The sequence below is a fragment of the Pseudoalteromonas sp. MMG005 genome (assembly GCF_018101015.1).
In the GTDB taxonomy this organism is placed as follows: domain Bacteria; phylum Pseudomonadota; class Gammaproteobacteria; order Enterobacterales; family Alteromonadaceae; genus Pseudoalteromonas; species Pseudoalteromonas aurantia.
Window position 1 is genome coordinate 1 of sequence record NZ_JAGJEK010000008.1, and the last position, 57,671, is coordinate 57,671.

A 57,671-nucleotide genomic window follows, 5' to 3' on the forward strand; every position below is an offset into this window, starting at 1 on the left:
TCAAATGCCTTAGAAGACGCTATTCTCTATCTAATCACTAATATTTTCTCTATAAATACTTGCTTAACGTACAGTTGCAGCTATTTTTACTTTTGTAAGAATAATTTATAACTCCCTGCAATTACACAAGGAATTTCATATGTTATGGCCTGTAAAAAAAGTAACGTGGAAAGTTATTCTAGCTGTCTCCACTTTCAGTTTATTTAATACCTCTAGTGCCTTCGCTGAAGTCGCTATCGTTGTTCACCCCAGCAACGCCTCTTCATTTGATCAAAAGCACATTAAGAAGATTTTTTTGGGTAAAGCCAAGTCTTTCTCCAATGGCCGCTCTGCGATTTTAATCAGCACCAGCTCTAAAGACCCTGTTACCGACGAATTTAATAAAAAAGTAATTGGTAAGTCGAGCAGCCAAGTGAAGGCCTACTGGTCTAAGATTTTATTTACAGGGAAAGGTACCCCCCCACAAGAAATGGGTTCAGCCAGCGATGTAATTGCGGCCGTCGCATCAAATCCCGATGCAATTGGTTATGTCGACGCAAGCGCAATCTCAGACACCGTTAAAGTTGTAGCCACATTTTAAGTAGAGGTATGATTATGAAAAAATTACTCACTGTTACTTCTAGTATCGCGATGCTCGTTTCATCAAGTGCTTTTGCTGAAATGCGGATCAGTGGTTATGGATCCGTTATCGCAGGTAAAACACTCGGCACCGTTGATGACCCTTTAAACCCAGGTCAAACACGAGATGAAATACTTACCGCCGATTTTTACGATGTTGGTCAATACGATAACGATATTAGTATTAAACCTGAGTCTATCTTTGCTGTTCAAGGTGTCATGGACTTAGCCGACAATTTTTCTGTCACTGCACAACTAGTTGCCAAAGGCATCGATGATTTTGAACCCGAGTTTGATTGGTACTACGTGACCTACCAAGCGACTGACGATCTTACATTGATGGCTGGTCGGCGTAATATACCCATGTACTATTTTTCTGAGTTTTCAGAAGTGGGTTATGCGTATCCGTGGATGCGCCCACCGTCAAATTTGTATTGGTGGCAAGTTACCCAATTTAATGGCATTAGTGCACTGTATGATTTTGAAATAGGTGACTATTCAAATACATTAACGGTATTTTACGGTAATGAATATTCAGACGATAATGTAGAAATGTTGTATTACAACAAACTTTACGGGGGCAATGCTCGAACTGTCAATGAGTTTTGGACTGACATTACCGGCATGAATTGGAATATTTCAGGCGACAACTTTGATGTACGGTTTGTCTATTTTCAAAACGATCGTGATAGAGAAACGATTCAGCAAGATGGCAGCATCGACCCATACACACCTTTTTCGCAAACCTTTATCGGTGTTGGCGGCAATGTTTCGTTAGATCAATTTACCTTATTGTTTGATGTTAACTTTGTGGAATATGATGATGAGGTCGGCACTGAATTTCCAACTTACTTACTGTCACTAGTATACAATTGGGATGACTACCAACCTTATATATCCTATTCAAAAGCGGATCAAGAGCGAACAAAGGTGCCTACGGAAGACTTAGAAGAACACTACGTACTTAGTTATGGTGTTCGCTATAACTTCCTGCCGAACGCCGCATTTAAAATACAGTATGACAAATTTGTTGACCAAGGAGATAAAGCGACAGGCTGGGCATATCATGGAGATGCACGCGCTATCAGCCTCGGCGTAGACTTTGTGTTCTAAGCGTTGGTATTTTAACTTGATGTAAATAATAGCACGACACATATGCTACCAGTGAGTCGTGCTTTTTTATCATGTTAAAAGGAGAATCAAATAAGGCATTAAATGACTTTAGTTCTATCAATCGCATGATATTATTTAAGCCTGAACGCATGATTTCTTTGAGTGTTGATAAGTCTGTAACTCCCCCCCTAAAAATGAATATTACCGCCCCATACGTTCATGCAACCAGATTCAAGGTAATGTTTAAATACAGCGTTAGATGAAAAAAGGCCTAGCCTGCCTATACAAAACCCGACAAAGGCACGGTATATAAACCGCTTGGGTGTATTCAAATTAGGGTGTATGGGCTCGAAGCTCATTAGGGGCACTGAAATAACAGTTAAGCCCGGATATATGTCAGAGCAACGCTTTATTGCAAATGGGTCAAACGTCAAACAGTGGCAGCGACGAAATGAAAAAACGAGGTAGTTTACTCTGCTATTTTGTTTGACATACCACCGGGAGTGTCCATATATGTCTAGTTTATTTCTAGGCAGCTTTTTAAGTGGATGTCCGCGGATAGCCCTTCCTTAACTTATTCCTGTATATGCATTGATTTTATAAGTGTTATGTGTTTATATGCGCCTTTTTTAGAGACGTATAATGAGTAGATTACATTCATTTTATTACTTTATTCTGCTATTCCTATTAGCAGCGTGTGGCGGCGGCAGTGATACTAGCAACAGTAATAGCAGCGAAGGTAATAGCCAAGTACCACAAATAGCCATCTCATTCACTGAAACTTCAGTCCAAATCTTAGTAGACGAGATTCCATCAATTAATGAGATATCTGGAGGCTCAGGCACGGGAGCAATAACGTTTTCATCGTCAGACTCATCAATAGTAGAAGTTGTGAACCCTCAAACAGGGCAAATAAAAGGTGTTGGAGCAGGAAGTGCAACCATTACTGTATCCAAAAGTGCTGATTCTCAGTACCAGTCAGCATCTGCCAGTTATTCAGTTGAAGTTAATAAACGTGAGCAAGAGCCACTATTTTTTGGTGAAAGCCATGTCACAAAGTTTATGAACGATTCAAACTTTACAAACCCACTCAATGGTGGAAGCGGTGATGGCGCTTTTATTTTTGTATCGAGTAATACAGGTGTTGCAACGGTCAATACTACCAGTGGGGAAATCCAGTTCATCAGTACAGGCCAAGTAGAAATTTCAGTCTCTAAGCACGCAGACCGAAAATTTGAACCGGCATCTGCTAGCTTCGCATTATCTGTAATAAAGCAGGAACAAACACCACTCAAATTTAACTATGAGACAGTCAATTTATTTGTTGATGACTCTCCTGCTATCAATATGTTAAATGGTGGAAGTGGTACAGGCTCAATAACCTATAGCTCGAGTAATCCAGACGTTGCGACTATTGACCTTGCATCCGGAGAAGTAACTTTTGTAGGTAAAGGAACAACAACCATAAAAGCCACCAAATCCGCAGATGAAATATATAATTCAGCAGAAGCGTCTTATTCACTGACGCTCAATAGAAGAAGTCAAGACGACCTTATTTTTGAACAAGACACACTATACATCTATGTAGATGAAACTAAAACCAATCACTTTACAGGGGGCGGCGGAGAAGGAAAGCTTACCTATTCGACATCCAATGCTGAAGTTGTGATCATTAATACCGACACGGGTTTACTGAAACCTGTGAAAGCAGGCTCAGCTACCATTACCCTGATTAAATTAGGGGATACTTTTTATGAACCTCAAACGGCTCAGTTTACAGTTAATGTAACAAAAAGAGAGCAGGAGCCTCTATCATTCCAATCTAGCTCTTTAGATTTATTTATTGATACACCGATACAGAGCAATCCTTTATCAGGAGGCACTGGCTCAGGCACTATAACGTATCAATCCAGTGACACCTCAGTGGTCGATGTCAATTCAGAAACAGGAAAATTAATATTACTCAAAGACGGGGTTGCAACAATAACCGCAACAAAAGCTTCAGATGCTTTATACAATGCATCAACGGCTTCCTATGATGTTGATATCAGCTATATATTGGATGAGCTCAGTATTGCCATCAGCTTAACAAATGCAGAGTTAACATGGAGTAAACAAAGTCAGCAACTAGAGCTATACAGAAGTACCGACGCCAACTGTGATATAGCCAATTACACTGCCTGTGATAATTCGAAGATGAATCTTATATCCGCAACAGATGCACTACCACTTCAAGATGGCTTTATAAAAATTCAGCGTTCTAAATACACACTAGAACACCAAAATGCCTATATTAAAATTGCCCACGAAGACTATGTTTCTAATACCGTCCATGTAACACCTTCCTTACCCCCTTTTAAACTTGGGTATGGCGCTCAAATGGTGTCCTTTAAAGGTAAGTTGTGGTTGATGGGAGGTGAATACTATAAAGGTAACGATACCATTTGGCAAACTGGCATTTGGTCTTCTACAGATGGAATAAACTGGCAACTCGAGGTTGCAAACGCGCCATTCCAGGGACGTGCACACTTTGAATTAATTGAATTTAATGAGCATCTCTATCTAATAGGCGGTAGAAGAGGAATAGGAACAGGTGGCGCATCAATAGGTAAGTCAGATGTATGGCGCTCTGATGATGGGATCAATTGGACATTGATTCAACCAAGTCTAGGGTTCGCTATATGGGACGTAGCATCTGCAATCGTCTTTCAAGGTAAGCTATGGTTATATGGAGACTCTTCCAGTAGTGAAAATAGCACTATATATTCGACCGAAGACGGACTCAACTGGACCATGCAAAATAGTTCAGCAGCATACAAGCCTAGACGTAAGCCTACATTATTTGTCCACAATGACCAATTATGGATGTACGGTGGCAAGGTCTGGGACAGTAACGGACTCCAAGTCGGGGTTAACGAAATTTGGTCTTCAGAAGATGGGATTAATTGGCATCTAAGAAATGCAGCCCCCAACATTCCGAATGAATATGCTTATACTAATAAAGTCTTCAACTTTAACGGCAAGCTTTGGATGATTAACGGACAAGCCCTCGGATCAACAAGATACAGCGCAGCCTATTCATCTGATAACGGAGTAGACTGGACGATAGAAGCAAGCCCAATTATATCTAGGTTTAACGCCTATTTAACAGGCGCTAAGTTCGCTGACAAGCTGTGGATATATAGTGGTTGGCAAGAAGAGTATATCTGGCACTCCGAAGATGGAAAAGATTGGAGAACTTATGTCGAGCTACCAAAACTAGAATGGAGCCCAAGGCAAAAATAATCCTAAAGTGATAAAAATACATTAAATGTCAGATAGCTAAGTTAATTAAACCGTCACTACAAATACGTAGTGACGGTTTAATTGCATAGTCAGTCTGTAGCAAGTAAGAATGAAAGCGAAACGAACGCTGACACCCACTTTAAAATATCGTCAGCCGTTAAGAAATACCTCTGAGATACTGCTTAATGTCACAAAGTCGAATGGATAATATGCGCTTTACACTGAAATGAAACCTAGAGGTGACATATATCGACACTCCCTGTGTGTCTATATATGTCATCGCTAGGTTAAGTGTCATCTCTAGGTTATGACGATATTGACAGGTGTTTATATAAGTATCGGCACTTAATGGGAAATGCCTTTGAGAAATTAAAGAAGTACCGAGCAATAGCAACTCGGTACGATAAGCTCAAAGCAAATTATGAAAGTATGGTCGCTTTGGCTTGTGTTATTTGTTGGCTACCAATGTGAAAGATCAACACACCCTAGTAGCCGTGCTTTTATCTAAACTGTTTGTGTGAAAGGCGTAACATTACAGTGTGATGTGTTTGGAAGTTGTTGCTTTTGTGTTTTTATTCGGGTTTTGGAGGGGATACCACCATGTACCCCACTGAGGTATCTTTGTTCCTATATTAGAATGCTCGACATTTTAAATATATTCGGGACACGAACAATGAAAGTACATGTGTTTTTTCTCTGCTTTTTAACTTTATTAACAGGGTGCGGCAATGGAAATGATAGTCAAAAAGTATTGGCTGATGCAGAAATTATTGAATCGGCAACGCCAGAGTCAGTTCCACCGCCGGTAACACCACCGTCGGTAACACCACCGTCGGTAACACCACCGCCGGTAACACCACCGCCGGTAACACCACCGCCGGTAGCACCACCTACTCCAGAGGAGTCAATGTCAAAAATTGTCAACGCACAAGGTAGTCCAGATGCCCAGTTACTCAGTTTTGACGATTTTGATAACGCACAGCTCGCCTGTGTTGATACAGAGTCTGTTATTGCAGCGACTATCTATTTAGAAAATACAACGAATTTTCTTGAGGAAAGTGAATTACGCGATAGGGTGTGCTCAGTGGTTAGTTTGTATAATGTGGTAGGCAAAACTGATTTAACACCAGAGCTATTGATTGAGTCTGGTGTTAAAGGTTTGGCAGATGATGCGGGTAAACCTGATCTCTGGGCATTTGATGAAGCAATGTTAGATGCACCTGAAAAAAACTTTCTGGTGCCAGAGCTACAACGGTTAGTGAATGCATTTCATTATAACCGTGATAACGTGTGGCCAAAGCAAATAAATCTCTCATTTGATGATGGTGGTGCCCTAAACTCACTATACGAGCACTTATGGTTGTTTGAAAAGTATAATGCGACTATTACCTATTTTGTTAGTCACTTAGCTTTGATTGATGAACAACGTGTATTAGAAATTGAAGCTCAAGGGCACGAAATTGGTCACCATGGTGCACTTCATAGGCATGCTGCAATTTACTCAAAAGAACATGGTGTCGAAAAGTGGTTAGAAGACGATATACTTGGTCAGTTAGAGGATATGAAAGCGCTTGGTCTAAATGTGACTACATTTGCTTACCCGTTTGGTGCACGCACCAAAGAAACCGATGAAGCGTTGTTAAAGCACTTTACACATATTCGTCGCTTCGCTGCTTGGGGTGGGTTAGAGTACCGAAATCAACGCAGTGATTTAGCCATCATGACTGGATATTCTATTGATTCACATATTATTAATTTAGAACGAATCTTTAAAGCAATAGATTCGCTACGCGGTGGTGAAACACTCTATTTAGGGACTCATGCAATTGGCAATTATACAAGCCCTTGGCATATCACAACAGAAAATCTAGAAGCAGTGATTTCGTATGCTGCAAGTAAAGACATTCAATTTTGTAAAATGGTTGAATGCCAGAACTTTAAAAAGTAATTTAACATGACATATATGTCACCTCTAGGTTTCATTCAGAAAAATTTCGGTGCACTTAACGCTGAGCTTTTAACGGACGCAACAATTTCTTATATAAATATTGCAAGTGGGTTTAAAGGGCTTCTTGCTCCTGCTTCATATGATGATGCAGCCGCAATAACGCTATTACCAATAGAGATATCAAAGGTTAATGGAAATGGTAATTAAGAAAGTTGATTTTATTTTACTAATTAATATAGTTATATGCTTATCAATGCTAATTAATGGGTTTTTTATTAGAGGTGTTGGTGAATTTCGGGAGTCAGAGTGGCACTCTGGGAAGATAGGAACAATTAAGTGCAAAAGAGGTCGATTTTCTGAACATTCGATAAAGATGGCTGGCGATTCAGAAAATATTATAATTTTGATTGACGACTTATCTTGTCAAGATTTAAAGAAATTGAGCCAGAATGAAGTTGTTAAGGTTTTGGTTGAGTATGGTTATGGTAATGTGGCGTATAGCCCGAGAATAGAAACTGAAGAACGCAAATTTATTAGTAGAGAAAATAAAGCTCATCTTTATGATGGGAAGTATCTTAATGGGGTAGAAAGGTTAATATTAACTGGCTTTATTATATACTTTATAACACGGTTCTTTAGGTACTTAAGGGAGACTAAGTTATCTATCTAATACGGTAATCATATAATTTACAGATCAATTTACAGATCAATTTACAGATCAATTTACAGATCAATTTACGTAGACGTATATGGACAATCCCAGTATGTCAAACAAAATAACTCTGGCGGGGTAGAATAAACTACCTCGTTTTTTCATTTCGTCGCTGCCACTGTTTGACGTTTGACCCATTTGCAATAAAGCGTTGCTCTAACATATATCCGGGCTTAACTGTTATTTCAGTGCCCCTAATGAGCTTCGAGCCCATATACCCTAATTTGAATACACCCAAGCGGTTTATATACCGTGCCTTTGTCGGGTTTTGTATAGGCAGGCTAGGCCTTTTTTCATCTAACTGTAGCGAAGAAGAGCACATAGGACAGGCACATAATTATACGCCCTCCAATTAAACCACTTAAACCACTTAAACCGAATCAAGCTAATTTAGATCAAATGAGATGTTGATAAAGCACCTCATTCGATCTACACAACGATAGCCTAGTGACTATCGATTTTTCTTTCATTTTATATAGGGGATCACCCATTTTTTAAAATGAACGAGCAGTTTTATTACTCGCCTTAAAGCCGATTTTTAACCAGAAGCTAAACCAATGAATTGCGTTATTCTCGCTCTACTAATCGCATGATATTTAACTCAGAGCGTTTAATTTCTTTCAATGTTGATATGCGATTCATTTCCATAAATATCCATAGTTTTATGGCTATTTGCACCAGTAAGCCCGCTATAAACCAGACCCCCCAAAACACCTGTTCACTAAGTACATCAGTTACGGTGAACCTATACGCCGCATATATAAACCCAATTGAGACCAATAATGCAACCAGTGAACTAACCAGTACCCATCGGCGCATACTGCCTTGGTACACATTTGACAGCATGGTGAACAAGCCTTTATCATCAATAACCTGATCGAGCTGTTGTTGCTCTGCCTCTAAACTCGCTTTTATTTTTTCATCAATATTCATCAATATTCTCCCTCTTAATCTTCGTCACTGGCCAGTTGTGCCAACATGCTACGTGCACGGTGTAATCGTGATTTTACTGTGCCACTGGCGACACCTAACACAATTGCAATGTCACTCATGGTCATTTGTTCAAAATAAAACAAATACACCGTATGGCGGTCAATATCTGGCAGCTTATTGATTAAATTCAATAAATCGTATTCTTGCTCTGGTGCCGTATTTGCCAACAGTTCATCTGTTAATGGTTCAAAGTCGGTTTTTTTACGCACCGCATCAATAAAACGTCGGTATACCACTTTAAATAACCAGGCTTTAAAGGCACTGGGCTCTCGTAAACTTTTAATGTCTTTTGCCACAGTGACCCATGCCTCTTGCGTCACATCTTTTGCGAAGTCCTGCTGCTTTGCAAGCTTCAGCGCAAAACGAAAGCTCGGCTGATATAAGGCATCACACAACTTCGAGAATGCCTGTTTATCACCTGATTGTGCATCAAGTACCTGTAGTGCTATTTCTGTTGAATTCATCCGGTTGATTTCACCTCCTCTATCACCTTTTTCTACAAGGCGTTTCATAAGCACTAAAGGTTCATTCGATGCGCAAAATATTTTCAATTTTCTCTAAGGAATGTGATCTTTGCTGTATAGGCTTAATTCACCTCGCGTGCTTTAAAGCGCGGCACTGCGCTGTTTTACTACCCAGTCAATCTAATCAAAAAGTAACAACAAAGTGCGCACTTTATTTAGCACTGCAGTTAGGACTTGCACTGTGAGCTGCAGCTATTTGGCATTATTACTGCGTTGTCGCACATGTACGTAAATTAACGTAAACCACACTACACTCACTTTAGCGCGATAAAATCGCCCAACAGCTGACCACAAAATCCCTAAAAGAATCAATTAGTCTTCGGTTTGTGTAGTAAAAAGTACACAGCGGGAAGCACTAATAATGCAAGCACCACAGCACTGAGCATGCCACCGACCATAGGCGCAGCAATGCGACTCATCACTTCAGAGCCCGTGCCACTGCCATATAAAATTGGTAATAAACCTATAATAATGGTTGCTACGGTCATCATTACTGGCCTAACTCGCATGCCGGCCCCTTGTAAAATCGCCTCGATTAATAACACCGAGGTCAATTTTTCATGAGTAGCCAACGCCGCCGTGCGTGCTTGATTAAGATAAACCAGCATGATCACGCCAATTTCTACAGCGACCCCAGCCAAGGCAATGAACCCAACCCCCACCGCGACAGAAAAATTAAATCCTTCGAGATATAACAGCCAAAGCCCACCAATCATAGCCAATGGTAATGTGCCCATAATAATGATCACCTCTCGAAAGCGACGAAAATTCAAATACAGCAGCACCACAATAATTGCTAAAGTCAGCGGCAAAACATAGGCAAGCTTCGCTTTTGCGCGTGCCATGTATTCATATTGCCCAGCCCAAGTCACAGAGTACCCAACAGGCAATGCCAATTGCTGATCTAATACTTGTTGCGCATGCTTAACATAGCTGCCGATATCACTGTGTTCAATATCAATAAAAGTCCAACCATTGATGCGCGCATTTTCACTTTTTATTCCAGGTGGCCCACTTTCAATATAAACGTTTGCAACATCACCTAATGCAATTCGCTGCCCAGCTGCGGTCACCAAAGGTAATCGTGCCAATTGTTCTGGCGAGTCACGGTAATCTTGCGGGTAACGCACATTGATCGGGTAACGCTCTTGCCCTTCGATGGTTTGTGCCACGTTCATCCCGCCAATCGCGGTTGTGACAACTTGTTGAATATCCGCAATGTTCAGACCATATCGTGCTGCTTTATGACGATTTATATCGACTTTAATATAACGACCGCCAGCTACCCGTTCTGAATATACCGATGCAGTACCGGCCACAGTTGAAAGAATACGTTCTATGTCTTGTCCGATGTCTTGGATCACATCTAAACTTGGCCCCGCAACTTTAAGACCAACCGGTGTTTTTATGCCAGTAGCCAACATGTCGATACGGGTTTTTATTGGCATTACCCACGCGTTCGTCACACCCGGAAACTTAACCAATGTATCAAGTTCTCGTTTAAGTGACTCTGTGCTCACGCCATCACGCCATTCACTTCGAGGTTTAAGTTTTATAAAGGTCTCGATCATCGTAAGTGGCGCAGGATCAGTGGCAGTTTCTGCTCTGCCCACCTTACCAAACACCAGTTCTACCTCTGGTACTGTGCGGATCAGCTTATCCGTTTGCTGGAGTAACTCTCGAGCTTTACCAATTGAAATACCTGGGTACGTGGTAGGCATATACATCAAGTCGCCCTCATCCAATGGGGGTATAAATTCACTGCCAATTTTATTTATCGGGTAAAAACCTATAACAGTGATAACCGTTGCAACAGCGAGCGTTACTTTTGGCCACGTTAATACTTTTTTCAAAATCGGCATATACGCCGCAATTAATACCCTATTTACGGGGTTTTTCCGCTCTGATATCACTTTCCCACGAATAAAGTACCCCATGAGCACGGGGATCAAAGTAACCGCTAAGCCTGCAGACGCAGCCATCGCGTAGGTTTTGGTATATGCCAGTGGCGCAAACATTCTCCCTTCTTGCGCCTCTAAAATAAACACTGGTAAGAAGCTTACAGTGATGATCAATAAACTAAAAAACAATGCAGGGCCGACTTCTGAGGCCGCTTTGCTCACAACTCGCCAGCGGTTTTCATCTGTTAATGGTGTTTTTTCCATATGCTTGTGCATATTTTCAATCATCACTATCGCGCCGTCGGTCATCGCGCCTATGGCGATGGCAATACCCCCTAACGACATAATATTGGCGTTTATCCCTTGGCTATACATCACCATAAATGAGATAAGAATACCCATAGGTAAACTGATCACCGCCACAATTGACGAGCGTATATGAAACAAAAAAACCACACATACTAATGCCACCACGGCCAATTCTTCGAGTAACTTAGACCAGAGGTTTTCTACAGCCTGCTCAATTAATATAGAACGGTCATAAACGGTCACAATTTCGACCCCTTCAGGTAAGCCCTGAGCCAGTTGCGCTAATTTCGCTTTTACACCCGTAATGGTCTGCTGGGCATTTTCACCAAAACGCATTACCACGACTCCGCCTACAACTTCACCTTCTCCGTTAAGCTCTGCAATACCGCGGCGAGTTTGTGGCCCTAGGTTAATATGTGCAACATCCCCAATGCGCAGAGCCGTGCCTTGGCTATTTAAACCCAGTGGAATAGCCGCAATATCAGCAACACTCTTAATATATCCCGTTGCAGTTACCATATATTCGGCTTCCGCCATTTCAACCACTGATGCGCCTGTTTCTTGGTTGCCACGTGAAATCGCCAGTTGCACTTGTGCCAGCGATACACTATATGCACGTAACTTATCGGGGTCGACCTGAACCTGATATTGCTTGACCATGCCACCAATCGCTGCCACTTCAGATACGCCAGAGACCGCTTGTAACTCATATTTTAAAAACCAATCTTGTAGACTGCGCAATTGGCTAATATCGTGCTGCCCAGTTTTATCAACCAGTGAATACATATACACCCAACCAACCCCTGTTGCATCAGGCCCCAACTGTGACTGAGCATTCGCAGGTAGCGTGGGCGCTACTTGACTTAAATACTCCAACACGCGACTTCTAGCCCAATATAAGTCTGTATCATCATCGAAGATGATGTATACATAGGAGTCTCCAAAAAAAGAAAAACCGCGCACCGTTTTAGCGCCAGGCACAGATAACATCGCGGTGGTGAGTGGAAAAGTAACTTGATCTTGCACCACTTGAGGTGATTGACCCGGATAACTGGTTTTAACAATAACTTGTACATCCGATAAATCAGGGAGTGCATCAACTGGCGTATTTTTAATCGCAAACACCCCAGCCACAGCCATAATGATACATAACATGAGAACAAACAGTCGGTTTTTTACCGACCAATAAATCACTGACTCAATCATGCTGCATCCCTTCCATGGTATTCATACCATTTTTTTCATCGCCACGCTCTATGGCATCTAAATGAGTAAACGCAACCACAACTAAATCATCTCGCACCTCAAAGGTAAAAGTGATATTTTGTTCAGGTTCAAGTGAGGTAATGTCTACATCATCCGCTAATACAAAATCCATTGTCGCTGCATCGCGTTGCCACTTTGCGATAGGCCCACGACTAATGTTGATCACGCGTGTTACGGCATCAATGGTATTCACTCGCCCTGTAACCGTCGCACTTTGTACTTGTGCGTTATCCGTTACTGGTGAAAAGTGCGTGATTTTATATTCACTGTTATGATTTTTCTCAATTTCGAATACATACTGCTTACCTTCATCAAGCTGTACTATATCTACCGCTGTACTCACGGTGAAATCCATCACCATTGGTGGCCAGCGCCATGCTTCAATTGCACCATGATCCAATGTCAGTTGTTGCTTTTTGGTATCTATTGATAGCACTTTAGCCTGCACCGATACGGTGTTATTAACATCATCATGATGCATACGCATAAAGTCGGAATTTTTACTCGACTCAGAATCAATTAAGAAATGTGCCGAGGTAACCACTTCATCCCCCTCAACTAATCCATCTATAATTTGAATAAAATCATGTTTGACACTGCCTACTGTAACCACTACCGATTTAAACTTACCGTCACCTAAGGCTAAAACCACCCTATCTTGTTTCCCCGTGCGTATCACAGCTTCTTTGGGCACTTGTAACTGGGCTTGCTGAGGCTTGGTTGCAATACTCACTTGTGCAAACATATTTGGCTTTAGCTGTTGTTGCGGATTATCAAACCTCAAACGCACTCTCAAAGTACGTGTCGTGGCATTTAAGCTTGGGTAAATGTAATCAACTTTCCCCCCCCATTGCTTATTAGGCAAATAGTCCAATGTCATGGTGACTGGTAACCCTAATTCAATAAACGCAGTGTCACGTTCAAAGACTTCTGCTTCAACCCAAACTTGATCTAGCGTTGCCACGCTCATTAACGTCGTACCTGGCTGTACATAAAACCCTTCACGGATTTTCAATACATCAACAACGCCCGATTGTGATGCGTAAAAAGTGATTGACTGACGTATTTTCTGACGCTTTTTAAGTCTCTCTATAAACTCATCTGATAATTGTAATGCCCTTAACCTATCGGCTGCGGCACTCATCAAGGTCTGGTTATTGCGTTTTAATGCAATAAGATACTCTTCTTGCGCGTTCACTAACTGAGGAGAATAAAGCGTATAAAGCGGCTGCCCTTGAGACACCTTATCGCCAGCCGATTTAACATAAAGCGTTTCAATCCAGCCCTCAACTCGCGGATGTATATGCACCATGCTGTCTTCGTCATATTGTACGTACCCAACCGTTTCAATTTGTTGCTGCCATGCTTTTCGTTGTACTGGTGCCGTGCGCACCCCTAAATTATTAATAACTGAGGGATCAATCATCACAGTGCCAGGGCTTACATTTTCTTGATTTCCCTCATTTGCATACACAGGTACTAAGTCCATCCCCATCGGAGAAAGCCCCGGTTTATCACGGCGATAATTGTCATCCATTGGCGCCACCCAATATAAAGGTTGTGGTTCAGAATTGTTTACGCTCGCATCTAAATACGTGCTTGACGCAATCCAGTTCACAATCGAATAAGTGAATCCAGCACCTAAAAAAATCCCAACGATGAAGGTTACTTTACTGTTCATTCGATACTCCTGTCGCATCATCCGTTGAGGCAGAATTTCCTGCCAAATAATAATTAATTCGTGTTAGGGTTTTTAGTTTTTCAACGTGAATATTAAGGGTCGCTATGCGTGCATTCAGCTCTGTAATTTTTGCTTGTACAGCGGTATTAAAATCACCGTCATCATTATTGTAAGCACTCAAAGCGGCCTCAGACTGTTGGTGACTTTGCTCAAGTATGGTGGTTTTGTATAATTTCAGCCGTTTTTGTAGCTGCCTGAACGCTTGCTGCTCGGTTGCAAGCCCAGCGCCTAGTTCTTTTAGTGTTAAAAGTTGTGCAGTTTTCAATACTTCGGTACGGTATTGCGCACTCAACACCTCTTTATCTTGTTTATTTTCAGTAAATAACGGTAAATCAAAACTGACCCCAACCGACAGTAAATCATGTCGTTTCAACCCTGAAGGGTGATCGCCACGGTAACCGTAGCTGGCATTTACACCCCATTGCGGTTGGTATTTTTGCTGAAACAGGGATACGGTTTGCTTAGCTGATTCAATCTGTTTACTTTGCGCTAAATAAGTCGGATGATGCATTAAACGTGTGATTGTATTGTCACTAAATCGCGTGAGCGTCTTAATAGATGCCATTGCTGATAAAAATAAAGCATCTGTTGGTAACGCTTTAGAAATTTCAAATGCGTCACTACGAGTGTGCAATTGCCACGTATTTAATGAGGCATCAAACTCGGGCAACCAATTTAATAACTTGGCTTTTTGAGTTACTAAGCGTTGCTGTTCAACGGCCAAACGATCTTGTAATTGAGCCAATTCTAATTGCGCGCGGATCACATCATGTTGACGTGTTTTACCCAGCGCTGAGGCATAATTTGCTTCACTAATTTCAACAAGTTGCTCAAATAAGTGTGCGTCTTTAGAAATTAACTCAATGGTCATCTTCGCGGCATAGGCATCTAGCCATAATTCGCTCACTGCCATTGCGACTTTTGCTTGGCGTTCTGCACGTAAAATGGGTTGCTGCTGCGCTTCAAGCGTCAAAATATGCTGCTTAATCCGCAATGAGTCGCCACGAGGGATTGCTTGTGACATTGAGACTTTCAACTGACTCATATTGTCTTGGTTAAATGCTAAGTCATTGCTTGGCAAATTATTGATTGACATAGCAACCTTGGGATCTTGCCACGTACCTGCAGCAATTTGCTGGGCGCTTATTGCTGCTTGCGTGTGTTTATTTTGCACTCGCCACAAATCATTATTTTGTGCTTGTGTAATTGCCATAGAAAGCGTTAATTCAGGCGTAGAGCCTGCTAACAATTGAGATGATGAGCCGAGCATCAATAATACATAAAATAACTTAAACATTTTCATGCGCTTACTCCCATAAATGGTGATAACACATAAAAATCGTCCATTAATACGTTTAAAACAGGGGTCATAATTTGCCTATTAGTACCTTGACTCATCATTGAATATCGCTGACTTCAAGTCTGCGCAAAGTCATGGCAAGGTATATAAAATCAACTATCGCAATACATTAAGGTGTATATACGAGTAACGTAAACGACTTAAAAATCATTTAATTAAAGAGATTTTGGACGGACTTGTCCTAGGTTAAGCAACTATGGGGGGCTTAAATAAACTCTGTATTGGGGAATCAATAAACGCCATTAAGGCAAAACGTGGTTGAGTATATGTTGCAACATGAAATAAAAGCTTGCTATTAAAAAGCGCTAAAGCAAAAGGCACACAGCCACTGGGTGGACAACTGCACTGTGTTTTACAACAGTCTGATTCATCTGCCATATCCATCATGTGCGACATATCGTTATGCGCCATATTATCTGAGCGCATATCTTCGACATGATTGTGATGAGCGCTACTTTGATACACGCTGGTTTTATGAGAGTCATGTTGATGAGCATCGTTTGTCATGTGTTGCATCATCATTTTACATGGCAGCTCAGCAGCCGCAAAACTTTGGCCCATAACGGCAAAAAGCAACGCAACCATAACCAAACTGTGTAAATATCGTGCCATTAACATCACAAACCAAAAAGTTTCAACAGTGTAAGGCTAAGGGATGCAATCACGTTTTGCAAGTAAGTTAAGTTATTACATCCCAATACGCGCCAATGAGTGCTGGTCTGGGTGTTATAGTGATCGTTCATCAACCTTGCTCATTATCAATTTACACACTTTTTGCACAATTCACATTTATGGTTAAGCCCTATCGTGCATTTACCCGCAGGGCAATACTATGATTAATGGCATATCATCTTTGCATTCACATGATACTTTTTTTAAAAATGATCAACTAAGCCAAAACCAAAAAACCACTATCACTGACACGCTTGCTGAATTTGACCCACAAAGCTTGTCCAAAGAAGATGCACAAGCCATTGTGCGTACGTTTTCTGAAGCGGGTATTAAAGCCAATAAACAACTCGGGCAATTAATGGCCGATGCTGGCTTTGATGCAAAAACGGTAGCGGAACTTGCCGATGTAGATAAAGGACAGCGACCACCGCCTCTACCAAACCAAAATACGCACGCATCAATTGACTTGAGTATAATCACTGAGCAATTTGCTGAGTTAGTGTCTGAAGCTAGCAACTCTGGACAGCAATATGCGACTCTAAGCCAAGACAATAAGGATGCTATTTATGCCCAACTCGTTGATGAGTTAGGTCTTGAAGCTGGACAATCAATTATTGATGTAAAAGTATAGTATCCTGAATTTATTCTACCACATTGGATTTTTATTAAGGTACAGCCAACAACACACATGTTGCTCTGCAGCGGTACCTCATTATATTTTCTATAAACCAGTAAACTAATCCGCCTTTTTAATATAAACAGCGTTACGTAAATAAGCGAACGTTATTGGATGGATTACATCCATATTAACTTCCATTTTTATAAAATCTGGCGTTTCAACTTGATTGACGGTAAATCCAGTAAAAGGCTTACTTAAGTTTAGTGGTACGCATTTTGGCTCTTCCAGTACAGCGTCGCTTTCATGATCATAATATTTAAAGCCGTAAGCTTCGTTAAGTATTACTGGTTTAGACGCATTATTTAAAACGTATAGTGCACCTTTGTCTGAAATGCCTGCTAATACAGTTCCTAACCCCCGCAGAATTGATGCCCCTCTTTCAATAATTGCATTTTTGCAATTGTCATCAGCGTAATCTACCCCACTAAGGCCTATGAAATCACCACTAATATTAAAAATTAAGCCATCCTTTTCCACTACCGCTTTCGTACGTATACCACCACCAAAGGAAAGGACTCTCCCTAATAGCCCATAATCCTCCATATAAATTTCATATTCGTTATTCTCAAGCTTACTTATGGCCTCTATATTTTTTGCTACGGTATTATCCAGTTCTGCAAAGTTTTTATCCAGTACCTCTTTATTTTTTGTAACGGCGTTTTCCAGTACTTCAAAATTTTTATTAAATGATTCAGCCGTAGCAACATCGCCAGCTTTAAACTCAATCAGTTCTTGTGCAACTGTGCCAAAACTGCTGAGTAATACTAAAGAGTATGTTATTTTTTTTAAGTTCATGATTACCCTAATCGTGCTTCATTGAATTTGCTTTTCCCAAAAATCATCTTTGAGTTGTCTTCATCTTTTTCACCATTTTGAGTGGTTTCGGTATCTGTAGCATCCAGTCTAACCTCATTATGTGAGCTTGATTCTGAACCACCTCCGCACGCAGTCAAAAAAAATAATAGAACGGCTAAGTTCAATATTCTCATGTATATTCCTTTTTTATTTAGAAGTAATGGATGGTAGTTGCTAATAAGTCTATTTCCTTACCCATTATAAAAACTACGCAAGAATAGTAACCGAATATCACTATGTATTCCATATAGATACAAGCAATATGGATAAAGTTATAAAAAGCGGAGTGCAATGCAGGTAATGCTGAATATGTTCACAGAATAAAAAACGTACATTCATAGCAATGTAATAGTCGTAATTCAGATTTCACACTCTAAAATATCAATGTGTTATGGGATGGTAAGCATGATATTTCGATATGATATTAGGCAAGTCACAGTGCGCCATTTTCTTTACAACGCCAGCCAATACCAAATAATCTCCTTAAGAATACAGTTCTCGATAGCCGATAATTAATACTGAATATCAAAACCATTCCGAAGCTTTCCTAAATTAATAGTTCAATCTAAATTGTGCCACTAATTAGTATGCTACCTGCTTCAAAACACTAAACAAAAATAACTGCTTTTGGTATTCATTCTACCCTGTGCACTCATGCAAAAACTCGCTATAATGCGCCTTTACTATCCTATAGACAGGTCAACATGACAACTTTCGCAAAGCTCGGGCTTAACCCGACCCTTCAAGCAAATATAAAACGCCTTGGTTACACTACACCGACTGAAATTCAAGAAAAGTCTATTGGCGCCGTGCTATCAGGGGCTGATACTTATGCGATTGCACCAACTGGTACTGGTAAAACTGCGGCTTATTTGTTGCCAACTTTACAAGAGTTGAGTCAAGTTGATAATAGCGATAAACAAGTTCGACCTTTGCGCGCGCTATTTTTAGTACCAACACGTGAACTAGCACTGCAGGTAGAAGCATCTATTGCCGAATTCGATACTGACCTTAAATTAAGAACCATCAGTGTATTTGGTGGCGTGCGCATCACATCGCAAACAAAACGGTTCAAACGTGGTACCGACATTCTAGTCGCAACACCAAAGCGCCTCGTCGATTTGTTAAAAGAAGGCGTATTTTCACTGTCTGAAGTACAACACTTTGTGATGGATGAGGCTGACCGCCTCGTCAGCATGGGCATTGTTAAAGAACTCAGAACCATCATGGAAGCTTTGCCAGCAAAGAGACAACTCGTGATCTTTTCTGCAACAGACTCCAATGCACTGGCTAAATACAGCGAAACACATCAGCAACATACAAAAAAGATCACTGCGAGCAAAACTCAGCCAGCTGTAAACAAAATATTGCATACCATGTATAAGTGCCAACGTGATCACAAATCAGAAAACCTCATGACTTTACTGAAAATGCTCAATTGCGATAAAGCACTGATTTTTACCCGCACAAAACACGATGTAAACAATTTAGTCGCGCAGCTATCTGAGCAAGGCTTCAGTTGCCATGGCATTCATAATGAGATCCCTCAGAAAAAACGCCAACAAAGCCTCATCGAATTTAAAAATGGCGATTGTAAATTGCTTGTGGCAACCGATATTGCTTCTCGTGGTATAGACATTGATCAGCTTTATTATGTGATCAATTATGACTTACCAGTCAACAGCAATGATTACATTCATCGTGCCGGACGCACAGCACGAACCACACCGATTGTAGATCCTACGCAAGAAGCGATTGAAGAAAAAATTGCGAAACAAAAGCTTTCTGTCGAAGTCGCATCAACAGAAATGTTTGGCATTGTCGATGCACCTGACTTAAAGAGTAAACACATCCATGGCCATGTATTTTCATTTGTCAGCCCTGAGCAGGAGCGCTTGGTGCCTTTAATTGAAAAAGTGGTAGGCAAAGAAATTAAACTAGATGCAATGCCTTGGCGCTAAACGTCTATCCCGCTATTTAAGCGTTATAAATAATGACAATGAGCGCACAATGCCGCACTCATTGTCATTTCACAATACTCTCCCTAGTGTCCATCTATTATCAAATACCCTTAATTTTTGAGCTTTGCAAATACGTACTCATCATAACATTGGCCCGCTTTACATACCGACCTTCGCAATATACCTTCGTGTTGATAACCCACTTTTTCAAGCACTCGCATCGACGCTGTATTTGGCTCTGATACCGGATTAAAGATTCGCGTGATCTGGGTGCTGTTGAACACCTCATCAGTAAATAAACGCAGTGCTTGTGTAGCAAGCCCCTTTCCCCAATAAGGTTTAGCAACCCAGTAACCCACTTCTGCACTGTGTGCGTATTCAAACGCTTGGGTATAAACACCAATCACTCCGCAAAATACCCCATTGTATGTAATGGCTCTAACTATCGCGTGCTCTTTTGAGCCAATATCAATCCACCAAGTTGCATCTGCAACTGTATAGGGGCTTGGGATCTTTGACGATAAGTATTTTGTCACAGTCGGATCATTCAAATACTCAACAAGATGCTGTTTATCGTCATTACACATATTTCGTAGGATGATCATTGTATTAATCGTCAATTAGTTAACCTCAGCTCTGGATAAGCGAATTTGCCCAATAAAGCTATTTTTCTCACTCTCGGCGTTGCTTTCATTTGTAATAGCCCGCTATTACAAATGAAAGCGCCTTGATATTGAACAAAATATCATCATTGGATTGTACGTAAATGTGTTTACAAAAACATTTTCTATTCCGAAACCCTTATCCAAACCTGAAGTTAGTTAGATATGAATATGCCCATTAAGACACAACGACTATAAATATTAAAGGTGATTCAATCTCTTCATTTAACCGGGCTGTATACCAATCATTTACCAAGTGGTGTGCATACGTTCAATTTATTCCAAATAACGCCATACTTTTTTCTACAATACGTAGCATATTCAAACAAATACTGGCTTTTTTTCTAACAACCCATATCATTCATGTTTAAGACTTTGGAGAAACCCCGTGTCGAACCTTGGAATATACATACTTTTGCCTTTCAGCATATTAATTGGCTTCTCACTTGCCTCTCAAGCGGGCGTAAATGCACAATTAAGAATCGCCCTACACAGCCCAATACAAGCTGCTTTTATTTCTTTTTTGATCGGTACAATAGTGCTTGGCGTCATTGCCTTTGTTCAAGGTGGTGCATGGTTTAAGCCCAATGCGTTTTCTTCTATTCCTTGGTGGGCATGGCTTGGTGGGTTTTTCGGCGCATTTAACATTGCTATGTCTGTGTTCTTAGCGCCCAAATTGGGCGCTATGATATTGGCAATTTCAATTGTATGTGGGCAAATCATCGCGTCTTTGGCATTAGATCAAAATGGTTGGCTAGGTTACCCTAAAATCGATATCACACCCAATAGAGTTATCGGTGCTGTATTCGTTATCATCGGTATGTTATTGATTGCAAGAAAATAATATACTTCTCGCACCTATATCGCCTATCACATTGATATGCCTTAAGTGCGTACCTGCACAATGTCATTTAATACTTTTGTTAATTCTAAGGGGCTTACATCATGAGCAATCGAACGTTTTTGCTACGTACTTTCCCCCAGCATACAGTTAGCTAGGCGATTAGGCTAATTCAAATAGCCTTCTGAGCGTATATATTGTTTCATGTTCATTACTGAGAGTTCAGGTTAGCTACAAATTTTACATCCTTTACTTTTTTTAGCTTGATACATTTTTTGGTCTGCTCGATGAATAACGCCATCTACATCTAAATCGGTTTGGTCTTGCAGTTCAGCAATGCCAATACTTAAGGCGTAATGAGGAAATTCAGCCGCAAACTTTTCAACGAGCCGCTTACTAATGGCTTGTGCCTCTGACAGTTCACAGCCTATTAAAGCAAGGCAAAACTCATCCCCGCCTTGACGACTTGCGATGTCAGTTTCTCTTGCGATAGACATCAGTATTTTACCAATGCTCTTCAAAACGTTATCTCCTTCTTTATGTCCGCACTTATCATTAATTTCTTTAAAATCGTCAATATCGAAATACACAATTGAAATTGAGGCATGACTGCGTTTAGCCAACAACAATTCTCGACGTAAAAAGTCGCGAAAGCTACGAACATTGTATAAATCAGTCAGTGGATCTTTACTGGCGAGTCGAGATAGCCCCCTGATACGCTCTTCTAACGATTTAACATATAAGTCAGTTTTTAATTTTAACGAGTTCATTTCATTGAGCATAGAGCTAATATAAGTGTCAAATATCCATGACATGTCAAACGCTATCAATTTCTCTAAAATCGATGAAATTTTTCCCGTAATAACAGGATCATCCACAAGCGTTTGCAGCGTTACATCTATACTCTGACGCAAATAACGCTCTGCCGACAAAAAGTATTTTGGTTCTAAGCCTATGCGTTTGTGAACAAGCCCAATTCTCAGTCGATTATTAACATATTCAGCGTCGTAAAATCCAGAGAACAAATCCAACACGTATTTATGCAGCCCACTCTTGAGCCGCTCAAACGTTTCACTATCTCCTATTAACAAACCGACATATTCATCTTTTGAAAGTAAGGTATAAAAATGAGCAACAACTTCATCTAGATGCCCATCGATGACCAAACGATACTTGTTTAAAAACTCAAGTTCATCATCACTTAATTCAAATAGATTCTTACGGGTTTGAATTTCCAACTCCGAAATTTGATACTGCTCAACAAGTGTTTGATGTATTCTGTCAGACATTATGTCACTCACCTTAAACAAGAATGTTCAGTGTAGTGTAAAAATCTTCAGGTATTACTGATGTTATCCATAACCTTACACATCAGCATAATCACTGTCCTCCAAAAACCTCTAATATGAGTGATAAAACATCGTGGTATCACTCATAGTAAGACTTACAATAATAATATTTCGAGGCTCTCTCAATTAAAGTGGGCTATTTTGCCATTGCAATAACAGTTTGAGCGTTTCTCCACCAATACGTCCAGCCAGTGGTAGGTCATCTCTATCCATTGCAACCGCTTGATATAAAATTGAAGTCTCTACTAGATGATCTCGAACTTGCTCTTCACATACTTGCTGCTCGTCTGCCATATTACATGCTTCATAAGCGTTGGTTACTCGAACAATAATATTTTGAATAAAACCCGATAAGATATCAGGAGAATATCGCTCCAATAATGCGTGATTTATGTATTTCACAGCAAGGTATTCTGCATCGCCATTCCAACATCGCTCTAAACTCCCATTATAATTGTTATGGACAGTCGTCAAATTGCCGAGCGTACGCTGTTCATGCTCTTGAGATTGATTGAGCCACAACACCGTATCAAAGGTTTCGCACTGTTGAGGAGACAACATAAATTGCTTTGCCATATTTCCACTCTTTCGAGTATAAGCAATATCTGCCGAAGCTGACAATGCGACTAAATCCCACCACAAACTGTAAACCAGCGGTCGCTTTAAATCATAAAAGTCATAACTGATACGCGTCGCGTTTTCATCTAGCCATTGAAGTCGAGCTAAAGCATCATCAAAGGCTCCTTGTTCTATTAATAGCTTCGCACCGTTAGTGTATTCGAGTAATTGCGGTAAATTCTGCGGTTTTGGTTGATCTGATGCGCTGATATTAGTCGATATAAACACACTACTAATAACCATTGCTGTAACAACTAAAAATTTCATGTCTGTTATTCCTTACAAGTATGAATCGATATGGCAATAACTTGCCGTATATTGTGTCAACAACTGAATTAACAACTACTTCACGAGAAGTAATAAAAAAGCAGCAAAAGAAGTGCCAAAAAAACCAAATGAAACATAAATTAAACCAATCAGAAAACCTTTATAAACAAAGCTATATTTTTTGATGTAAAAAGTAAAACAGCAAAGATCAACAGCCCCTAAGACAATGACGCAATGCTTGAACACTGCTAAACTAGACAGATAAAGTAAAATAACACGATCGGCAGCACCTCAAACTACATGAAGTATTTATTTGTATTATTACTCATCATGTCTAAACCCCATGCACAAGAGTACCATTTTGCCTCGATTAACTATCTCATTGAGCAAGAAATTGGCAGAGTTATTTTGTCTGAAGTTTATAACGAGTTAGGCATAAAAATTACCATTTCCCCCTTACCAGGGAAACGCGCTCAACATGAAGCACGAACCGGTTTGAAGGACGGGGAAATAATGCGTATTTATAGCTATGGTAAAGAAACACCTTCCACTATCCGGGTTCCTACGCCTTATTATTATTTAGAAACAATGGCATTTGTGCGCATCGATAGCAATATAGACATAAAAACACCTAAAGATCTAAACCAATACCGTATTGTTAAAGTCAGAGGCGTAAAACATACCCAAAATATCACGAAAGGAATGCCTCACGTCACAGACATGGATTCTACAAAACAGCTTATGAGACTGGTGTCAGCGGGTCTTGCGGACGTTGCATTAACCAACACACTCGACGGCCTGGTGATGTTAGAACAACTGAATATTACCAATGTCATACCATCACCGCAAAGCCTTGACCGGCAGAGTCTATATCACTATGTTCATCAATCTCTTGCACACCTAGTACCTGAAGTAGACCAAAAAATCATAGAAATGAAGCAATCAGGGAAGTTAGATGCACTCATTCTCAAAGCTGAAAAGCAAATCATTAGAAGTTATGGGAATCACGCAAAATAGCTTTGTGCAACTCCCCCGTGTCATTAACTTACGTGCTTACAATCTCTACTAATCAGTACATTACACACTTCATCAAGCAGCGACTTTAGTCAGTTAGCATGTAAAAACAATTGAGCCTGCAAATTACATTAAATGTATGGTCATACAGGCAACTGATAAATGATTTACCACTAGGAACAAATTTCAGTCTGTTGTTATTTCACATCAGTCGTTCTCAATGCCATTGCAGTTAAGGCATTATTTGTCGCTGGTACCTTACACAATTGCAATGAGTAAGCATGTTAATATACGTTTACAAGGAATGGCTAACAAGCACTCGGTCAACCAGCTCCAGTGCCGTGGTCAAGTTCTCTAAGTCTCGATATAAAATACCATCTTTTCCTGAGTGATGACCTCGTCCAACAATGGTCATTTTTTGTAGCTGCTGTGGTTGTGAAAAATCAATCACCGTTTCATACACCACTGACGGTTGCGCAGAATAACCATCTCCCGAGTAGACTTTGTCATCCGGGAATCTATCACTACGATAATAACTGTTGTAATCAAAGGAGTGATTTATTTCTAGCCTAACCCGATATTGGCCAGCTAATCTATCCCTCATTTGAGTATGGTAAATGAAGTTATTCATCATCGTAGCGCCACTATATCCATCCACTTGTAATGCATTATCTGTTGGCAAAAAATAACCATTACTTGTCTGTTTGCCTAACTTATGCAAAAAAACAGGTAAAGACTCGGGCCTCATACGTGTGTTCTTTGTTTGTGGATCTTCCCCTCCCTCTAAAGCCGTTAATGCGAGTGGATTTTCACCAATCATTAAATGGCTATCAAATACCTGCTCAGCATCCACTTTCGTCACTTTGTTTGTAAAATTATTGGTTGCAATTGAACGCGTGACATATAAAGGTTGAACAAATTCACCCTCCAGTGTTTCAATCCAAAGCGCGTATTGTGGCCACATAAAATACGGACCTTTTTTGAATTCAACAGTGACCGTCTGTCCCTGTGCTTTTGGGATGGCAGCGTTGTACTCTTCAAATATAACCTCTTTGCCATGCTCAGCTTTGTCTGCCGCTTTTAATGATTGTCCAAATCGATACACCATCGCTGCAGGACTCAAACTAAAATAAGGTGCCATACTTAAATATGTCACTAAGCTTATCGCTAAGAAAAATGACAATGAGTAAGCGCCATTATGCTTTTTGAGAGGGTTTAAATAACTAAGAAGTATCCGTCGATTCTTAATTGTGTGCCAAACAATAGTACCGCTCATCACCACACCTATCATTGTGTGCATAACCGAAATTGCTGCATCATGGCGCTGAGTGAATAACAAAATAGATGTGACAAGCATCACCAAAAAAGCAAAAAATAAGAGTGTCCCAATCAGCACTCGAGAATGTAAAAACGACATAACTAGCTCCTGTTAAATAAGGACTCTGTTATCTCATCAAGTTGCCTCACTCTCCAATAAAGCTTTCTAAAATTTACTGAAACATATGATATTTATACTTTTATTTAAATCCAATTTGCTCTATTAATTCGACCTGCTGATGTAATTCTCGTTGCGTTGCAATGGATTTTGCTTGCTCAAATGCAAACGTCTGCTTCTCTACGTTATTTTGCTGCTTTGCAAGTAAACCTAAACGAACCCATGTTGAAGACTCTCCCACAGGACATTTTAATACGCGATGATAGTGCATTGCCCGGTGGTAATATGCCTCTGCTTTTGAAAACTGTTGTGCTTGTGTAGCTAAATAAGCTTTTAAATCAGTTAAGTAAGCCATAAATAGCCAGTCGTGATAACTTTCAGCTAGTTTGAACGCGCGTGCGATAACTCCATATGCTTCAGTGGGACTATTGCTTTGAATTAAGTTTATCGCTTGAAAATATAATAATCGAGTCAGTTCTGAATGATCTTGCTGTTGTTGTGCCAATGGCAGTGCTATAGCCAGTTGTTGAGTTGCCTCAGCTAATTGCTGTAAATTTAAAAGCGTTTCAATGAATAGACGCTGCGCAGTCAAATTATTGGGATCTTTTAGGACGATGACTTCTAACAACTCTTTTGCCGCAAGGTGATTATTTTCCAACCGTAAATCAATTGCCACACCCAGCATCTCATCACTAAAGTCACTATGATAATATCCGTGATTACTTTCATCACTGACCCCCAACGCCAAATTTAGTTCTTTCACTAATTTGTCAATTAACAATTGCGGGTCAGTCGAAAAAAGCACGCCTTTAGTTTGCGCTTTTCGATAGTAAAAAGTATAACTCAATTGATAATCGTGAGGTGTGCCCGATAATTTAGTACTCACTAACAACTCAGCCCCTGAGACCTGAAATATATCGCCGACGTGATGAGGCTTTATATTTTGTAACGGCACGTTTGCTCGCGCTAATACTTCCAAAACATAATCTGTCTGCAAGATCCCAAATTTATCATGGTTAGGCAACCTTTGGATCACTTGGTCCATCATACCTAATCGCACCCAACTGTGATCATTACCTTCAATATTGTTCACGGTCGGTAATATCACCACAGAGCCTGCAATATCCGAATGAAATGACGTATTAGGTGCTGACGAGAGCCAAAAGTAACTCAAGCTAAATGCCGTGGCGATAAGCAGTATCACCACAAATCTCATGTAGGGAGGGCCGATAACGGAGCTTATTACATGACTGGTTTTTACATTCGGTAACCAAATATACCCTTGCTTAGGCAATGTTTTAATCACGTCATGGTCTTGAAACAATTGACGAATTTCTTTAATCGACTGAAAGATAACCTGTTCATCCACGACGCTACTCGCCCAGACGACATCAAGAAGCTGCTGCTTAGTGACAACTTGACCTGAATTTTTAAGTAAAATAATGAGTAATTGGCATGTTTTAGGGCGGAGCGCACGCGTAGTACCATCTTCTGATATCACACTTAATGCTTTCTCATCAATGGTAAAGCCCTGTGTTTTATACTGTCGTTTCAAAACAATCTACTTTTACTGCGGATGAATCGATACAGTAATGAATTTCAACCAATAATCAATAGTAAACGCTGTAAATCTTATTTAACCTCAGGTTTGGATAAGGGTTTTGGAATAGAAAATATTTTGTAAACACACTTACGTACAATCCAATGATGATATTTTGTTTAATATCAAGGCGCTTTTATGCAGTAATAGCGCCCTATTACAAATGAAAGCAACGCCGAGAGTGAGAAAAATAGCTTTATTGGGCAAATTCGCTTATCCAGAGCTGAGGTTATTTAATCAATTTTAAATCTGTCCGTCATTACCTTGCGCACACGGCACGGTGACAACTATTTTTGATCTAAACACCATCAGCAGCTTAAAGCGCGATTAAAGTCCTGTTGACTACGCAGCAGCCTTTGCCAAAATTGACCAAGGGTTACTCGGGTCGTTCATATCTGCGTCTAAAGCATCTGATGGTACGCCACCAAGTAATGCATTTTGCGCCTCTTCTAAGCGAGCATCAAAGCCTCTTATTGCGTCAACAAACCATGCTTTTTCATAATCAGACAATCGATCATCCCCCATGATATCATCTTCGGCCAACGCCAACATTTCACGACGTACACCCAATTCTTTGTACGCCAAAAAATCAATACCTAAAGAATTAAACAATAGTGCCTGTTGCATTTCATGGCGCTCTACTTCTACATCAATGGGCATTTTCATAATCTGACTAAGTGTTTCATGGTGCAGCCCTTTACTATACTTATCAGCGGGAAGTGAATCATCAACGACAGAGTTTGCGTGCCCTTTTATCTTTTCATAATAGAAAGTTGCAAATTTAGATGCATCCCCATGGCTTCTCGATATATTCACTGCAAAATCAGAGTCAGCCTGCTTTGGCTTTTGCACATCTTCATATTGAGCATGGAACTGTGTCTGCTTATTAAGGCTCTTCTCATTGACAGCAGAAAACTGTGTATCAGGCCGACTGTTACTATTGATGTTTTGTATAAATGACATGGCACGCTGTATCCGCTTAATTCAATATTAAGCCATTGAAAGCAAAAGCCGTTCCAATAGGTTTCTCTTTATTCTAGTGCGTATGATGTCTAAACAGAGACATATTCAAACCGTGTGTTGATATTAAGCGGCAATAACTTGCCGCTTCATTTATTTTGCCAAACTGTCTAACAGCTCAATGACACATAATAAATCCTCTGTTGTGGTTTCCCAGTTACTAAATGCCGCCCGAATAATATGCTCTCCTTGCCAAACACCGGGTGTCATGAAGACTTTCCCGGACTGATTAATTGCATCCAAACACAGCCCTACTTCTTGCAGTACATGCATATCTCCTGGTTTAAACAACACGACATTTAACTCACACGGCTTAAGTAATACATAATACTGTGAATTTTCCAGCCAGCTCGCCAGTGCCTGCGCCAAATCAACATTACTTTGAATATGTGCTGTTATACCTTGTCTACCATAAGACAATAACGTAGCCCAAACAGGTAAGGCTCGGAATCTACGCGAGTTCTCAATGCCCATAGACATATAATCTTGGTTTTGCGCTGAGCTCGCTAAATAAGGTGCATCAACATGACATGTTGCGACCAAGTGATTGGGTTGGCGTGTTAAAAAAACCCCGCAATCGTAAGGGACATTTAACCATTTGTGACAATCGAGAGTGATACTGTCTGCGAATTCAATGCCATTGGTTTTATGCTCTGGGCCATTCATTAATCGTTCGAAAATACCAAATGCCGCATCAACATGTAACCAAGCGCCATGTGCTTCGCACAGTCGACTGATGGCGATTAAATCGTCGTAATCAGTTCCTGTTACTGTCGCTGCGCTGGCAATCACTATTTTTCCTCGGCTATCACAACGTGATAAATGTGTTGCTAACGAATCAATGCACATCGCCTCCGTGTCTTGTAACGTATCTACACACTGCCAATTTTGCTGACCAAACCCAGCCATCCCTAAGCTTTTTATCATGCTGGCATGTGGTGATGCGGCATAAATCATCACATCTAAGCCAGCCATGCCTTGCTGTGCAACATCAACCCCTTGTTGCGCACCAATAAATTGCCGAGCTGTTAACGCACCCAATAAATTTGCCGCAGTCGCCCCTGTTGTAAATAGTCCAGTAAAGCTATCAGGCAAATAAAATAACGTTCGGAGCCAGTCGATTGTTTGCCGCTCTAATTGCGATGCAACCGAATCGCCTCCTTTAGACACATTCTGATTAAATACCGTGACAAACCAATCGGCTAATGTCGCCGTAGGGTTAGCGCCACCTGTTACAAACCCCCAATACCGCCCTCCATTACTCGCCGACAATTTAGGTGCGACCTGATCATTGAAATGCATACAAAGTTGTTCAACCCCCATGCCATGAGTTGGCAGGGATAAGGGTTCCAAAGTTGTATCATTCGATATCACCGCTCGACAATCAAGTTCAGTATGAAATTGATTGAATTGTGCTTCAAGCATCTCTAGAAGGCGCTTTTGTGTTGCTGAGCTATATGCCATTTTTTAACCTAATTGATGACTAAACATACCCATTAGTTTATGCTCACCAATATTAGATAACAGATACAGACAATGGCTTTTTTTAGATAACAGATGAGCAAAACAGTAAAATATAAGCAGCTTGGTCAACAGCTAATTAATAATATTGAAAACAATGCATATTCAATTGATGAGCCGCTGCCATCACTGAGAACGTTTTGTGCTTTACACCAAATAAGCATGACAACGGCCTTAGCATGTTATCGCTATGTTGAATCACTGGGCTATATTACGGCATTTCCTAAAAAAGGGTATTTCGTTACGGGCCTTCCTATTACGCAACAGCACTATCAATTTCCACAATTTAAGGCCGAGCCCGCTTCATTTGTAAGACCTAAAAGCCAATTGAAGAATTTAAGTCAAACACTTGCAACAGCGGAGTTAGACAGCACTCTGATTGACAGTAAACGGCTCAGTCAATCATTAACACAAGCCTGCAAACATCATGATCAACTCTGGGGCTATGCCAGCCCTGAAGGGGAATACGTGCTTCGCCATGCGTTAAGTAATCACTTTACACATCAAGGATTTGCACTGTCAGCGAGCGATCTATTGGTCACACATGGTTGCTTAGATGCAGTTCAACACGCTATCTCGGTCACAACGAACCACAATGATGTTATTTTAGTAAGTTCTCCGTGTTACAGCGGTTTGCTTGATTTGTTATGCTCTTTGAATCGACAAGTAATAGAAATACCAAGCACTGATAATGGGTTAGACCTCGAACAAATGGAGAATGCACTACGTCAATATAGCGTGTCAGCGTGCTTACTGAGCGCAAATCATCAAAACCCAACAGGACATAGCTTAACCAATATACAAAAACAAAAAATAGCTGAATTAGCACACACCTACCAAACACCTATTATCGAAGATGATGTTTTCCGCGAACTAAGCCATACTAAAGTAACACCACTGCCAATCAAACATTACGATCGCACCGGTTGGGTGCTCTGGTGTGGTAGCTTTTCAAAATCATTGTCTGCCGGCCTTCGATTAGGTTGGTGTGCACCAGGTCGGTTTTTCGACGCCTTCTTAAAGCAGCTTTCAGTTCGTACACTTGGCGTTAATAAACCATTGCAATTAGCCATGGCTAACTATATCAACAAAGGCCACTACCAACAGCATTTAAAACACGTCAATCAACATCTGTGCACCCATAAAAATGTATACCTTCATTATTTACAGGAACAGCTCCCAAATAATAGTAGTATATACATGCCCAGTGGCGGAATGGTGTTGTGGCTGGCTATTCCAGCACTCAATACTGAGCAACTCGCCATGAAACTTGCCCACCAGCATATCTATATAAAGTCGGGTTCTTTATTTTGTAACACCAATAGGTATGATCACTGTTTCAGACTCAATATAGGCCTAGTGCCCACTGACGAAGTAAAAACACAACTCACAATAATCATTGATGAAATCAAAATACAACTCTCATAGCAATTACAATCAAGACATGAGAAACTCGATTGATAAAATAGGTACTTAAAATGGATTATTAAGAACATAAAATGCAAGACTTAACCCGCGGTCCCATTCACAAACACCTTATTACTATGTCTTTGCCAATTGCCATTGGCCTATTTATTCAAACGTTATATTTCATCATTGATTTATATTTTGTCGGCAATTTAGGGGATGTTGCCTTGGCTGGCGTGAGTACCGCTGGTAATCTGTTCTTTTTTGTCATGGCCTTAACACAAGTATTCAATGTGGGGTGCGCAACCTTGGTTGCCCATGCCATTGGGCGTAAAGACCAAAAAAATGCAGCAGCCATATATAGTCATGCCCTCTTTTACGGTATAGCCTCAACCATACTGCTAAGTGCCATAGGCTACTTATTTGGCCCATATTACTTTTCTCTTTTGGCTGCGACCAATGATATTGCAGTAACCGGATTGAGTTACCTATATTGGTTTATTCCAGCGTTAGCATTGCAGTTTATATTAACGGTTATCTCAGCCTCTATGCGTGGTGCTGGGCTCGTAAAACCTTTTATGGTCATTCAAATGGTCGCCTTGCTACTGAATATGGTGCTGTCACCAGTACTCATTACGGGCATTGGCCTGTTTAGCGGTATGCACGTAGCTGGGGCAGGCCTAGCAAGCTCTATTGCGACGATTAGTGGCCTTATTATGACTATTTTTTATATTAAGCGTACTCCAGGACTACTTAAACTGGCCCCTAATTTAATAAAGAATGACACTAAGACATTAAAATCATTACTTAAAATAGGAGGTCCGGCAGGGAGTGAGTTCATGCTAACATTCCTCTATATGGCGATTATTTATTGGGCACTAAGTCAATTAGGCACTGATGAACAAGCAGGGTTTGGTCTTGGGATCCGCATTATGCAATCTTTATTTTTACCTGTGATGGCCATTGCATTTGCGGCACCTGCTATTGCTGCTCAAAATTATGCCGCAGGTAAAATGAAACGTGTTTACACCACTTACAAAACAACCACACTTGCCACAACATCACTAATGTTTTTACTGGCCATTCCGTGTATTTTAATGCCTGAGATCTTTTTTACACCTTTTAGCAATGACCCTGAGGTTATAGCTGTGGCCGCGACATTTCTAAGCTATGTTGGGTTTAATTTTGTGCCCGCTGGTTTAGTGTTTTCATGTTCAGCGATGTTTCAAGCGTTTGGCAATACTTGGCCAGCACTCTTAAGCACTTTTTTAAGAGTGGGGAGTTTCAGTATACTGCTGGTATATTTTACTTCTCAAGCAACGATAACAACCACAACAATATGGCTTTTATCTGCTGCAACTGTTTTCTTTCAAGCACTTATTAGCTTCACTTTTTTACAACTCACGCTCAAACGTCGGCTATTTAGTAAGGTAAAAATACTGACTTAACGCCGTAATATTTGTCGGTATAGATTGTGCATAATTTACTCTGGTGCACAATCTAGCGGTAAATATTAGCCATGAAGCTTACATCAGAAGAATCAAATTTTATAACTCAGGTACTGCAACAAGACAGTACCGCGCAACTAGATATTCAACTCTCCGATATTGAGACGGCTCAGTTACAACAGTGGATGACAACACTCACCCAAGCAAGCGATCTGCAATTACTCGCAAAAATAAACTCCCAAATTATGTATTTTCCAGCCCATATAGAAACGAAAGGTAAAAACAATCCCACTTTTAGCTGCGGACTACCAAGTATTTTTGACACAAACTCAAATCACAGGCATTGGCGAACAGAAAAGTTAACTGGCGTACAACTACGGGCAACAAAATTAGGATTCTCATTTAAAGTCCTTTCTTTGTCTTTATCTGGTCTTGTTATACGTACCTTCCCATATAACGCGACTAAGTTGGCCGAATACTTGGATAACAGCAAAGTCACACTCATTTTATCTCAAGGAAATATAGCTAAATTTGATGTTACCAGTAATCGGGTCATTAACGACACCGCTATCGCGCTTGAGATAATGAACATACATGATGGGCTAATACACTTAAAGCAAGAAATTTTCGAGTATTACAATCAAGTGCATCCTGAATAAGTTCGCAACTATACAAATTGCTCGATGACCACTCGCAATGCTAACAATAAGAAAGCAACTCCTAAGATCTTATCAATGGACGACTGCTTTTTCGTCAAGTCAAATTTATCTCTGGCTTTAGCTGCCCCCACCGAAACAACAAAATACCAGGCCGTGTCAATTAGTAACACAGTTGCACACATGATCAAGGCCACTTGGATGGTCATTGCTTGCGGATCTATAAACTGAGAAAACAGTGCGACAAAAAATATCGCTAACTTTGGATTTAAAAACGCAATGGCAAAACCATCTTGTGCAGCTTGCTTGAACGTGTTTATTCCCCCTTGTTCAGATACGTTTATACCGGAGGATTTATTCATCAATATACGCAGCCCCATATAAGCCAAATACCCGGCACCACCATAAACAAGCGCTTGATATACTATAGGGAAATGATTGATCAAGCTGGCTAATCCAGCTAACGATAGTCCAGCATAAAGTCCAACACCTAAACCATGGCTCACACTTGCCACAATACCATGTGTAGCACTGTTATAGAGAGAATGACGTAAAACGACGGCTAAACTCGGCCCTGGCGACATCGCTCCAACCATACAAATAAACGCCAAACTTAACCAGGTTGTTAATTCCACTTCATACCTCATCACAGCTTAAAAAAGTCACATAATAACGGATTACGACCAATCAGAAAATTGAATTTCACTCGCAAATTGCAAACAAATAATTGCAAGATGCAAAAGTTCAGCACAAAAAAGCAATTTAAATTCTTAAATATCAATAAATTAAATATTGGAACAGCTCATGCTTTCAATAATATATCTACCTTTTAAATTGGTTCCTCATTATGAAATTAACGTCTATCGCGTCCTTGTGTATATTATGCTCTTCTGGGAGTGTGTTTGCTGGCCCATTCGAAAACTGTCCGAGTAAAGCGTTTTTAATGCAAGACTCTGTCGCAAAACTCTATGGTATTGACTTAGTTTCAGCAAAAGCCACCACCATCGCAGCCAGCCTAACACGTGAAGGCGCAGCCAATACTTCAAGCGTCAACGCTGTTGGGTTTAATTATAAAGATCAATATATGTATGGATATAGTAAGCAATCACCAGGAAGCGTTGTGCAAATTGGTGATGATTATAATATGACCGAACTTGATGTAACTGGACTACCGGATACCAATTTTTACGTCGGTGATATTCAAGTCACGGGTACAGGTGCCAGCCAAGAAGCCTTTTATTTCGTTTATACTCCTAAGTTTGGATTATATAAAATTCCACTTAATGACGACTTAACTCAGACCATTAATTCTATACACTACACTGATAGTGAAAACTGGAACCTCAATATCTTTGATTTTGCATTTCATCCAAATAGTAATCTACTGTATGCGATGGAATCAAACGGCAACTTACATGAAATAAACGTCGATAATGCAACCACCACGCTTATAACCCAATTAGACACGTCAGGTGACAGTGGTGCGTTCGGCGCAGCATACTTTGATGTGAACGGGCAGTTTTATGCGAGTAACAACAAAAGCGGTAAAATTCATAAGATAGATTTATCTACGAGTCCAGTTGTTGGATACACACCAACCGCGGCGGTGTTTACCAGTGGTCCTAAGTCATCACAAAATGACGGTGCTCGCTGCGCTATTGCTGAAGTAAAAGTAACTGATAATTCAATCGACTTTGGAGATGCCCCCAATGGCTATGCTACCACGCTTGCCGACAGTGGACCCCGTCACTTATATGACCCAAATGATGATGGCCAAAACCTTGTTTACTTGGGTGCCAGCGTGGATGGTGAAAACATAAATACTGCAGCTGATTTAGCGGCTGAACCTATTGATAACTCTGATGATGGCGTTGCTTTTGTTACTGATTTTGTTGGCGGGCAAACGACACAAGTCATTGTAACCGCCTCTCAAAATAGTTACTTGTACGCGTGGGTCGACTGGAACCAAGATCAGGTTTTCTCGTCTGACGAAGTTGCTCTAGATAAAGTCGCCATCAATGCAGGCGATAACAGTTTGCTGATTGCTGTTCCTGAAACCACATTAGAAGGCAATACATGGGCACGGTTTCGCGTCACAGATGGCACAGAAGCGTCAAACATCAGTGCAACCGGTGGCGTTTCAGGAGGAGAAGTTGAAGATTATGAAATTACCACCTATGCAAGCGATGCGTATCCAAGTGAAAGTGACTGGGTAACCCTGTCGTATGAAGATAAATGGCCTTTTGCTGGGGACTATGACTTTAACGATTTAGTGATGCACTTTAGAAGCACACGCTATAAAGAAAATGGGGCAATAGTTGGGTATCGTATTGAAGGTGAAATTGTCGGCGTTGGGGCAACTTACCACAATGGCTTCGCTGTCAGGCTTTATGATCAAATCAATGCCTCAACACAGCGCAGAGTAGCTCGATCCGAAGTCGATGAGGCCAATATTAGTTTCACCATTGATGGCGTTGTGCAAGAAAACTCTCCTCTAGAGGCGAACCGCTCAGATGCCATTATTATTGTAATGGAAGATGTTTGGGATTATGTTCAGAAAAATAGTGGATGTCAGTACTTTAGAACGGAAGCAAACTGCCAAAATGGCAGCAAAGTGACATTTTCAGTCACAATTCCCTTACTGGCACCTAAAGCACTCGCTGATTCCCCAGCGAATGTATTAGACCCATTTATCTTCGCAAGTAACGATCACTTTCACGGTGAATTCATGAATAATGTAGATAAAAGAGGCTGGGAAGTGCATTTAAAAAACAGAGCACCAACGGAAGCTTTTGCCCAGTCGCTGTACAATGTGTCAGGCAGTGACGACGCCTCTAACCCGGCTGGAAATACCTATTTTCAAACTGCTTCAGGGCTACCTTGGGCGATGGAAATTGGCTCAGCGTGGCAACACCCTATTGAAAATATTGATATAACCAATGCGTATTCTAAATTTGCCGCATTTGCGACCTCCGCAGGCAAAAACAGCATTACGTGGTATAGCGAACCGCAACTTAGTAAAGTAATTACATCAGGAGCACAATAATGAACAAATTAACTGTAACTCTATTTAGCCTTTGTTTTTTAAGTGCATGTGGCGGTGGTGAGGATGGGGCGTCTACACCGAATCAAAATTCAAGTCCTGTGGTTCAAAACCCAGACCCAGCGCCAGGCACGGGGACAACGCCAGATCCAGAACCAACACCTGAACCAACACCTGAGCCAACGCCTGACGTGACATCAATGGCAGACTTAGTCATTGATACAGACTTTGATTTATCAACTAAATTTTCTTTGCTTATTGATGTAGATTTAAAACTTGAAGACCAACGCGCTTATTTAAACATATGTCAAAAGCTCACAGGGCAAGTTAAAGCCGACAGACATAACTGTGTTCTCAGAACTGCACTAGGTAGTGCACCTCTAAATACAGTACTCACAATCAGCCGCAGCGACATTCAACTCGTCGCAGAGGTGTGGTTTTACGATAACAACACCACACCAATGACATACGAGTGGCAATATGATGCCAATAATGAACAACAACAGTTTCAAATTCGCTAATGCGCGTGTAGCACCAACGTAGCGACCGCTCCTGAGCCCTCTCGAGCGGTCAATGTCAAAGTACCACCATGTTGTTCAATTACTTTTCTGCACCACACTAATCCGATACCTTGCCCATGTTGCTTTGTGGTGTACAGTGGTACAAATAAATGCTCTGCAGACCCTAAACCGATACCATTATCAATAACATCAATCGTCAAGCCAAACTCATTTTGATCTGCACGCAGTGCAATATGGGGCACGATATCTCCAGCCTCACAAGATTCCATCGCGTTTTTTAACAAATTGATCAGTACTTGTTCAATCAGTATGGGATCCAAATTCCACTGTTCGACATTCACTAATAACGAGATCTCACAATGAGGATAAAGCTGTCGCACGCTTAAAAATAATGGGTGTAATGCGACATTACACTTACGAAGCTCTACTTGCCTTTCAAGACTACTGTAATTAGATACAAATTGCTGAAGATGCACACTCCGTTCGACAATCACTGACAGCATCTGCTTTTGAGTGTCATCATGAGAAAACTGTTCAAGTGTTTGTGCTATTGATTTAATGGGTGTGAGTGAGTTTTTTATTTCGTGACTTAGCACTTTAACCAACTGTCGCCATGCATCTGTTTGCGACTGCTTTAACTCACTTTTGATATTACTAATTAACAACAAGTGGTGTTTTTCACCATTTAAACTAATTTCACTGCCTCGTAATTGGTGTGCAGCCGCGATGGCGCCGTTAGTAAAACACCACTTTTCATCAACACGTCTGAAACCAATCTCTGTGATAATCTCTAACTTTTTCAAACGCCAGTCAGCATCTAACCAATGTGTCAACGCCACATTCCCCATAATCAAGCGATAGTCTTGGTTCACGATCAAAATAGGGCTATCAAGTGCCTGTAATAATTCATTTACTAATAATGCATGTTGATTTTGTTCGCTTTGCCATTGTCCAAAAATCGTCGTGATGTGTTCCAATTCATGATGTAACTGTGCTGCCACACCACTTTGATAAATTGGCACGGTTTTAACACTTGTATCTGAAAAGCGAATGGCATCTAAAGCGGTTTGCATCGCCCGATAAGGTGCAAAGAACTGGTTATAAATCGAATAAAACAACGCAGCATAAATAGGAGTAAACACCATAAACGCGGTCACAACATACAACCCATCACGTGTATAAACCCAAACAAAACTAAGGATTAAAAGTATTAATATCAAATAATTAATAACAGATAGAACTTTAAACAACTGCTCTTGAGAGCTGAATTTCACTGTATAAAGTCCTTTGCTGCAATATCATACTTCTCAAGCCGCCGATAGATTGCACTTTTACTGATCCCCAATAAAGCTGCGGCTTCTAACGTTTGACCTTGCGTGCTTGTTAAGGCTTGCGTTAATAAGGCTTGCTCAGCGTCAGCCAATGTCATCAATGGCAATGTCCCTGTTTGACTAATATTCTCTCGCGGATTATTCATCAATAAGGTGTCGATATCTTCCCTCACTATTTGTGTATTCACACTCAATAAAACCAAACGCTCTACCACATGGCTTAATTCTCGTAAATTACCGGGGTATTGGTGTGACTGCAGCGCCCTGAGCGCACATGGCGAAAAACACAAGTCATCTCTATGATGAGCTTGTTGATGCCGCAGTAAAAATTGTTCCGCGAGTGCCGGAATATCTTCTTTACGTTGAGCAAGGCTAGGTACCTCTATCGTTATTGTGTTAACCCGATAAAGGAGATCTTGACGAAACCTATTTTGTGCAACCATCATGACAATATCAGCGTTTGTCGCACTGAGTATTCTTGGCTTAGCAAATTGAGTCTGACTACTTCCAACCGGCTCAAAGTGGCCACTTTCTAATACCCTTAATAACTTTGCTTGTTGAGAAACGGGCATTTCCGCAATTTCATCCAAAAACAAAGTACCTTCTTTGGCCAATTCAAAGCGCCCTATTCGTGATTTATCAGCCCCTGTGAATGCCCCTTTCGTGTGTCCAAACATTTCACTTTCGAACAATGATTCTGGCACCGCTGCCATATTCACCTCGACAAACTCTCCCGAAAGATTGGAAACTTGGTGTACATAATTTGCTAACGTTGATTTACCCGTGCCATTTTCCCCAGTAAATAAAATATTTGCTTGGCTTTGTGCAACACGGTCGATTTGAGCTTTAAGGTGCTGCATCGCTGGTGAATGACAAATTAAATGAATATCAGGCGTATTGTCTGCAATTGTTTGTTTAAGCGCTTCATTTTTTTGCCCTAACGCGGATAGTTTTAATGCATTTTCAATTATCTGAGTCAGTCTTGAATTATCCCATGGCTTTTCAATGAAATCACATGCTCCACTATGTAATGCTTTTACAACCAACTCAGTATTAGCCCAAGCCGTCATAGCCACTACGGCTGGCGCCTGCACTAACTCATCGAGCTTACGCAAAAAATATAAGCCTTCTTCACCTGACGTGGTATCAAATGCAAAGTTCATATCCAAGAGAACTAAGTCTACAGTTTGCGCTTGTAATACTGACAAACCCACCACGGGTGAGTCAGCTTCTAGAATCTCATAGCCATAATTACTCAACAAAAACCTTGCTGATAACCTGACATCCGCTTTGTCATCAATTATTAATATTGTCCGCTGCATGTTCTTTTCATGCCGCACCGTATTTAGTGCGACAGTCAATCCTTATTGATTTCTTAATGCTGATATAAGATCAGATTTAAGTATTTGTTTTACTGGAATAATACAAGCCATATAGGAAAATCCAAGCAACAGTATCAATGACGCCCCAACTTGTAAAGCATCTGGTACCGGCACCGCATCACTATATTGACTCGTCAATGCATACAAACCTAACCCTAATATAATACTCAAAAGTATACCGATTAATAACGGCATGAACGCATCTTTGACAACCAACGTGGTAATACGTTTTGGTTTAGCGCCAACAGCCATTCTGACACCCAGTTCGTAACGACGCATTTGTGTTCCATAAGATACCACCCCATAAATACCTGCGCATGCAAGTAACAACGCTAACACGCTTAAGCTCCCACTCAACCAAGCTGCTAACCGGTATTTGAATACCAAATCTTGACTTGTCTGCTCAACATCCAGAAACTCAAGCACAGCCAAATTAGCATCTATCTTCTCCAATTCCATCACAATATCCGTTTTATTAAACAATGCCTTGTCTGATACTTTCAGCATTAAATTTAAACGCATAGGACTCATAGCAAAATAGGTAACACCCGCGTATTTTTCTTGCGTGAATGCGTTGTAATGATCCGCCACGACCCCAATAACTTCAAAGCCTTGATCAGGTGAAAAGAACATTGACTCACCGACGGCATTCTCTTTACCAAATGCATTGATTGCAACTGAACGACTCACCAACATAACTTTACTTTTGTCTTCAATGTCTGCTTGCGTTAAATTTCTGCCGTAGAGAATTGGCTGCTCCAACACAGAGAAATAATCAAGGCCGATGGTATTAAAACCAAATAATCCGAGGCGGTTCCCTTCCGAATCAATAAATGGACTTGAGAAATCACCTTTTCTGATTGGCGAGATGGTACTTTTTACTGCAGCTTGTACCTGTGGCAACGCTAAAAAATGCTGCTTGAGCTGTTCAATCAACGCCAACTTCGCTTCTCGTGATGGGTAATTGTCACCCGTTTCAATTTGTAAGCTGTACACATTCTCTACATTAATACCCAGTGGTTTTGTTGCCATCTTCAGTGTTGCCTGCAATACAGTTGACGTGGCAAATAACATTAAGCCAGTTAAGGTAACCTGCGATATAACCAAGGTTTTTCGTAAAACCGGTGATATTTGTTTTTGCGTCCCCTTTCCACTTGCCGTCAAATGTTGTTTTAAACGCTCATGATCAACACTTTTGCTCGCCACCCAGGCTAAAACAACCGACAACACCAATGCCACAATCAATGCAAATCCGACGGTCATAACATTGATACCGAGCTCATCTAAACGATTAATCGACCCTTGTGCCAGATATTGTGTCAGTACCAATAGCCATGCTGCCAATAAAAGCCCAAAGGCTGATGCGCTTAGCACGATGATCAAACTTTCCACCAATAAATGCTTAAAAATATGCTTTGGTTTCGCCCCCACGCTTGCACTAATTGCCAACATACTCTGCTTTTTAATCACATGAGACAAATACAAATTCACAATATTGGCAAACGCAATAAGTAACAGTACCAAAGCGCCAGCAAATACCATCAGCGAAATAAATGGATTATCGCCTTTGATCACCTTAGTTAACGGCGCCAAATCAGCTCTATGTTCGTAATCTTTAAAATCAACGGCAAATTCACTACTTTCAATTGACTGTATTAGTGCTCTATCTAGTAACCCTTGCAAAGGGGACAAACTTTGCTTCGCGATATTTTTTTGTATCGTAACTAAATTGCGTGACGCATTTCTAAACTCTTTTTCACTTATTCCTGCTTGCGCCATGGGTAAATATAAACGGCTTTTTCCGTAAAAGCTCAAAGGCTCTGGATCTCGAAAATTATCATTGACGACACCAATAATTTGTAGACTAACGCCATTAAAATCTAAGCTTTGACCAATGACATTAGATGCACCGCCAAAATCAGATTGCCATAGCGAATAAGAAATAACGGTTTCAGGTAATGCGTCTGTTACTTTATCCGTGGCACTAAAGTTTTGCCCTAACACTAACTGTGCACCGAGCAGTGGTAGGTATTCATGACTAACATACATCACCACTTCTACAGGTTTATCCGCTCGACTCGTAATACGGCCACGTCTTTGCGTCAGCATGGCTGATTCATAACCCGCTTGTTTAGACGCTTGGTACATGGCGATTTGCCCGCCCTCACTTTGCCCCCCGATATTATCAATGCCATCTTGATGTAAGTTTTGCTTTAAAACATATAGCTGTTCCGCATTTTTATAAGGGAGCGGCTTAAGCAACACCACCTGATTTAAATTAAATGCCGCCAATAAAGCACCGAGCGTCAATGCCAAAGTTAAGATCATAATGAGGGTAAACCCCGGCGCTTTTTGTAAGCCAGCTACGACCTGCTTGATATGTGAAGTTACTTTCATTATACCGCCTCACTGAGAGCTGGCACGGTAACAATTTTTCCATCTAATAAGTTATATTGCTTAGATGCAAAATTTGCATAACGCGGATCATGCGTCACCATACATATTGTCGTCCCCTGCCGATTCAATGTACGCAACAACGTCATTACCGCATCTCCATTGTGAGAATCTAGGTTGCCCGTCGGTTCATCAACTAGCAATATCGTTGGGGCACCAACCAGTGCTCGAGCAATCGCGATACGCTGCTGTTGCCCACCTGATAATTGATTTGGCCTATGTTCTGCTCGATGTGCCATTTCAACTTGAGTGAGCGCTTTCTTAACCGCTTTATCAATATCGGTTTCTTGTACTGCCGGTTCCCTATAACGCAGCGGAAGCGCTACGTTTTCAAACACACTTAATTCGTCGATCAGATTAAACGACTGAAATACAAAACCAATTTTTAAATTCCTATACTCAGCCCGTTGGTCTAAATCCAAATCTTCAACGGCTTCACCTTCAATGAAATAGCGGCCATCACTTGGTGAGTCAAGCAAACCTAAAATCGAAAGTAATGTTGATTTACCACACCCAGAAGGGCCTGAAATTGATACAAACTCACCTTGGTAAATATCCAAGTCAATTGCTTGTAATGCATGTGTTTCAATACTTTCAGTGAGGTATACTTTACTTAATTGCTTGAGTGAAATGCTCGCTTTTTTATCGATTGATGCTGTCATGATAGAGTCCTTATAATTTTAGTTCGATGGTATCTTCAGCATGCTGATCTATTGCTGATAAGATAAGTTCTTCGCCTTGAGTCGCGCCTGAAAGTAATTGAATTCGTTGGCCACTTCGTTGGCCCAATGCAATCCAAGTTTTTGTCGCACTTTTTCCATTGTCAGAGACTTTGTAAACTTGTACCCGTGTTTGAGGCTTAGCATTAACGGGAATGGGTATCGTCAACGTTTGCGGTATTACCCCTAAATTAATGACCGCAGCAATATTCAGTGAGGGTCGCGCATTATTCGGCAACTGACCGACCAAATCGAGTTCTACTTCAACATGACCGTCTGTCACAACAGGATCGATACGTTTTACCAAAGCATCCGCTTTTCCTCCTCTGGTATCTATCACTGCTGACATGCCTATTTCTAGCCCTTGCAATTCTCTTTGTGGCACTTTTACTAACGCGATTAATGAATCAACACTTCCCACTAAGGCAATCTGAGATCCCATCGCTAAGCTTTGCCCTATTTCGATTGGTAACGTTTGTAGCATGCCGTCAATGCCCGCAACCACGTTAAGCCTTTGAGCTTGTGATTTCGCAAGCGCCATTAAGCTCGCCTTTTCGTTAAGTTTTTGCTCTTCGATTTGCGCAGCCTGTAAGTGCAATTGCGTCACTTTCGCTTTTTTGTTTTCTAAATGTTGATAGCGCAATGTCAATTTATCAACTTTGGCTTGACTGTCCAGTAGATCTAGCGCAGATACAACCCCTTGTTTAGCTAACCCTTTTTCTGCATTAAGACGTGAGAGAGCAACCTGCAAATCGACTTTGAGTTCTTGTAATAACTGCTCATCGGCTAGTTTCTCACGCTCCTGTTTAAGCAAGAGTTGTCCAACAACCGCCTTCTGTGCGTTATATGTCATTTTTGCTTGTAGCACTGCTTGCTCAATTTCAGGGTTACTCAGCTTTACAATCACACTGTCTCTTGTAACTAAGGACCCAGGCTTTATTAATATTTGCTCTACAACTGCACTATAAGGTGCTGTCAAAAATCGCTGTTGCTTTGACTGTAAATTGCCAAACCCCTTTGCTTCTAGCGCCAAATCTTGTTGTGCTACTTTTGCTCGCCATAAATCATGACTTGCTACCGCTGTTTTATCAAAACGATTAATCATCAGTGTCACCAATACACCAACTATCATAATAAGCATAGCCATTATAGCCACCGCTTTACCGCTCAGATGCTTTTTGCTTTCAACCCTAACTTTATCCATGATGAATACCTTTATCCAATTGACATAAGATATAAAGCAAATTCGATACCAAATAAAAAGTACATTTACATCAATCAGTTACAATTTATAAATTGAATAAACCATAGAAATTCCCGAAATCGAGAATACGAAAATTCCCGATTTCGAATTAACCAGCACTACTTAAAGTGCGCTTTTTGAGGGCAATAAAGTTCAAATTTTTGAGAAATATACGATGAAATAGATGCACAAAGTAAAATCACCATTCGCCTACCAGTCATGGTTCTATATATCGGCGAAGAACTAGGGGCTGTTGATCTTTGCTGTTCTATTTTTGTTCTCTTTGAGCATGCTTTTATCGCGGCGCTTAATGTGTGGTTTATAATCTAAGCGAATATTAAGCAACAGAGAGAAAGGGGTGCTCAAAAGAGCCGGTAGGCAGCACTTGATTGGCTTTTCTACTATGTTATCGGCTGACTCACATGGAATAACCATGCTACGCAGCCTCTGCCTTGTATAAAATTCAATCAAGCTGCTGCAAAAACGAACCTGAAAGATCAACAGCCCCTAGTAACCTACAAGTTCTGCATACCCTTTTGCAGTAAAACCTCCAACGCTTGTGACGCGACCTTCCCAATAAGGGATGCTTAATTGGTTCCTAGCGTCTTTATTTACACTGTTAATAATGGTTGTATCAAACCCGGTAACATCAAGGTGCCATTGAGTTGGGTACCGTTTACCATCCAGTGATACGTGCTCAATTGGTTGCAGCGAAATCTGTGAGTCTGCAAGGTGCTGCACTTCACCACTGCTCAAAATATGAGAACCACTACAATGGTCGTATTCTTGCAGCGCATTTCTAATACAAAATACCATCAAGGCCCCATTATCCGCATTATTGGCCTGTAAGCTGAACCAATCCCACCCGGTATGCTTTGGGTCAATCAATGATGACGACCACTCTCTATCCAACCACGCCTTTCCAGTGACTTTATAGCGCTTGCCAAAGAACTCAAGTGCGCCTTTTGCGTGTAAAAATGGGTAACTATAATAATACGACGCATGACCTTGCATCGTTTTTTGGCTGTATCCTTTATCACCATGCAATGCCATTACACTGTTGTGTAACGCCAATTGTGCCGAAAAACCACCTTGCTTCGCCATCAAGTTCAAGGGGAAGGTCTGATCTGCCCCTCCTTTAAGATACCAATCATCGATTCGCGCAACAAAAGGCGCAGCTGCGATTTCAACCTGCCCTGCCCGTGCAAACTTTTCAAATGCTTTGTGCGTTTGGTTATTTTGAATAGCAAAATGTGCAAAGTAAAGTTGCCCATCCCACCAACGAGAACTTCTCGCGTCAGTGTTTCCAACTGACGTACGAAACAAGGTCCACTGCACACCAAATTCAGTGCCATCATCCGCTTCTAAATTTGCTGTTACGTACCACCACTCGATACCTTGCGCTAAGTGCGCCCCATGGTCTTGAGGAAATGAAAGTAACGTATTAGGCTCAACATCCACACCCAACTTCGGGACTGCATTCATAGAAACTTCACGACCCTGTTGCATTGGTTCACACCCAACCAATAGCAAAATGAATAAGCAAATTGATATCACAGAAGTTAACATTGTTATTCCTTTACAAGTGCATGTGTTCACTGGGCGTGTTCCGTATTAATACCTTACGAAGTGGTATGGCGCTAAACACTAACGCTGCGATGAAAATACTGACAATAAAAGTCGTTAACACTGACCAATCTATGGTTAATGCCATGCTCCAGCCAAATGCAATAGGCATAACATAGTTGAGTAGAACCCATCCTAATAACACGCCTAAAGGAACAGCGAGCCCTAAAGTTGCTCCTATAATGAGGCCTGTTTGTAAAAGCTTAGCACCTAAAAGCGTGCGATTTGATACACCCAACCGTTGTAAAACCGTAATGGGTTCTAACTGCTGGCGCCCTAAGGTTAAAAAGCTCACCCACATACCAAATAATGCGATCAATATAATAAAAAAATTCAAAGCACTGGTAACGGTAAACGTACTGTTAAATAGCCTTTTAGCAAACGCTTTAAACTGCCTGTTTTCAATAATTTGCGAGCTATCTAAGGCATGTAATGTCATTAATTCATCTCGAATGCCCGAAGCACTTTTGGCATCTTCAAGCCATAATGATACCCCATATTGCTGAAAGCGAATCGTACTGCTAAGCATGGTATCGGTCGTACTCACAAATGCTAATGCCTGTTCACCATAATCATAAAATACACCCGTTATGACACATTTTAAATAGCGATTTTGTTGCTGAATAATGACTTTATCGCCAACGGAGAACTGATATTTCAGTAACCCAGGTTCATTAATGAGGCATCCGTGGTAGCTTGATTCAACTCGAAAGTGACGAGGCGTAACCGATTTATCTCCTAATAAATTAAGATGTGAATAATATTCACTACTTTGCCCAAAACTCATTAATTTTGCAGAATAAATGTGATCAGACTCTCCCGTATTTTTTATCACTTCAACGGGGGCATGCCAGTACACACCGACCCGCTCAATATCTTGGCGCTGTGCTAATGTATTTTTCAATTCATCTAATTTTTCTTCGACCCGAATATACAAATCGGCACTGAGTCGCTTCGTTAAATGTTTATCAAGTGCATCACTAAAGCTGCCCACCATAATTTGCATGCTGATTGCCGCCCCCACAGCCATCAGCATCGCTAATACCGAAGAAGATAACGCCGACAATTGATTACTACTGTCTGCACGTAGCCATAACAACACCACATTTTTTGTTGGCCAATTAACAACAAATACCGACTTAATCGTAACAGGGGTAACAATAAAAAATAGCATTAATACCCCTACGCAAAGCATTAAGGCCTCCACTTCTGTGACGGCAAAAAAATAGTAATATCCAGTTATAAAAACCGTAACGAAAACAGCAGTAAATCTCAGCCAAACAAACTTTAAATGACGATGACGCACCTGCATCAAGACAAACCCGAACAACACAACCCCATTTAAAATGAACGCGAATAAAACTAGCCACCAATCAAATGATACGACCAATGCCCGATCCAGTTTATAGAGACTTTGTAAGGTGCTTGATACATCTAGCACTAATAAATTAGCTAACACACTGCCTAAAACTGCGCCGAATATGGCAGCAATGAAACTTAGCGCTATCAGCTCAACAATGAGTGCTTTAAGCAACATTTTCATACTACACCCAAGAATAAACAGTTGTTGTTGTAAGGTCTGCCTAGACGTATAAGCCAATTTGATCGCATTAAAACTCAAAAATGCGCCTACCACATATCCTAATAGCGCCAATGCTTTCAGATTCAAGAAAAACGCCTGTGACAACCCATCAAATGCTTGCTCTTCAACACTCTCTACTCGACCAACCGTCGACGTTAGTGCTTTGATAATACTGAGTGCCAGCTGAGGGTCCGCTGTATCATTCGTTACTTCAAAGTAACTAATTTGGCCGTTTGCCTGTAGTAATGTGTCAGCCACATGAATATCAACTAGCCCGCTTTTTCCTAGCCCCTCCATCGCAATGACAGGCATGCTTTGCTCTGCATTTTCGAATATGAGTACGGGGTTGTCGGGGTCTAAACCTAACCGGATAATCATAGTCGGGTCTAAATACAGCGTGTTCAAAAATGACATCGGCATGGCTGCCGTTTGACTTCTTGATAAAGGAGCGGTTACATTTTGTGCTGCCGACGTTTTATTAAGCCACTGCAATAAATTAACCCCTTTTATTCTTAACAGTTGACCGGCTTGGGTTTTTATCGTCCCTTCTAATACTGGTTGCGCTGATGTTACGCCCTTTGCACGCAATTGCTCCCACAGTGCAAAAGGCAGGTAATTTTGCCCTAAAATGGGCCGAATAAAATGACTGATGGGGTGATTAATCATCGCCGTTGTTGACTGATACCGTTTTGCAGCTTCAAAATTGAGGCCTTGGATGGCCGTTAACAAGGCGCTGCCTAAACTCAGACCCACCAGAAAGAGGACGAGTAGTCCAAAGTGACGGCGATAGAACCACCAATATGTCAGTAAAATAAGCTTAAATTCAACCATGCAATTGACCATCTTTCAGTGTCAGTTGCATAGGTAATTGTGAGGCTAACCGCGTACTGTGCGTAACTAATACCAGATTAATTGCACGCTCATCACATAGCTCAATGAGTAACTCGAGTACGTCTTGAGCACGTTGGGTGTCTAAATTTCCTGTTGGTTCATCTGCAAGTAGTAAATTTGGTCGATTTAATAATGCACGCGCGATCCCTACTCGCTGCTGTTCTCCTCCTGATAATTGTTGCGGCAAAGCATCTAACTTATGCGCAATGCCCAACCGCTCTGCCAAACTTATTATTTCATCTTCGCCACAAGGCATTTTATTGAGACGCGCCTGAAAAGTAATATTGTCTTTTACGCTGAGCGGACTGAGTAGCTGATATTGCTGAAAAATAATTCCGATAGAACGGCGGTAATAAGCGAGCTGTTGGGCTTTCAAATCACTAATGACTGTATTATTCACAATCACCTCACCCGAGTCTGGTTGCAGTAAGCCCGCAAGTAAATTCAACAATGTAGATTTACCCGAACCACTATCTCCTACTAACGCAAGTTGTGTTGCTGGTGTAATAGCCAAAGAAATGTCATTCAATATTTTCCGCTTTATATCTCCATCAACGCGTGAAAATATGACATTTTTAAGTTCTATCATCCGTATACCACCCAGAGTGTAAAATTCGACCAATAAATATTATTACAAATTAAAACATAAAGTTATGTATACACATAGTCAAAAATATTACTTCGTAAGGTTTAAGTTAAGAATTATTCAGCATACATTGAGTTAATTGCTATTGCACAGTAAGACCTTCTTCGCTTAGATAATAACGCGTTTTAATTATAAGGAAACATATCATGCAAGCTTTGCATTTCGCATTGAGTCTTGGTCTCTTAACGGCGTCAGTTCTCACAAGCAACACCGTACCAGCATCTGAGCTGGGATCAACAAACACCGATTGGCAAAATTACAATAGCAAAAAATACCTTGGTTTTAAGTATCCGTCGGGCGCTCAAAATGCCGTCAGCATTACCTTTGATGATGCGCGAGACAGCCAAATAACCGTGGGGATGGATATTTTCGCTAAACATCAAGTTAAAGGGACTTTTTATGTTGTGCCTGAAAGTGTATCTCGACAGCTAATTGGGTGGAAAAAAGCCGTTGAATATGGTCATGAAATTGCAAATCATACCAGCAACCATACGTGTACTGGCAATTTTGAATGGCTAAGAGCTAGGGGAATGAGCCTTGAAAATGCCACCCTTGACTGGTTGAAAAATGATATAGGGCAAGCCAATAGCTACCTCAAAACGCACTTAGGTATTACCCCTACCAGTTTTGCCTACCCATGCGGAAACACCTTTGTCGGTCGAGGTGTTGATACGCGCAGCTACGTGCCGCTGATTGCACAACAGTTTCAATTTGGGCGCACATGGAATGATGAGACCGCCAATAACCCAAACTTCACTGACTTTGCTAAGCTGACTGCAATTCGGATTGACGGACAGAGCTTTAAACAAATTAAAACCACGCTTGAATCGGTCAAGCATAATAATAGCTGGATAATTCTTGCCGGACATGAAGTGGGCGAAAAAGGCTTATATACCGTAGATAAAACCGTGCTTGATCAACTTATTACCTATTTAAAAGACCCTAAAAATGGCTATTGGCTAGAGACGGTCAATACCATAGGCAGCTATATAAAACAGCATAGAAAAGCGCCGTAATACGGTGTAATTGTCAATCTTAATATCTCGGCCTACACTTCTGCACTAGAGAAAATGCAGCCTCGATTTGCATTTTAATTATGACATACATGCGTCAATTTAAGGAAGTTTAGGTATGGAAAACACCCCTTGTGATTCAACGATTGTTTCAGCGGCTATCTATCCACCAATCGGTGTAATGCGTGTTGGCAATAGTCCGTCTGAGTACTTTATTGGTCCAGAAGTCAGTGAACCACTCCCACAATCGCCTAGTTTTTACCGTGATAGCACTGGCGCTTTAAAGCGCCAAGCTGCACGTTTTCGGATATATGGATTGAATGCGAACGGCGAAGTCGTTAAGGAGCTGACAGCCAACAATGCCAATATAACGTGGCATGCACAACTTGCGAATCAAAAAGCCTCTTGGTACAAATTTGAAATCGCATTAGATATTCCAGAAGCAGCGGATGCAAAACCTTCTATTTTACGTAACGCCAAAGTAGAAGGTGAAAAGCGACGCGGTTTGTTAATTGACGGTGCTAAACACACTATATCGGGCTGTAATACGCCAGGAAATGATACGCAGTTTGTGGGGCAGTTCAATGAAGTAAAAGTATACTTAGGTGAAATGAGCACTGACTCTCAAGGACGGTTAGTGATGCTAGGTGGGCATGGTAAATCAGCGAATCCACTCGGGCATCAAGCAATTACTTTTGGCAATAACGAGGGCTGGTATGATGATACCTCTGACGGCCCAATTAATGCCGACGTCGTCTATGACGGTGTATCATTATCGGTAAAACCTGGCTGGGTTGTATGTGCACCGCCTGATTATGCCCCGATGCAAAAATCTGTCAGAACAATGTGGGACTTAATGCGCGATATCGCCGTTGGCGCCCACATGTTACCTGTTCCGGGCAAGCCTTCCTTTACCCACGACATTTTACCTATTTTCCAACGTATGACCGACTTACAGTGGGTTAATGCCGGTTTTGCTGCTGGCTTTGGGTGGCAGAGCCCATTTGATTTTACATCAGAACTTTGGCTAACACGTTTAAGTGATCCTTCTGCAACATGGCAAGAATCAAGACGTACTTTGTTTAACAATTTTAGAAATTTAGACACCCAATTTGATATTGGCGAGAACCCTATGTCGGTTACCGCATGGGATCCAACAAACGCATCCTTGTCTCCACAACAATGGCCATGGATCTATGGCGATGCAATGAGCATTGATGCAAACGAGTCACCTCGACAGTTTTTAACGCTGACTCGACTGCAGCTTAATGCATTATCGCAATGGGTTGATGGAGAGTTTATCGCCGATTATGACCCTGCTCGCACAGCACCTACGGCTATTGATGATGTTCCAGTTACAGAGCAACCCGATATGCTGACCAAAGCAGCGATGGATTTTTGTTTGGCTGATGCATTTCATCCTGGCTGCGAAATGACATGGCCGATGCGCAGTGTCGGTATGTATAGTGAAGCCTTTAGATTACGCCATGCTGAGGACACCTCCCCAACACACGATGTTAATTTTGGCCCTGTACTAACACCACATACAGCTCTCTCTTTCGACGGCCCAATAAATAATGGACAAATAGCCGGGGGGATCACCCGCTGGATGGCCATTCCTTGGCAAACAGATACTGCGTCTTGTAGAGATGGATACAATACAGCGCTCGACCCATATTTACCGACCTTTTGGCCTGCGCGCGTCCCAAATAATATGTTAAACCAAGAAAACTACAACAAAGTCATCAACGAAAGTTTACCCATCGATGAGCGACAAGCTGCGTTTAACGAACGAGAGTTTTGGCTTGATGATTTACCCATTGGCCCCACAACTGACTACACGGCACAAATCAACGACATGATTGATAACTTTGATAAATTGGCAGTCGTACTTCCAAAAACGGAAAAAGGCGTGAGTGGCTTTCCAAGTACCATGCAAGTCGGCTTAACACCTGATTCAAATGCCCCCGTTAGCGCATTAAAATCTACAGCTCAGCACAAAGCTAAAAAGGGTATTCGCCCAGATCTAAGCCTAACAGAAAAAGCACATCGCTTTATCAAAAAAAGCTAACAACGATGACAACAACGCAATTGCCAAAAACGCAAGTTGCGATAATAGGAGCTGGTGTAGGGGGCTGTATTGCAGCTCTTGCACTCGCGCCCTATTATTGTGTAACGCTTATTGACAAAGAAGCCGCACCGATTAACAAAATAGGCGAGTCATTAGCACCTGCTGCACTGCGCATTTTAACTCAGCTAAAACTAGCACATTTACTCGATAATAAACGCCACATACTCAGCCATGGTACGTTATCTTATTGGGGCTCGTCTGAACCTACTCTAATAGACAATTTAAGGAACCCAGATGGATTCGGTTGGCACCTAGACAGATCCTACTTTGAAACACAACTACGTAATGCTTGTATTGATGCAAAAATTCACTGCATATGGCCGGCTCAATTAACTGACAGTGTTGCCACAGATGAAGGCTGGCAACTTTCATTGCAACACGACAATAGCCCACTTCAACTCAATGCCAACACCGTGATTGATGCATCAGGTCGTCATTGCGCTTTTGCACGCCAACAAGGTATTACTCGCCAGCAATTTGATAAACTCATGTCAATTGGATTCACTGCAAATGTCAATATCAAAAAGAAAACAGCGCTGATCAGTCACACAGATGAAGGTTGGTGGTATAGCGCTCCAATTCATAACCCTGAAAAAAGCCCGACTCAGGCGCAACAAAAAAGGGTGTTTTCGTGGTACGCAGATGCAAAATTGATAAAAAATGCACGTATAACTGACCCATCTCAGCTATTAAATCGGGCTAAAAGTATACCTGGATTCACCATACTTTCATCCAGAATAGAAGAGAAAAATGCGCAACTACACCCTCTAGTGGCAGCGAATTCGTCAAAGTTAGTGAGTTGCTCTGGTAAGAATTGGTTTGCTTTAGGGGATGCTGCCCTAAGCTTTGATCCGCTGTCTTCTCAAGGCATGTTCAATGCGATGGCCTGTGCTATTCAATTAAGCGAATTACTTATAAATAATGGTTTAACGCACGCTGAGAATATACCGCTATACCAACAACAAGTAGACAAAATTTGGCTTAGCTACCTCGCTCATCGAGCGCTCTATTACAAAATGGTATCATAAAAACAAATAAACTATTTACATTTAAAGAACAATATGTAAACGTAACAGGGACTTAAATAAAAGGATACTTACAATGAAAATGACGTTAAATAAAAAGAATATAAAGCTATTATCACAACAACAAGATTTAGCTACAAAACACACTCCAGCAATTGCTGGCGGTCGAGTGCCTGATACGGTATTTTGCCGTACAAAAATCGAATCTTGTAAAGTGGTCTGTTTTTGGTCAATTCAAGGCGGCGATCATACCTGTATTTAAATTCACAGTTTAGATCTCGGTAGTCGTGCCGTTTTATACATCGTAATAACGCACTTCTACCGCTTAGTCTCCTTCCTCATGCAACTTTATTAAAAACCCACAGAAAGCTATGTGTTCACCAAAAAGCCACGTATAATTCCCGCGTTTAAAAATTTATGTTTGCTTAAATTTCAATATTTTATCACTTGAGGTAATTCATGCTGCTCGATGCCATTTTCGTTAATTTTATTATCATCAGTTTTTGTTTGGCCGTAACTTGTATCATTATGGCAATCACTAAAAAATCATCCAGCAAAGAAGCTCGTTTACAAACCAAAGTTGAATACGGGTTGTTTGCCAGCAGCGGGATTATTGCAGGTGCGCTCGCCCTATATGGTTATGTTGGATAAAGCCTCCTGACACTCCCTGACAGGGTGATGTGTTTTACTTGCTGTGACTTATAAATCACTCAAGGAAAACACATTATGACTACCAATATCATCGAAGTCGTTAAATTTGAATTAGCCAGTGGCGTAACAGAGCAGGACTTTATGTTAGCGAATGAGGAGTTTGAAACTTTTTTGAACGCACAACCGGGTTTGCTTTATCGCTCACTCGCCAAACAACAAAACAGCTCTGTGTATATTGATGTTGTATACTGGAACACACTCAATGATGCAACGCGAGTACAACAAGCTTTTTATGACTCACCACACAGTAAAAAGTTTATGCAACTGATCAATGAAGACAGTGTTGAGCTGACGCATAACCGCGTGATAGCCCAAACAGCATGTACTAACTGACCTACTAGGGTGTAAATGTGCATAAATCTGAAAGACTCTTTCAATTAGTCAACGTTTTAAAAGGCCGCCGACTTGCGACAACGGCTGCACAGCTGGCTGAGCATTTCCACGTTTCAGAACGCACCATTTACCGTGATATTCAAGACTTACAAAGCTCAGGAGTGCCAATTGAGGGTGAAGCAGGTATCGGTTATTTGATAGCCAACTGCCCGCTTCCCCCTATGATGTTTACCCTAGAAGAGCTCTCCGCTTTATTGCTTGGCACCAAAATGGTTGGCGCATGGACAGATCCAACCTTAAGTGAACATGCCAAATCAGCGATGGCAAAAATCGAAGCTGTTTTGCCTACCCATTTAAAGCAATCTCAAGATGATTCACCCTATTTAGTCTCTAGCTATAGCCATGACAGTAAGCAGCAAGCGCTTAACAAGCAGCTGCGTCATGCAATTGAAAATAAACAGTGTTTACACCTTGCGTACTCGGACGTTAATCACACCTCAACAATGCGTCAAATAGAACCCCTTGGACTGGTATATTGGGGTGGAAAATGGACCCTCGTGGCGTTTTGCCAATTGAGACGTGACTACCGAGAATTTAGAGTCGACAGAATAGCTTCTGCCACAACATTAAGTACACACTTTAATACCTCAGATGATAAAAAGTTGTCCCATTATGTTGCGCTTGTTACCGCCAAATACGCCAATTGTACAAATAAAAGTTAGCTGATAGTTTTATTCCTACAGTAATCACATGCTTAGCCTGCACTTACAAAGCAGCAACAAAGTAATAACAACGAATTTAATCACGCTGCCTACACTTAATAGTATGATGGTTAACCCATTTGGTGATGTATGAAAACAGTCGTAAAATGGTTGGCAGGAAGCATTTTTGTAATACTAGTCATAACGTTAGGTTGGCGAATGTTAAGCCAAGATGATGCGTATAAAATGCGCCAAGTGAAGGCAGTTGCCACATCGAATAACCATCATATTCTTGACTTTTATCCACATATTTCACAGTCAAAACGCCCTAGAGACCCCTACTCGTTTCCCATTCCTTTAGGCGCAGTTGGACCCAACACCAACCTTTACTCAGGCCCCAATCAATACCCATTTTTTTGTATGACACTTGACTCAGGTTTAGGTCCCCCTGAAGTCGATAATCATGATGGTGACGGAGTATCTGTATACGACCCACAACAAAAACTACTGGGTTATAGTAAAGATTGTGGCGTGAAATCCCGTATTGAATACTACACCATAGATACGCCGTTAGTGCCACGGAAACTCACAGATAATGAAGATGTTTCTGGTTTTTCGGGCCCTTTATTTAGAGTTGAGCAAGGCACAATTAACCGCTTTATTTATACCATCATCGTGCCTATTACACCGCTTGATATACCTCACCGCAATACGTCATCTTTGTGGAATAAACGGCTTATCTATCAATTTAATGGTGGTTCTGGCATTGGCTATCGTCAAGGCAGGCAAACAGCCTGGAAAGTAATGAAACGCCAAGCACAGCAACTCCTAGATGGATATGCAATCATCAGTTCAAGCGGCAATAAAACCAGCTACACCTACAATATGCTACTGGCAGAAGACACCGCAAGGCGTGTTAAGAAGCAGTTTGTGAGTCTTTATGGTGAGCCTTTATATACCGTTGGTATTGGGGGCTCTGGCGGTGGACTCGCCCAATACCTCATTGCCCAAAATAGTACCGGAATTTTGGATGGCTTACTGCCATTGTATAGCTACCCAGATATGATAACCCAAACCACTTATGCGCTCGATTGCGACTTGCTAAACAACTATTTTACGTTTCGGGCCGACGATAAAAAAATCTGGCGCAACTGGGATCGCCGCCGCTTAATTGAAGGTATGAATGCCATAAACGACTTTCCACAACGCGCTGGCTTTCTTCAGCCTCTTAATCAGTTAATGGCTGGCTTTGTACCCACATTTCCAGAGGGCAATAGTGAATGTATTAACGGATACTTTGGACTATCTGCGTTTATTAACAACCCAAAACAAGGTTTTTTACGGGCATTTTTCGCAGATTCTGTGGTCGAAAATACCAACTGGAGTTATTGGCAAGATATGCAACACATACTCGGCAAAGATCAACAAGGGTTTGGCCGCTCTACATGGGACAATATGGGCGTACAATATGGCTTGAATGCATTAAATAGCGGTGAGATTTCCTTCGATGACTTTATCGATATTAATCATAATATTGGCAGCTGGAAACCACAAAACGACATGGCTCAAGAACAAATTGTAACGCCTTTTGGCACAAACCTACCACTGTGGTTATCCTTGTGGGGCAATGAGAATATCACAGAACCTGCACCCGCAGCCCCAGCAGCTCGCCATCAAGGTAATATCGAAGCAATGCATGCGGCGTATCGTTCAGGACAAGTGTTCATTGGCAATATTACTCTACCCATTATTGATGCTCGCCATTACTTAGAAAATGAATTAGACATGCATCACATGTCAGCGTCTTTTTATAGCCGCTTACGCATTAACAAAGCATTGGGTCATACTCAAAATCACATCATTTGGGTAGCTCATAAAGATCATGACCCAACTCAAGCCGCCTTTGCCATGATGGATAAGTGGCTGCTGGCAATTACCGAGCATACCCCTGAAGGAATATTGAATGCTAAACCCAATGAACTGCAAGACACCTGCTTTGATAGTGACGGCAAAGTGCATGCCTCTGGCAGTACCGTATTTAACGGGAAGTGGAATAATCAAAAAGAGGGCGCTTGCCAGTCTAGATTTCCGATGTTTAGCACCAGTCGTATTGAGTCTGGTGCGCCTTGGGCCGGTGATATTTTTAAATGTCATTTAATGAGTATCAACTCTGCCATTGATAAAGGCATTTATGCCGCACACAACATGACTGTAGATATGCGAGCTCGGTTGCAAGCAACATTTCCGCATGGCGTTTGTAATTACGACGTACCGGATATGGGCAGACCCAAAGACATTTGAGTTGCAGTGCTTTTAACAAATTTGCTATTGTTGCGTCAATCTTGTTACCCAACAACGGAACCTCTATGCAAGCACTTTTCTCTTACGGTACATTACAACACTCACAAGTACAGCTAGATACTTTTGGTCGATTGTTAGAAGGTGAACCTGATGCATTAATTGGGTATCAACTTGGTGAAGTTGAGATAACGGATGCAGCCGTGATTGCCAGCAGCGGTAAAACCCATCACCCTATCTTAAATT

The 57,671-nt window shown here is 41.1% G+C and carries 49 protein-coding genes and 1 pseudogene (1 of these 50 running past the window's edge); 25 read left to right on the forward strand and 25 right to left on the reverse strand.

The genetic code is table 11. The annotated features are described in order from the left end of the window. Window positions 1-139 precede the first annotated feature (139 nt). The 4 genes and pseudogenes from J8M01_RS07605 to J8M01_RS07620 form a co-directional block, all read left to right on the forward strand. Complete coding sequence (locus tag J8M01_RS07605) at window positions 140-580, forward strand: substrate-binding domain-containing protein (protein ID WP_225738547.1); 441 nt, start codon at window positions 140-142, stop codon at window positions 578-580. Window positions 581-594: 14 nt separating this feature from the next. Then, the gene (locus J8M01_RS07610) at window positions 595-1,731 is read left to right on the forward strand and encodes a hypothetical protein (RefSeq protein WP_192509857.1); all 1,137 of its coding nucleotides are present in this window, start codon (window positions 595-597) and stop codon (window positions 1,729-1,731) included. Between the two features lie 642 nt (window positions 1,732-2,373). Continuing rightward, window positions 2,374-5,016, forward strand: a complete 2,643-nt coding sequence (locus J8M01_RS07615) for an Ig-like domain-containing protein (protein ID WP_211057590.1) — start codon at window positions 2,374-2,376, stop codon at window positions 5,014-5,016. A 309-nt stretch (window positions 5,017-5,325) separates the two neighbouring features. After that, a pseudogene (locus J8M01_RS07620) lies at window positions 5,326-5,487 on the forward strand (IS5/IS1182 family transposase); the annotation flags it as partial. A 270-nt stretch (window positions 5,488-5,757) separates the two neighbouring features. On the opposite strand, the gene J8M01_RS07625 reads toward J8M01_RS07620, so the two are convergent. Beyond that, window positions 5,758-5,940 (reverse strand): hypothetical protein, encoded by a 183-nt coding sequence (locus J8M01_RS07625; RefSeq protein WP_211057591.1) that lies wholly within the window; start codon window positions 5,938-5,940, stop codon window positions 5,758-5,760. Between J8M01_RS07625 and J8M01_RS07630 the strand changes: the two genes are divergently transcribed. From J8M01_RS07630 to J8M01_RS07640, 3 genes are read left to right on the forward strand one after another with little or no spacing between them, the layout of a single operon-like run. Further along, window positions 5,924-6,964 carry a polysaccharide deacetylase family protein gene (locus tag J8M01_RS07630; RefSeq protein WP_211057592.1) on the forward strand — a complete coding sequence of 347 codons (1,041 nt, stop codon included), beginning with the start codon at window positions 5,924-5,926 and terminating at the stop codon, window positions 6,962-6,964. The genes J8M01_RS07625 and J8M01_RS07630 overlap by 17 nt on opposite strands. 6 nt (window positions 6,965-6,970) lie before the next feature. Next, entirely contained in the window at window positions 6,971-7,171 is a 201-nt protein-coding gene (locus J8M01_RS07635) for a hypothetical protein (RefSeq protein ID WP_211057593.1), read from the forward strand. Then, window positions 7,161-7,634: a hypothetical protein gene (locus tag J8M01_RS07640; RefSeq protein ID WP_211057594.1), complete on the forward strand. Its 474-nt coding sequence runs from the start codon at window positions 7,161-7,163 to the stop codon at window positions 7,632-7,634. Before J8M01_RS07635 ends, J8M01_RS07640 begins: the two co-directional genes overlap by 11 nt. Window positions 7,635-8,243: 609 nt before the next feature. On the opposite strand, the gene J8M01_RS07645 is transcribed toward J8M01_RS07640, so the two are convergent. From J8M01_RS07645 to J8M01_RS07670, 6 genes are all read right to left on the reverse strand, one after another. Beyond that, the gene (locus J8M01_RS07645) at window positions 8,244-8,609 is read right to left on the reverse strand and encodes a DUF6768 family protein (protein ID WP_211057595.1); all 366 of its coding nucleotides are present in this window, start codon (window positions 8,607-8,609) and stop codon (window positions 8,244-8,246) included. Window positions 8,610-8,623: 14 nt separating this feature from the next. Then, a complete protein-coding gene (locus J8M01_RS07650; protein WP_247671057.1) occupies window positions 8,624-9,181 on the reverse strand; it encodes a sigma-70 family RNA polymerase sigma factor in 558 nt (185 codons plus the stop codon). 320 nt (window positions 9,182-9,501) lie between these two features. Then, window positions 9,502-12,609: a CusA/CzcA family heavy metal efflux RND transporter gene (locus J8M01_RS07655; RefSeq protein ID WP_211057596.1), complete on the reverse strand. Its 3,108-nt coding sequence runs from the start codon at window positions 12,607-12,609 to the stop codon at window positions 9,502-9,504. Beyond that, window positions 12,602-14,350, reverse strand: coding sequence for an efflux RND transporter periplasmic adaptor subunit (locus J8M01_RS07660; protein WP_211057597.1), 1,749 nt, complete (start codon window positions 14,348-14,350; stop codon window positions 12,602-12,604). Before J8M01_RS07660 ends, J8M01_RS07655 begins: the two co-directional genes overlap by 8 nt. Next, window positions 14,340-15,713, reverse strand: a complete 1,374-nt coding sequence (locus J8M01_RS07665; protein WP_211057598.1) for a TolC family protein — start codon at window positions 15,711-15,713, stop codon at window positions 14,340-14,342. Before J8M01_RS07665 ends, J8M01_RS07660 begins: the two co-directional genes overlap by 11 nt. 243 nt (window positions 15,714-15,956) lie before the next feature. After that, window positions 15,957-16,382: a hypothetical protein gene (locus J8M01_RS07670; protein WP_211057599.1), complete on the reverse strand. Its 426-nt coding sequence runs from the start codon at window positions 16,380-16,382 to the stop codon at window positions 15,957-15,959. 220 nt (window positions 16,383-16,602) lie between these two features. Here J8M01_RS07670 and J8M01_RS07675 point away from each other — a divergent pair, with 220 nt between their 5' ends. Next, on the forward strand, window positions 16,603-17,073 hold the full coding sequence (locus tag J8M01_RS07675; protein WP_211057600.1) for a hypothetical protein: 471 nt from the start codon (window positions 16,603-16,605) through the stop codon (window positions 17,071-17,073). Between the two features lie 105 nt (window positions 17,074-17,178). Here J8M01_RS07675 and J8M01_RS07680 read toward each other — a convergent pair whose 3' ends face one another. Both J8M01_RS07680 and J8M01_RS07685 read right to left on the reverse strand, forming a co-directional pair. Next, window positions 17,179-17,916: a hypothetical protein gene (locus tag J8M01_RS07680; protein WP_211057601.1), complete on the reverse strand. Its 738-nt coding sequence runs from the start codon at window positions 17,914-17,916 to the stop codon at window positions 17,179-17,181. 2 nt (window positions 17,917-17,918) lie between these two features. Next, window positions 17,919-18,110 carry a hypothetical protein gene (locus tag J8M01_RS07685; protein WP_211057602.1) on the reverse strand — a complete coding sequence of 64 codons (192 nt, stop codon included), beginning with the start codon at window positions 18,108-18,110 and terminating at the stop codon, window positions 17,919-17,921. A gap of 570 nt (window positions 18,111-18,680) precedes the next feature. Here J8M01_RS07685 and J8M01_RS07690 point away from each other — a divergent pair. Next, window positions 18,681-19,937, forward strand: a complete 1,257-nt coding sequence (locus tag J8M01_RS07690; protein ID WP_211057603.1) for a DEAD/DEAH box helicase — start codon at window positions 18,681-18,683, stop codon at window positions 19,935-19,937. A 110-nt stretch (window positions 19,938-20,047) separates the two neighbouring features. On the opposite strand, the gene J8M01_RS07695 is transcribed toward J8M01_RS07690, so the two are convergent. After that, window positions 20,048-20,557: a GNAT family protein gene (locus tag J8M01_RS07695; RefSeq protein WP_247671058.1), complete on the reverse strand. Its 510-nt coding sequence runs from the start codon at window positions 20,555-20,557 to the stop codon at window positions 20,048-20,050. 430 nt (window positions 20,558-20,987) lie between these two features. On the opposite strand from J8M01_RS07695, the gene J8M01_RS07700 reads away from it, so the two are divergent. Further along, entirely contained in the window at window positions 20,988-21,443 is a 456-nt protein-coding gene (locus J8M01_RS07700) for a DMT family transporter (RefSeq protein ID WP_192509845.1), read from the forward strand. A 224-nt stretch (window positions 21,444-21,667) separates the two neighbouring features. On the opposite strand, the gene J8M01_RS07705 is transcribed toward J8M01_RS07700, so the two are convergent. Both J8M01_RS07705 and J8M01_RS07710 read right to left on the reverse strand, forming a co-directional pair. Further along, window positions 21,668-22,729 (reverse strand): GGDEF domain-containing protein, encoded by a 1,062-nt coding sequence (locus tag J8M01_RS07705; protein WP_210995280.1) that lies wholly within the window; start codon window positions 22,727-22,729, stop codon window positions 21,668-21,670. 186 nt (window positions 22,730-22,915) lie between these two features. Further along, entirely contained in the window at window positions 22,916-23,674 is a 759-nt protein-coding gene (locus J8M01_RS07710; protein ID WP_211057604.1) for a hypothetical protein, read from the reverse strand. 300 nt (window positions 23,675-23,974) lie between these two features. On the opposite strand from J8M01_RS07710, the gene J8M01_RS07715 reads away from it, so the two are divergent. After that, window positions 23,975-24,691 carry a transporter substrate-binding domain-containing protein gene (locus tag J8M01_RS07715; RefSeq protein WP_210995278.1) on the forward strand — a complete coding sequence of 239 codons (717 nt, stop codon included), beginning with the start codon at window positions 23,975-23,977 and terminating at the stop codon, window positions 24,689-24,691. Between the two features lie 292 nt (window positions 24,692-24,983). Here the strand turns inward: J8M01_RS07715 and J8M01_RS07720 are convergent, their stop codons facing one another. The 4 genes from J8M01_RS07720 to J8M01_RS07735 all read right to left on the reverse strand — a co-directional run bounded on the left by J8M01_RS07720 (window position 24,984) and on the right by J8M01_RS07735 (window position 30,207). Continuing rightward, window positions 24,984-26,105 carry a hypothetical protein gene (locus J8M01_RS07720; protein ID WP_211057605.1) on the reverse strand — a complete coding sequence of 374 codons (1,122 nt, stop codon included), beginning with the start codon at window positions 26,103-26,105 and terminating at the stop codon, window positions 24,984-24,986. A gap of 100 nt (window positions 26,106-26,205) precedes the next feature. Then, window positions 26,206-27,678, reverse strand: a complete 1,473-nt coding sequence (locus tag J8M01_RS07725; RefSeq protein WP_211057606.1) for a winged helix-turn-helix domain-containing protein — start codon at window positions 27,676-27,678, stop codon at window positions 26,206-26,208. 387 nt (window positions 27,679-28,065) lie between these two features. Continuing rightward, window positions 28,066-28,686, reverse strand: a complete 621-nt coding sequence (locus J8M01_RS07730; RefSeq protein WP_211057607.1) for a hypothetical protein — start codon at window positions 28,684-28,686, stop codon at window positions 28,066-28,068. Window positions 28,687-28,836: 150 nt separating this feature from the next. Continuing rightward, window positions 28,837-30,207: a pyridoxal-dependent decarboxylase gene (locus J8M01_RS07735; protein ID WP_211057608.1), complete on the reverse strand. Its 1,371-nt coding sequence runs from the start codon at window positions 30,205-30,207 to the stop codon at window positions 28,837-28,839. Between the two features lie 93 nt (window positions 30,208-30,300). On the opposite strand from J8M01_RS07735, the gene J8M01_RS07740 reads away from it, so the two are divergent. The 3 genes from J8M01_RS07740 (at window position 30,301) to J8M01_RS07750 (ending at window position 33,778) form a co-directional block, all read left to right on the forward strand. After that, a complete protein-coding gene (locus tag J8M01_RS07740; protein ID WP_211057609.1) occupies window positions 30,301-31,692 on the forward strand; it encodes a PLP-dependent aminotransferase family protein in 1,392 nt (463 codons plus the stop codon). Window positions 31,693-31,763: 71 nt separating this feature from the next. Next, window positions 31,764-33,119, forward strand: coding sequence for an MATE family efflux transporter (locus J8M01_RS07745; RefSeq protein WP_211057610.1), 1,356 nt, complete (start codon window positions 31,764-31,766; stop codon window positions 33,117-33,119). Window positions 33,120-33,190: 71 nt separating this feature from the next. Beyond that, on the forward strand, window positions 33,191-33,778 hold the full coding sequence (locus tag J8M01_RS07750) for a hypothetical protein (RefSeq protein WP_211057611.1): 588 nt from the start codon (window positions 33,191-33,193) through the stop codon (window positions 33,776-33,778). 8 nt (window positions 33,779-33,786) lie between these two features. Here the strand turns inward: J8M01_RS07750 and J8M01_RS07755 are convergent, their stop codons facing one another. Then, on the reverse strand, window positions 33,787-34,410 hold the full coding sequence (locus tag J8M01_RS07755) for a LysE family translocator (protein WP_211057612.1): 624 nt from the start codon (window positions 34,408-34,410) through the stop codon (window positions 33,787-33,789). Window positions 34,411-34,622: 212 nt separating this feature from the next. Between J8M01_RS07755 and J8M01_RS07760 the strand changes: the two genes are divergently transcribed. Both J8M01_RS07760 and J8M01_RS07765 read left to right on the forward strand, forming a co-directional pair. Then, complete coding sequence (locus J8M01_RS07760; RefSeq protein ID WP_211057613.1) at window positions 34,623-36,821, forward strand: LruC domain-containing protein; 2,199 nt, start codon at window positions 34,623-34,625, stop codon at window positions 36,819-36,821. Continuing rightward, a complete protein-coding gene (locus J8M01_RS07765) occupies window positions 36,821-37,339 on the forward strand; it encodes a hypothetical protein (protein ID WP_211057614.1) in 519 nt (172 codons plus the stop codon). The genes J8M01_RS07760 and J8M01_RS07765 overlap by 1 nt, the downstream gene beginning before the upstream one ends. Here the strand turns inward: J8M01_RS07765 and J8M01_RS24335 are convergent. The 8 genes from J8M01_RS24335 to J8M01_RS07805 all read right to left on the reverse strand — a co-directional run bounded on the left by J8M01_RS24335 (window position 37,336) and on the right by J8M01_RS07805 (window position 49,156). Beyond that, window positions 37,336-38,613: an ATP-binding protein gene (locus J8M01_RS24335; RefSeq protein ID WP_210995267.1), complete on the reverse strand. Its 1,278-nt coding sequence runs from the start codon at window positions 38,611-38,613 to the stop codon at window positions 37,336-37,338. The two genes, J8M01_RS07765 and J8M01_RS24335, sit on opposite strands and share 4 nt — an antisense overlap. Next, a complete protein-coding gene (locus tag J8M01_RS07775) occupies window positions 38,610-39,992 on the reverse strand; it encodes a sigma-54 dependent transcriptional regulator (protein ID WP_211057615.1) in 1,383 nt (460 codons plus the stop codon). Before J8M01_RS07775 ends, J8M01_RS24335 begins: the two co-directional genes overlap by 4 nt. Window positions 39,993-40,034: 42 nt before the next feature. Then, window positions 40,035-42,449, reverse strand: a complete 2,415-nt coding sequence (locus J8M01_RS07780; RefSeq protein WP_211057616.1) for an ABC transporter permease — start codon at window positions 42,447-42,449, stop codon at window positions 40,035-40,037. Then, window positions 42,449-43,168: an ABC transporter ATP-binding protein gene (locus J8M01_RS07785; protein ID WP_211052365.1), complete on the reverse strand. Its 720-nt coding sequence runs from the start codon at window positions 43,166-43,168 to the stop codon at window positions 42,449-42,451. The genes J8M01_RS07780 and J8M01_RS07785 overlap by 1 nt, the downstream gene beginning before the upstream one ends. Before the next feature lie 10 nt (window positions 43,169-43,178). Beyond that, on the reverse strand, window positions 43,179-44,429 hold the full coding sequence (locus tag J8M01_RS07790) for an HlyD family efflux transporter periplasmic adaptor subunit (protein WP_211057617.1): 1,251 nt from the start codon (window positions 44,427-44,429) through the stop codon (window positions 43,179-43,181). A 546-nt stretch (window positions 44,430-44,975) separates the two neighbouring features. Continuing rightward, window positions 44,976-46,037 (reverse strand): lipocalin-like domain-containing protein, encoded by a 1,062-nt coding sequence (locus J8M01_RS07795; protein WP_211057618.1) that lies wholly within the window; start codon window positions 46,035-46,037, stop codon window positions 44,976-44,978. A gap of 10 nt (window positions 46,038-46,047) precedes the next feature. After that, window positions 46,048-48,507, reverse strand: a complete 2,460-nt coding sequence (locus J8M01_RS07800) for an FtsX-like permease family protein (protein WP_211057619.1) — start codon at window positions 48,505-48,507, stop codon at window positions 46,048-46,050. Then, window positions 48,500-49,156, reverse strand: coding sequence for an ATP-binding cassette domain-containing protein (locus tag J8M01_RS07805; RefSeq protein ID WP_210995260.1), 657 nt, complete (start codon window positions 49,154-49,156; stop codon window positions 48,500-48,502). The genes J8M01_RS07800 and J8M01_RS07805 overlap by 8 nt, the downstream gene beginning before the upstream one ends. Window positions 49,157-49,359: 203 nt before the next feature. Between J8M01_RS07805 and J8M01_RS07810 the strand changes: the two genes are divergently transcribed. From J8M01_RS07810 to J8M01_RS07845, 9 genes are all read left to right on the forward strand, one after another. Next, on the forward strand, window positions 49,360-50,229 hold the full coding sequence (locus tag J8M01_RS07810; protein ID WP_211057620.1) for a polysaccharide deacetylase family protein: 870 nt from the start codon (window positions 49,360-49,362) through the stop codon (window positions 50,227-50,229). Window positions 50,230-50,344: 115 nt separating this feature from the next. Beyond that, window positions 50,345-52,297 (forward strand): LodA/GoxA family CTQ-dependent oxidase, encoded by a 1,953-nt coding sequence (locus J8M01_RS07815; protein ID WP_211057621.1) that lies wholly within the window; start codon window positions 50,345-50,347, stop codon window positions 52,295-52,297. A gap of 5 nt (window positions 52,298-52,302) precedes the next feature. Continuing rightward, window positions 52,303-53,385 carry an FAD-dependent monooxygenase gene (locus J8M01_RS07820; RefSeq protein ID WP_211057622.1) on the forward strand — a complete coding sequence of 361 codons (1,083 nt, stop codon included), beginning with the start codon at window positions 52,303-52,305 and terminating at the stop codon, window positions 53,383-53,385. Between the two features lie 73 nt (window positions 53,386-53,458). After that, the gene (locus J8M01_RS07825; protein ID WP_192509820.1) at window positions 53,459-53,644 is read left to right on the forward strand and encodes a hypothetical protein; all 186 of its coding nucleotides are present in this window, start codon (window positions 53,459-53,461) and stop codon (window positions 53,642-53,644) included. A 266-nt stretch (window positions 53,645-53,910) separates the two neighbouring features. Continuing rightward, window positions 53,911-54,033 carry a hypothetical protein gene (locus tag J8M01_RS24190; RefSeq protein ID WP_263973716.1) on the forward strand — a complete coding sequence of 41 codons (123 nt, stop codon included), beginning with the start codon at window positions 53,911-53,913 and terminating at the stop codon, window positions 54,031-54,033. 75 nt (window positions 54,034-54,108) lie between these two features. Continuing rightward, window positions 54,109-54,426 (forward strand): hypothetical protein, encoded by a 318-nt coding sequence (locus J8M01_RS07830; protein WP_211048852.1) that lies wholly within the window; start codon window positions 54,109-54,111, stop codon window positions 54,424-54,426. Between the two features lie 17 nt (window positions 54,427-54,443). Then, window positions 54,444-55,148 carry a YafY family protein gene (locus tag J8M01_RS24340; RefSeq protein WP_211057623.1) on the forward strand — a complete coding sequence of 235 codons (705 nt, stop codon included), beginning with the start codon at window positions 54,444-54,446 and terminating at the stop codon, window positions 55,146-55,148. Between the two features lie 129 nt (window positions 55,149-55,277). After that, window positions 55,278-57,428, forward strand: coding sequence for a DUF6351 family protein (locus tag J8M01_RS07840; protein ID WP_211057624.1), 2,151 nt, complete (start codon window positions 55,278-55,280; stop codon window positions 57,426-57,428). A gap of 65 nt (window positions 57,429-57,493) precedes the next feature. Then, on the forward strand, window positions 57,494-57,671 hold the 5' portion of the coding sequence (locus J8M01_RS07845; RefSeq protein WP_192509816.1) for a gamma-glutamylcyclotransferase family protein. The gene runs 170 nt beyond the window's last position; only the first 178 of its 348 coding nucleotides appear in the window; it begins with the start codon at window positions 57,494-57,496; its stop codon lies beyond the right edge, outside the window.

Bases quoted from the DNA above. Each gene is read 5' to 3' on its own strand.
- J8M01_RS07605 (WP_225738547.1), top strand. From the start codon at position 140: ATGTTATGGCCTGTAAAAAAAGTAACGTGGAAAGTTATTCTAGCTGTC.
- J8M01_RS07610 (WP_192509857.1), top strand. From the start codon at position 595: ATGAAAAAATTACTCACTGTTACTTCTAGTATCGCGATGCTCGTTTCA.
- J8M01_RS07615 (WP_211057590.1), top strand. From the start codon at position 2,374: ATGAGTAGATTACATTCATTTTATTACTTTATTCTGCTATTCCTATTA.
- J8M01_RS07630 (WP_211057592.1), top strand. From the start codon at position 5,924: ATGTCAAAAATTGTCAACGCACAAGGTAGTCCAGATGCCCAGTTACTC.
- J8M01_RS07635 (WP_211057593.1), top strand. From the start codon at position 6,971: ATGACATATATGTCACCTCTAGGTTTCATTCAGAAAAATTTCGGTGCA.
- J8M01_RS07640 (WP_211057594.1), top strand. From the start codon at position 7,161: ATGGTAATTAAGAAAGTTGATTTTATTTTACTAATTAATATAGTTATA.
- J8M01_RS07645 (WP_211057595.1), bottom strand. From the start codon at position 8,609: ATGAATATTGATGAAAAAATAAAAGCGAGTTTAGAGGCAGAGCAACAA.
- J8M01_RS07650 (WP_247671057.1), bottom strand. From the start codon at position 9,181: ATGAAACGCCTTGTAGAAAAAGGTGATAGAGGAGGTGAAATCAACCGG.
- J8M01_RS07655 (WP_211057596.1), bottom strand. From the start codon at position 12,609: ATGATTGAGTCAGTGATTTATTGGTCGGTAAAAAACCGACTGTTTGTT.
- J8M01_RS07660 (WP_211057597.1), bottom strand. From the start codon at position 14,350: ATGAACAGTAAAGTAACCTTCATCGTTGGGATTTTTTTAGGTGCTGGA.
- J8M01_RS07665 (WP_211057598.1), bottom strand. From the start codon at position 15,713: ATGAAAATGTTTAAGTTATTTTATGTATTATTGATGCTCGGCTCATCA.
- J8M01_RS07670 (WP_211057599.1), bottom strand. From the start codon at position 16,382: ATGGCACGATATTTACACAGTTTGGTTATGGTTGCGTTGCTTTTTGCC.
- J8M01_RS07675 (WP_211057600.1), top strand. From the start codon at position 16,603: ATGATTAATGGCATATCATCTTTGCATTCACATGATACTTTTTTTAAA.
- J8M01_RS07680 (WP_211057601.1), bottom strand. From the start codon at position 17,916: ATGAACTTAAAAAAAATAACATACTCTTTAGTATTACTCAGCAGTTTT.
- J8M01_RS07685 (WP_211057602.1), bottom strand. From the start codon at position 18,110: ATGAGAATATTGAACTTAGCCGTTCTATTATTTTTTTTGACTGCGTGC.
- J8M01_RS07690 (WP_211057603.1), top strand. From the start codon at position 18,681: ATGACAACTTTCGCAAAGCTCGGGCTTAACCCGACCCTTCAAGCAAAT.
- J8M01_RS07705 (WP_210995280.1), bottom strand. From the start codon at position 22,729: ATGTCTGACAGAATACATCAAACACTTGTTGAGCAGTATCAAATTTCG.
- J8M01_RS07710 (WP_211057604.1), bottom strand. From the start codon at position 23,674: ATGAAATTTTTAGTTGTTACAGCAATGGTTATTAGTAGTGTGTTTATA.
- J8M01_RS07715 (WP_210995278.1), top strand. From the start codon at position 23,975: ATGAAGTATTTATTTGTATTATTACTCATCATGTCTAAACCCCATGCA.
- J8M01_RS07720 (WP_211057605.1), bottom strand. From the start codon at position 26,105: ATGTCGTTTTTACATTCTCGAGTGCTGATTGGGACACTCTTATTTTTT.
- J8M01_RS07730 (WP_211057607.1), bottom strand. From the start codon at position 28,686: ATGTCATTTATACAAAACATCAATAGTAACAGTCGGCCTGATACACAG.
- J8M01_RS07735 (WP_211057608.1), bottom strand. From the start codon at position 30,207: ATGGCATATAGCTCAGCAACACAAAAGCGCCTTCTAGAGATGCTTGAA.
- J8M01_RS07740 (WP_211057609.1), top strand. From the start codon at position 30,301: ATGAGCAAAACAGTAAAATATAAGCAGCTTGGTCAACAGCTAATTAAT.
- J8M01_RS07745 (WP_211057610.1), top strand. From the start codon at position 31,764: ATGCAAGACTTAACCCGCGGTCCCATTCACAAACACCTTATTACTATG.
- J8M01_RS07750 (WP_211057611.1), top strand. From the start codon at position 33,191: ATGAAGCTTACATCAGAAGAATCAAATTTTATAACTCAGGTACTGCAA.
- J8M01_RS07760 (WP_211057613.1), top strand. From the start codon at position 34,623: ATGAAATTAACGTCTATCGCGTCCTTGTGTATATTATGCTCTTCTGGG.
- J8M01_RS07765 (WP_211057614.1), top strand. From the start codon at position 36,821: ATGAACAAATTAACTGTAACTCTATTTAGCCTTTGTTTTTTAAGTGCA.
- J8M01_RS07775 (WP_211057615.1), bottom strand. From the start codon at position 39,992: ATGCAGCGGACAATATTAATAATTGATGACAAAGCGGATGTCAGGTTA.
- J8M01_RS07780 (WP_211057616.1), bottom strand. From the start codon at position 42,449: ATGAAAGTAACTTCACATATCAAGCAGGTCGTAGCTGGCTTACAAAAA.
- J8M01_RS07785 (WP_211052365.1), bottom strand. From the start codon at position 43,168: ATGACAGCATCAATCGATAAAAAAGCGAGCATTTCACTCAAGCAATTA.
- J8M01_RS07790 (WP_211057617.1), bottom strand. From the start codon at position 44,429: ATGGATAAAGTTAGGGTTGAAAGCAAAAAGCATCTGAGCGGTAAAGCG.
- J8M01_RS07795 (WP_211057618.1), bottom strand. From the start codon at position 46,037: ATGTTAACTTCTGTGATATCAATTTGCTTATTCATTTTGCTATTGGTT.
- J8M01_RS07800 (WP_211057619.1), bottom strand. From the start codon at position 48,507: ATGGTTGAATTTAAGCTTATTTTACTGACATATTGGTGGTTCTATCGC.
- J8M01_RS07805 (WP_210995260.1), bottom strand. From the start codon at position 49,156: ATGATAGAACTTAAAAATGTCATATTTTCACGCGTTGATGGAGATATA.
- J8M01_RS07810 (WP_211057620.1), top strand. From the start codon at position 49,360: ATGCAAGCTTTGCATTTCGCATTGAGTCTTGGTCTCTTAACGGCGTCA.
- J8M01_RS07815 (WP_211057621.1), top strand. From the start codon at position 50,345: ATGGAAAACACCCCTTGTGATTCAACGATTGTTTCAGCGGCTATCTAT.
- J8M01_RS07820 (WP_211057622.1), top strand. From the start codon at position 52,303: ATGACAACAACGCAATTGCCAAAAACGCAAGTTGCGATAATAGGAGCT.
- J8M01_RS07825 (WP_192509820.1), top strand. From the start codon at position 53,459: ATGAAAATGACGTTAAATAAAAAGAATATAAAGCTATTATCACAACAA.
- J8M01_RS24190 (WP_263973716.1), top strand. From the start codon at position 53,911: ATGGCAATCACTAAAAAATCATCCAGCAAAGAAGCTCGTTTACAAACC.
- J8M01_RS07830 (WP_211048852.1), top strand. From the start codon at position 54,109: ATGACTACCAATATCATCGAAGTCGTTAAATTTGAATTAGCCAGTGGC.
- J8M01_RS07840 (WP_211057624.1), top strand. From the start codon at position 55,278: ATGAAAACAGTCGTAAAATGGTTGGCAGGAAGCATTTTTGTAATACTA.